The sequence below is a fragment of the Chitinophaga sp. genome, assembly GCF_039596155.1.
Taxonomy (GTDB): Bacteria; Bacteroidota; Bacteroidia; order Chitinophagales; family Chitinophagaceae; genus Chitinophaga.
The window spans coordinates 1-57,671 of the sequence record NZ_JBCNKF010000022.1; the positions used below are offsets into that span (position 1 = coordinate 1).

A 57,671-nucleotide genomic window follows, 5' to 3' on the forward strand; every position below is an offset into this window, starting at 1 on the left:
CTACGGATAAAGTTTTACCTCTTGCCATATTTAAATATAGGAAGAGTTAATAAAATATTGATTAACAATACATTTTTTTATACAAATAAAAGAGGGTGCCTCATTTATTTATGAGACACCCTCTTTTCTTTAAGAAAAGCCGCCTGCCTACTGCCGGTCTGATTTTTGGTTAATTTTCAGTAAATTCAAATAATAACACCCAAAAATATCCACAATGATCAACTTACATGATGTAAAAGCAGGTGATACTGTAATAGTGGAGTACGAAGGCGAAAAGCATGAAGGCCTGGTATTGGAAGTGAACCGGGAAGACAAGCAGGTTTGTGTACAAACAGGCGAGCAGGAATTCTGGTATGAACTGGCCGATGTCTACGCAATTCCACTGAACGAGGAACAGTTACTCAAACTGAAGTTTACTAAAGAAGACATTTCCCCGAACCCTGACAATCGCAGGATCTACGTTCGTGGGCCATTTTCCGTGATGTTTCATGATCTGGACGGCCGCGAGGCTACCCGCCTGGATTACAGGGATGAGCACCGTGAAATAAAGGGTGTATTGACTGTAAACCAGTTACAGAACCACTATCACGAAATGACGAATTTCCATCTTGATTAAGAAAATGAGGGCTGATCAACAGCAATGTCGATCAGCCCTTTTACCTGGATAATCAGTGGGTATACCGCTATAAAAGGAAACGAAGCCTTACATAAGCATATAAGGCAGTTATAGAAAGGTAACCCGTTCTTGTTTTTAATGTGGTAATTACAAATACCTTAGGGGGTTTCTTCTGGCATTGAGAATGTAGTTCTTCATGTTGACCCAAAAAGCCATAATCAGGTAAACAATGATTGGGGATCCCATCGTCAGGAAAGACACATAGATAAAAAACAAGCGGATGCGGGAAGTCGCTACTCCCAGCCTGTTGCCTATCGCGGTGCACACACCGAAGGCTTGCCATTCCACAAAATCTTTAAATCTATTCATATATCAAATTTATCACAAACTCATATGAAAAACAAGTGCCAAATTTTCGGGAAATGGCCGTTTGCAGTGTGTTAGCAGTGATTTAACAGCAAAATAAAGGGATTGGATAGGCAAAGGCCCGGATATAGCGGTCTAATCGGGTACTTATCTTTTATAAACTGTCTTAAAATGGTTAATTTTGCGGTGCATTTTTAATTGGTCTAAATATTTTTTCCATGGTGTTTGATATCGAAATGATTAAAAAAGTGTATGCGGCACTCCCGGGTAAGGTGGAAGCTACCCGTAAGCTGTTAGGACGCCCGCTCACATTGTCAGAAAAGATTTTGTATGCCCATTTATATGCCCCGACTACGTCTGCATATGAAAGAGGTAAATCTTATGTTGAGTTTGCACCGGATCGCGTAGCGATGCAGGATGCTACAGCACAGATGGCGCTGTTACAGTTTATGACCTGCGGCCGTGCAAAGGTGGCAGTCCCTTCAACTGTACACTGTGATCACCTCATTCAGGCTAAAACAGGCGCTGAATCTGATCTGGCGACTGCTAACAACACCAACAAGGAAGTTTACGAATTCCTCTCCTCTATCTCGAATAAATATGGTATCGGATTCTGGAAACCTGGTGCTGGTATTATCCACCAGGTAGTACTGGAAAACTATGCTTTCCCGGGTGGCCTGATGATCGGTACTGACTCCCATACACCCAATGCCGGTGGTCTGGGTATGCTCGCTATCGGTGTAGGTGGTGCCGATGCTGTCGATGTGATGGCCGGCCTCGCATGGGAGCTGAAAATGCCTAAACTGATCGGTGTAAAACTCACCGGCAAACTGAGCGGATGGGCTTCTCCAAAAGATATTATCCTGAAAGTAGCTGGCGTGCTCACCGTTAAAGGTGGTACCGGCTGCATCGTTGAATACTTTGGCGAAGGTGCCGACAGCCTCAGCGCTACCGGTAAAGGAACTATCTGTAACATGGGTGCTGAGATCGGTGCTACCTGCTCCGTATTCGCTTACGACAGCAAAATAGCCGCCTACCTGCAGGCAACTGAGCGTAGCGAAATCGCTGCACTGGCAGACGGTATTAAAGATCACCTGCGCCCGGATGCAGAAGTGTACGCTGATCCGTCTAAATACTATGACCAGGTGATCGAAATCAACCTGGATGAACTGGAACCACACGTAAATGGTCCGTTCACTCCAGACCTGGCATGGCCTATTTCTAAATTCGGTCAGGCCGTGAAAGAAAACAACTGGCCAGAGAAACTGGAAGTTGCCCTGATCGGTTCCTGCACCAACTCTTCTTACGAAGATATTTCCCGTGCAGCCTCCCTGGCTAAACAAGCCATCGACAAAAACCTGGACGTTAAGTCTGAATATACCATCACTCCCGGTTCTGAACTGGTGCGCTTCACCATCGAAAGAGATGGCCTGCTCAACACCTTTGAGCAGATCGGTGGCGTAGTACTGGCAAATGCATGTGGGCCTTGTATCGGTCAATGGGCTCGTCATATCGATGATCCTAACCGTAAAAACTCTATCATCACTTCCTTCAACCGTAACTTCGCGAAGAGAAATGATGGCCTGGCCGGCACACACGCTTTCGTAGCTTCGCCTGAGATCGTAACCGCACTGGCCATTGCAGGTGACCTGACCTTCAACCCACTGACAGACACCCTGAAAAACAGGGACGGACAGGAAGTGAAGCTCGATGAACCAACCGGTTATGAACTGCCTGCAAAAGGATTCGCTGTAGATGATCCGGGCTATCAGGCACCTGCTGCCGATGGTAGCGGCGTGCAGGTAGTCGTGTCGCCTACCAGCGATCGCCTGCAACTGCTGGCGCCTTTCGCAGCATGGGAAGGTACTGACCTGAAAGGATTGAAACTGCTGATCAAGGCAAAGGGCAAGTGTACCACTGACCATATCTCTATGGCTGGTCCATGGCTGAAATTCCGTGGTCACCTTGACAACATTTCTAACAATATGCTGATTGGCGCGATCAACGCATTCAACGATAAATCTGATACCGTTAAGAACCAGCTGACCGGCGAATACGGTGCCGTTCCTGCTACTCAGCGCGCTTACAAAGCGGCTGGTATCGGTTCTATCGTTGTCGGTGACGAGAACTATGGTGAAGGCTCCAGCCGCGAACACGCAGCAATGGAACCACGTCACCTGGGCGTTCGTGCAATCCTTGTGAAATCTTTCGCCCGTATCCACGAGACTAACCTGAAAAAACAAGGGATGCTCGGCCTTACCTTCGCTAACAAAGAAGATTACGATAAGATCCAGGAAGACGATACCTTCGACATCCTGGGCCTGACTACCTTCACTCCAGGTAAACCACTGACCGTGGTGGCCCACCACAAAGATGGTAGCAGCGACGAAATCACAGTCAACCATACCTACAATGAACAACAGATTGAGTGGTTCAAAGCAGGTGGTGCACTGAACGTAATTCGTGCTGAGTTTGCGAAAGCATAATCAAAGGACTGTCATTAGTAACGATAAAAGACTGGCTTAGCAATAAGTCAGTCTTTTTTTTGTCTACATTTAGGCCATGAAATCCCATCCACTATTTTATGTCTGGGAAAGCCTGGTAAGCAACTATACCAACGATTCGTCGCTGGTGAAGGAAGGCTTTAATTCCATACTAACCCATTACAGTGAATCACATAGGTATTACCATAATCTGGATCATATTCAGACATTGCTCGTATTCATTGAAGAATATAATCATCTCGTACACGACCTGGAAGCCCTGCAACTGGCCGTATTTTTCCACGATATCATCTACGATGTTCAGAGAGGAGATAATGAGGAGAGAAGTGCACTGGTAGCCACCCAATTCCTGGAGCAAACAAGTTATCCTGCAGAAAAAACAGCCCTGGTATCGGAATATATCAGAGCCACAAAATCGCATCAGAACCCCCATGGCGACGCTGACCTGGACTGTTTCCTGGACTTTGACCTCTTCATACTGAGCGGCCCCGAACGTATGTACCAGGCATATGCAAAAAACATACGAAAGGAATACAGCATCTACCCTGATGCCGTATATGTGCCCGGCAGGAAAAAGGTATTGCAATACTTCCTGGATCAACCGTCGATCTACAAAACTGAAGGCTTTAGAGAGCGATTTGATGCGGTGGCCAGGGAAAACATCCAAAGGGAATTAGAAAAGCTCACGCTTTAGCCCGAAACGCCTTACTACACTGAACCTGAAATTGCCTGCACCAATGGCCTGGAAAGTATGTTCAACAGGTGACTGACTACGTGTAACGAGGTTCACATAATGAATGCCTGCAAAGTACTTACTGGAGTTGTAGCCAATCGAGGCACGAACTGTATTGTTCAGCTGGATGCCGAACCTGCGGAGGTCATTTTCATTATCCCTGAACAAACGGGTGTAATTTCCACCCAGGCTGCCGGACAATGATAAGGTGAGAAATAAATGCTGTTTGTAAACAAATGTATAGGCATAACCAGCGTTCGCAGCTGCGCTGAAAATACTGGTAGCGGAGTAGGTAATGCCGTTCATAAAATCCCGCTGGGTGATATTGTGAGGGATCAGCGAAGAATCCCCTTTCATGTGCGCTGTAAACAGTTCTCCTCCTAACAGGAACGAACCCGCACTCTTCTTTTGGTATTCATTCTGCAAATAAGCCGCCCTATAAGAGAATTTCCTGTCGTTGAAGACATACTGTACACTCATCCCGATATTCAAATTACGGATATCAGGACGCACAGGCAGCGGGCCTTTTTCGTCAAAGCCATTCAGCAATCCGCGGGAGTTAGCAATGTAATACCCTTTGTAACGCTGCCCGTAGAAATCCACCACCAGCTTGCGCAGGTAATAGTGTGCCTGCAGGTCCAGTGCCCTCGTCTTCCCATACCTGTCCGTACTATTGATGAATGGCAGGTTGAAAGCAACGTTCACACCTATAAATTTATAGTTGAAACCAAAGCCTACGTTGAATGGCGTATTCGGACGGTACATTACTTCCGTCTTACGCTTACGATCAATGATATCGTAATAGTTATATTTCCTGGACCCGAAAAAACGTGTAGTCAGGTCCCTCGTATGATCCTCTATGTAAGCAGTGTCATTTTCTGTATGAAACCAATCTCCTATCTTATCAATGAAAGATGAACGTTGACCCCTTGCAAAATGAAACATACACAAACAAATGGATAATAATATGTATCCTTTGCGCATAAGTGACAGTTGTAGTACCTCTACGATTTGCAAAAAATGTGCGAGTGCCGGCTTCCTTATTATTTAGGCAGCTCTATGACTTCCAGGTTACTGATATTCCCTTCGTTGACATCGAATCTCAATAAAGTTTTCACCTTATGCCAGCCCTGCTGGCCACATGCCCCCGGGTTCATGTGTAACAGCTTCAATGCCGGGTCCGGCATTACTTTCAATATATGCGAATGCCCACAGATGAACAATTTGGGGGTGTTTTGCAACAATAAGTCTTTCACTCCCGGCGCATATTTACCTGGATAGCCGCCAATGTGCGTCATAAAAACCTTCACCCCCTCCACTTCGAAACATAGATGTTCGGGATAGCGCAGCCGGATGTCTTTGCCATCAATATTTCCGTATACAGCTCTGAAAGGCCTGAAGGCGGCCAGTTCATCCGCAAGGGATGTAGTGCCGATATCCCCACCATGCCAGATCTCATCTACTTTATCAAAGTACCTGAACACCTGTGGATGGAGATAACTGTGCGTGTCTGACATTAATCCGATCTTCTTCATTATTTTCCCTTAGCTGGTCCAAAAATAAAATAAGAATTCGGGATTGACTGACCGCTAGAATAAATCCTTTCCCTTTTGTATTTTACATAGTAATATATATTTCATTTTTATGCAGACTGATATAACCGGCAGGCTATTGATCTCCTGTCCAGACCGCCCTGGTATTGTGGCCGGTGTGTCCCAGTTCCTGTACGCCTGCGGCGCTAATATTCTTGATGCCAGCCAGCACAGTACAGATCCCAAAGAAGGACTCTTTTTTATGCGCATGTCTTTCCAGCTGGATAATCCCTCCTTTACGAAAGAACAACTGGAAAAAGATTTCCAGGAAAAAGTAGCTGCTCCCCGCCAGATGGAATGGCGCATCGACTACCCCGATCGTCGTAAACAAATGGTGATCATGGTATCCCGCTATGACCATTGCCTGATAGAACTGTTATGGCGCTGGCGCAGTGGGGAACTACCAGTAGATATCCCACTCGTCATTTCTAATCACCTTGAACTAAAACAATTCGTAGAAGACTTTGGTATTCCTTTCCATTACCTGCCGGTAGATGCAGGCAATAAGCCACTGCAGGAACAGGAAGCAATTAAACTGATCAGAAGAGCCAATACAGACTTCATCGTGCTTGCACGTTATATGCAGATCCTCTCTCCCGAATTCGTGAGCGTTTTCCCCGGCCGGATCATCAACATCCACCATAGCTTCCTGCCGGCATTTGCTGGCGCCAATCCTTACAGGAATGCCTATAACAGGGGCGTAAAACTAATAGGTGCCACCGCCCACTATGTAACCAATGACCTGGACGAAGGGCCCATCATTGACCAGGATGTAGCAAGAGTGAGCCATAAACATGAAGTGACCGACCTGATATTGCTGGGAAGAGATATTGAAAGGCAGGTGTTAACAAGAGCCGTGATTGCACATATCGATGACAGGGTCATTATTCACGGTAATAAAACAATTGTATTCTGATAAAACATTGCTGAAAGTGCACGTTCTCCAAGGGGAATGACAACTATTCTCTGACGCAAGGATTGTATCAAGAAGAAATGATACCGGGGCTATCATATAAAAGCAGAAACCTTATCAGTAACCGGAAGACCTGGGGAATTGCGTTTACGACATCGCGCTCCAACAGGAGTTTAAATAAAAAGGGGACATCCCGCAATTTTGAGATGTCCCCTTTTTACTACAATTGTTTTTTAATTGCTTTTGCCAGCGCCTTTGCAGCATCTGCATAAGTCTCCTGTATCCTTAATCCGGTGTCAAAGTCAAACCCGCCAAATACACGGCCCTGTGCCTTATCGACCGTGAACTTCGCAATCACCTTACTCTTATCAGCGGTTTCCACGATCCATGCTTCACCATCCATAGATGCATTCTTTCTCCATACACCGACATTGTACCCTGGCTCAATAAATTTAGTTTTAAAGATCAGTGTGTACTTCGCAGCAGGAAATTTGCCGGCAGTAATACCACCACTGTTGTCTGTAAACAACTGGTTGAATTTAGGTTCGAACCTTTCGGACCTGTCGTTCTTCCACGACTTCGCCCAGTTATCGCCCCTACCGGCTTCCTTCTTGTTATACTCTTCTGTCTTTTTGCGGATGTAATCATCCTCGTTACTGAAATCGCCTACCTTTATATTGGTGTAGGTAAATTCAGTATTCAGCTCTGTAATACCTTTCAGTGGGGATACGCTACCTTCTTCGAGCTTAATACGTTGTGCACGCACAAACAGCGGTGCTACAGCTATGGCAACAGCCATGAATACAGTGTAGAACTTCATGATAATAAATCTTTTGGGATACGCGCCAAAGATAATATTATTTTCTACTCAACAAATGAGTCACTGCTTCAAAAATTAATGCAGCACCTAGCCTGGCTGTACGATTATCTATGTCGAAAGCAGGGTTCAATTCTGCTATATCCATTCCCGCTAGTTTTCCGCTTTGCAGGATGGTCCTGAAGCACTCTAAAAATAAGCCATCCGGACGAATACCATTGAATGCGCCTGCACTTACACCTGGCGCATATGCCGCCGCAAATACATCCAGGTCTATCGTGAGATACAATTTGTCTGCTTCTTTTATAAAGGCTGACAGTGCTGCCTGTACTACGGTACGATCCTGGAAGTGAAAAGCGTCAGCGTCCAGGTATGTCACATCAAGTTCACCTGCTATTCTGAATAACTGTTGTGTATTGCTCAACTGCTGTATACCCAAAGCAAGGTACTGAAATGGCGTATGTGCCTGTGAAAGCTGCCAGAAGCCTGTTCCGGAGCTCACACCTTCTGTACGTAAGTCAAAATGTGCATCAAAATTTATCAATCCCAGTTGCTCACCGGGCAACGACTGATACAGTCCTTGTGCATGACCATAAGTAATTTCATGTCCGCCGCCTAATAACACAGGTATATGACCTGCACGCCTGATCAACTGCACAGCACCACTCAGGGCCTGTTGTGCAGCCTCCAGGTCCTCGTCGGGACAGATAATATTGCCTGCATCCATCAACAGGCCATCAAAGTGAACAGGGAAACTGCCCATTGCCTGCCTGAGAGCTGCGGGACCAGCTGCTGCCCCCACACGTCCTTTGTTTCTACGTACGCCCTCGTCTACAGCAAAGCCTAATAACACGACACCATGGCCTTCAGGTAATGGCAATGACAGGTCTACGCACTGCACCCGCTGATGCCATCGGCTCACTTCTTCGTCTGTACCATCTGTTCTGCCCGTCCATGCAACGGGCTGCTGATAATGTGCTTTCATATTTTTTCACCTCCTTTCCATACCTGCGAAGGTTTCATTTTTCCCTGGTAATATAAAATGTCCCTGTAATCATTTGTCGGATACACCTGCATGTCAGCTGCAAAACCTGCGGCCAGCTGCCCCACATCTGTGAGCTGTAAAGCTTTGGCTGCCCGGAAAGTCAGCCCCGCCAATACTTCTGCAGCAGATAACTTTTCCGCTGCACTCATCACTGCTGCCTGCAGTAGCAAATCGCCCATGGGGGCAGAACCCGGGTTCCAGTCACTCGCAATCGCCACACATGCGCCGGCGTCCAGTAGTTGTCGTGCAGGCGCATAATGCATTCCTAACCCTAACGATGCTCCGGGCAATACCACCGAAACAATATCAGCTGCTGCTAAACGCGCAATATCTGTTGCATTACTGGCTTCCAGGTGATCGGCAGAGCAAGCACCTGCTGCTACCGCCACTGCTGACCCACCACTGCTAAACTGATCGGCATGCACGGTCAGTGCAAACCCCATCTCCGTTGCCCGCTGTAAATAAGGTAAGGCTTGTGCCGGCTGGAAAGCAGTTTCTTCAATGAAGATGTCTACCCTTTTACAATGAATAGCAGGCAATAATTGCTCCACTACTTCCTGCAGATAGTCTGTGCCTGTATAATCTTTCGGCATCATATGCGCCGCGAGGCAGGTAGGGATCAGTGTTGCTTTGGTGTACTCACCTGCATGCCTGATGGCCTGCAGCATCTTCATTTCTTCTTTCACAGACAAACCATATCCACTCTTTACTTCAATCGTAGTCACCCCCTCCTGCAAATGCCTGTTCGCTCTTTCAGCCGTATTCTTTCTTAACGTTTCTTCACTGGCTGCACGTGTCTTCATCACGGAATCCCAGATGCCACCACCTGCACGTGCAATTTCGAGATATGTCTTTCCTGCTATACGCATGGCATAATCACGGCTTCGATTACCATCAAAACAAATATGCGTATGACAATCAATAAAGCCCGGCAGTAACACCGCCGGGCCATATATTAAAACAGGTAGTGCATGTGGATACTGATCACGTAGTGCATTGTAATCACCTGCTGCAACAATCCTTCCTTCGTGGGTGACCACACCTCCATCTTCAATGACAGTGAGCTGTGCATCCTGCAATGCTCCTTTCAAAGGCAACCCGGTAAGGGGTATGATCTGTGAAAATGGTCCTATAAGTTTCATCTGTACAAATCAAATTGAGTGGCTACTTCCTGTGCTTTTTCGTAACCTGCATCTGCATGTCTGAAGATGCCTAATGCAGGATCATTGAATAATACCCGTTGCAAACAAGCTGCGGCCCTGTCTGTACCGTCTGCCAGTACGACCATACCTGCATGCTGTGAATAGCCCATGCCTACACCACCTCCATGATGGAAGGATACCCAGGTAGCCCCGCCACCTGTATTAGCCATCAGGTTTAGTAAGGTCCAGTCAGATACCGCATCCGACCCGTCTTTCATTGCTTCTGTTTCCCTGTTGGGAGAAGCAACAGAACCGCAATCCAGGTGGTCTCTTCCAATTACGATAGGTGCCTTTACCTTGCCGCTGCGCACCAGTTCATTAAAGATCAGGCCCGCTTTTTCACGCTCTCCTAATCCCAGCCAGCAGATCCTGGCAGGCAGTCCCTGGAAGGCAACTTTTTCCTGTGCTTTCTTCAGCCAGTTGATCAATGGCTTGTTATCCGGAAATGCTTCCATCAATGCCTGATCAGTAGTATAAATATCCTGTGGATCACCTGACAATGCCACCCATCTGAAAGGTCCTTTTCCTTCGCAGAATAAAGGCCTGATATACGCAGGGGTGAATCCCGGAAAATCAAATGCATTCGGCTCTCCGCCTTCTTTTGCAAATTCACGCAGGTTATTGCCATAGTCAAAAGTGACAGCACCTTTGCGTTGCAATTCCAGCATGAATCCTACATGTCTTGCCATGCTTTTCAAAGCAAGCTGCTTGTAAGCAGCAGGATCTTTTTTACGCAGTTCAGCTGCTGCTGCCAGTGTTAAGCCATTCGGTACATAGCCGTTGATCGGATCATGTGCTGAAGTCTGATCTGTGAGTATATCCGGAATAATATTATCCTGCAATAATCTTTCCAGCATATCGCCTGCATCGCTCACCAGTCCGATCGATAGGGCCTGCCCTTTATCCATTGCTTCCTTTGCCCAGGCAATGGCCTCTTCGTAAGAATGCGTGATACGATCAATATATTTAGTAGCAATACGTTTTCTGATCCTGCTCTCATCCACATCTGCACCTAAGAACACAGCGCCGGCCATGGTAGCAGCCAGCGGTTGTGCACCACCCATACCACCAATCCCTGCAGTGACGAGCAATTTTCCTTTCAGGTCTCCACCAAAGTGCTGGCGGCCGCACTCCACAAAGGTTTCATAAGTACCCTGCAGGATACCTTGTGTACCAATGTAGATCCAGCTACCAGCTGTCATCTGTCCATACATCATGAGCCCTTTGGCCCGCAGTTCGTTAAAATGCTCCCAGGTAGCCCATTTAGGTACCAGGTTGCTGTTGGCCAGCATCACCCGGGGTGCCTGCGGATGTGTACGTACAATGCCTACCGGTTTACCTGATTGTACTAACAGGGAATGTTCTTCATCCAGTATGAGCAGGGTTTCAATAATCTTTTGCAAAGCTTCCCGGTTACGTGCTGCCTGTCCGATACCACCGTACACCACCAGTTCATCGGGGTTTTCAGCGACTTCACTATCCAGGTTATTCAGGAGCATGCGCAAAGGTGCTTCCGTTTGCCAGGAGCGGGCGTGCAGCTCAGGTCCGCGGGGAGCCCTGTAATGGGGATGTGCTGCGTATTGCTTAATAAAATCCAAACTGGTCATGATAAATACCGTTAAGTGATAAATTATTTGCCAGGGCGGTTTCATCGGCTACCCTGGCGATGGATTGCTGGCGTATGAGTGTATGTAGCTGTTGTATATCGTAAGCGAAGATGCGGTCTTTGGCAGCGAACGGAACCGTCTCTCTTACAAAGGCATGAACGGCTTCCAATACCGGGCCTGATGTAAGCGGACGTCTGAAATTAACTGCCTGTGCGGCATACAACAATTCTATCGCGAGTATATATTCGAGGTTATCTATTACCTGGTGTAGTTTGCGGCCACTGATCGAGCCCATGGATACGTGGTCTTCCTGCCCTAGAGAGGTCGGCACACTGTCCGCACTGGCAGGGAAGCACAACGTTTTATTTTCAGTCACCAGCGCGGCTGTTGTGTACTGAGGTATCATAAAACCAGAATTCAACCCGGCATCTTCGATCAGTAATTTAGGTAATCCATATCTGCCTTCAATCATCATATAACAACGGCGATCAGAGATATTACCCAGTTCGGCTGCAGCCACGGTGGCATAATCCAGCGGCAATGCCAGTGGCTGTCCATGAAAGTTTCCCCCGCTGATGGTATCGTCTGCACTAAAGATGATCGGATTGTCTGTTACAGCATTCAGCTCGATCGTTACCAGGTCCAGCAAATGTAACCAGGCAGTACGGGAGGCACCATGTACCTGCGGCATACAGCGCAGGGAATACGGATCCTGTACCCTGCCGCAATCCACATGTGCGGCCATGATACCGGAGCCATCCAGCATGGTTTTAAGGCGGTGTGCGACCAGCTGATTGCCCGGGAAAGGCCGGATAGCATGGATCCTGGGATCAAAAGGACGGGCCGTACCCATCAATCCTTCTAATGATAACGCCCCCACAATGTCTGCAGTTTCCAGAGCATTGTGCAGCCGTTGCAACGCCGTTACGGCAAATGAAAGGATAAACTGTGTGCCATTGATAAGGGCCAATCCTTCTTTAGGGCCCAGTGCTACAGGTGTGCGCCCCTCGGCCTGCAACATGGCAGCTGCCGGCTGGCGCTGGTCTTTATAATAGACTTCTCCCAACCCGATCAGTGGCAGGAAGAGGTGTGACAATGGCGCCAGGTCGCCGGATGCACCTACAGAACCTTTCTCAGGTACAACGGGGGTAATGTGTTCATCGATCATCCAGATAATGCGTTCCAGGGTAGCCAGGGCCACACCGGAGTATCCCTGTGCCAGTGCATGCACTTTAGTAATGAGCATCACCCTTGCCACCGTGGCAGGAATCGGATGCCCTACGCCCACACTGTGACTCTGGAGTATATTATATTGTAAGGTGCGGGTATCTTCTTCATTGATCCGGGTATCGCAAAGGGGGCCAAAACCGGTATTGATACCATATACTGTACTATGCTGCGAGACGATGGTTTGTACATGCCTGTAACTGGCTACGATACGATCAGCCACTTCCGGCACCAGTATTCCCTTTAGCTGCCCGTTGGCGATAGCAAGGGCCCTGCCGGGAGTGAGCTGATCGACTCCGTATTTGAATTGGTGTATCATTATAAATAGTTATTTCATTGCTTTTAAGATCCTGGCGGACAAAGCTTCGGTTTCCACACCGTTTTCTACAGCAGTCACTGCTTCCAGCAACTGCTTACTCATTTTATTTTCATCTGCCAGTTCGGTCATAGCCTGGGTAATGGCGGTCCATATTGGCTGAATCTGTTGCAGCATGTCCATCCCTTTTTTAGAGAGCATGACCAGCTGCCGGCGCCCGTCATCCGGGCAGGGAGCAGTCTTCACAAGGCCCTTTTTCTTAAGCCCCGTCACCAGCTGGCTGATAGCGGAGTGGCTCACTTCCAGCTGGGCGGCAATATCAATCAATGGCATGGGCTGTTCTTTGCCCAATATGTAAAACACCGGGAACCAGCTGGCTTCAAAAGGAATTCCTGCCTGTTCATATACCTTATTCACCTCACTCAGGAAGTATTCACTCAATCGCCGTAAACGGCTGCCAAACACCAGGAAGCCCAGGGAAGAATAGAAGCTCATGTAAATTATATAAGTACTTATATATTTAGGTACAATAATAAGGAATTATTCAATTCCTTTTATTGAGACTAACCGTCTATTATGTTAATTATTTTTTCCTCACATCGAACCAAACAGGTGCTGAATCGGATGGATCCCCATTGTAGTTGATCTGCAATTCCTCTCCTTTCTTAATCTCTCTACGGGTGATGATACTCATGGTTTCTTCTTCGAAATCCATTTCGTATATGCAATTGGGGTCGTAAGAGTGATTGTAGATGGAGCATAAACCCAGTGCTATACAGGAACGGGTTTCACGCACTCCCCATAAAAAAATGTAATTATGCAACTTAGTCTTATCTACGATTTCGGTATCATCATAAGATAAAACGAGTACAGGCGAGGTTTCTATTCTGGTACCTGCAGGTATTCTCTCTTTGGTAAACACCCCACGACCCTTGCCTTTTGTCTTCTCGACGTATAAATATGGTTTAATCATATAGCTGTAAAAACTTCGTAAAGTAAAGGTAAAGGAAGAAGTTATCAAAATCAGGCATAAAAATTTTAGGTTTGCGGAAATCTAACGTTCAAAGATGATCGATTACAATCCCAAGGCCTGGTTTACATTTATCTTCAGGATTCACAAGGCCGATACTGTACGCAAGTTGTTCCCCATGTTCATTGCCATTGGTTGTTATGCAGCTGTGGTTGCCCTGCTGGAGCTAAAAGTCTTTCATTTGTCTGACTTAGCTGAATTGAAAAATGTCGTTTTTGTGCATAGTGTACTGGGGTTTGTGATCTCTTTGTTGCTGGTATTCCGTACCAACACTGCTTATGACCGCTGGTGGGAAGGCCGCCGGCTGTGGGGCAGCCTGGTAAACAACAGCCGTAACCTGGCTATTAAGCTCAATGCCATGATCCCTGCCAGCAATACTGCCTCCCGGGAATTTTTCCGGGCCATGATCCCCAATTATGCTTTTGCCCTGAAAAACCACCTCCGTACCAAATATATCCCGGAGGAACTGGATATGAGCCAGGGCACCCCTATCGACGATAAAAAGCATGTGCCTAACCAGATAGCCGGCCAGATCATTGCCCATGTCAATGACCTGTACCGCAGGCAGCAGATCTCAGGTGAGCAACTCATTATTCTCAACGACGAACTGCAGGCCTTTACCGATGTCTGTGGTGCCTGTGAGCGCATCAGGAACACCCCCATCCCCTTCTCCTACAGTGTATTTATCAAAAAGTTCATCTTCTTCTATGTAATGACTTTACCTTTTGGATACGTATTTACTGTAGGTTTTCTGATCGTGCCTATTGTTGTTTTCGTTTTCTATGTACTGGCCAGCCTTGAGCTGATTGCCGAGGAAATCGAAGACCCATTTGGTTTTGATGCCAACGACCTGCCAACGGACACTATTTCTGCAAACATTCGTAAGCATGTGGCAGAGATATTGTGATGTTCCCACGTCAACTTTCTTTAATTTCGCCACCTGACAGCCTTTTGGACTATGGAAAATGAAGCTTTACTGGAAAAATTCGAGCAGCTTATCAAAGAGCAGGGCTACCAGGAACTGAGAGTGTACCTGGATGACCAGCTGATTACAGATATAGCAGAACTCATTCATGAAATGCCGGAGCAGGCGGGCATTATTATTAATAATCTGTCCATAGCCCGGGCATCAGCAGCTTTCAGGATATTGGAATTCCATGTCCAGGAAGATGTGATCAGGGAATTGCCTGCTGCCAAAGTCGCTGAGCTGCTGAACGAGCTCCCGGCCGATGACCGTACTTCCTTTCTGGGAGAACTGCATAGTGATGTTTTAAAAGAACTGATTAAGCTGCTGGATCCCGAAGAACGCAAGATCACCCTGAGCCTGCTGGGCTACAATGAGACCAGCGTAGGCCGTATCATGACACCTGACTACATCGCTGTCAGGGAGGAATGGTCCGTGAAACAGGTGCTGGATTACATCCGTGAATATGGTAAGGATAGTGAAACGATCGACGTAATATATGTAGTGGATGAAAAAGGCAAGCTGATCGACGACTTCCGGATCAGGGAATTCCTGCTGGTAGCCACCGATACCATGGTGCATACCCTCATGGATGACCGCTTTGTAGCCCTGCATGTGAACGATGAACAGGAAGAAGCCATCCAGATCTTTAGGATGGAAAACCGCGTCGCCCTTCCGGTTGTAGACGACGAAGGTATCCTGCTCGGTATCGTTACCATCGACGATATGTTGTGGATTGCCAATGAAGAACATACCGAAGATATCCAGAAGATTGGTGGTACCGAAGCCCTGGATGAACCCTACCTGGATATTCCATTGCTAAAACTGGTAAAGAAACGCATTGGCTGGCTGGTGATTCTCTTTATAGGCGAAATGCTGACTGCTACTGCCATGGCCTTTTTCGAAGGCGAAATAGCCAAAGCAGTGGTACTGGCATTATTTGTTCCGCTGATCATTTCAAGTGGAGGAAACAGTGGCTCCCAGGCCTCTACCCTCATCATCCAGGCCATGGCGCTGGGCGAAATCACGCTGACTGACTGGTGGAGAGTGATGCGCCGCGAAATCACCTCAGGGCTCATGCTGGGCAGTGTACTCGGCATCATCGGTTTTATCAGGATCGTATTCTGGAATTCCCTCTTCCATAGCTATGGAGAGCATTCTATACTGGTAGGTCTGACCGTTGGTATTTCACTGGTAGGTGTAGTACTATGGGGAACCCTGTCCGGCTCCATGCTGCCCCTGATCCTGAAAAGGCTGGGGGCTGACCCCGCTACCTCTTCCGCACCTTTTGTGGCCACACTGGTAGACGTAACAGGATTGCTGATCTATTTCTCTGTGGCTTTCGCCCTGATGAAAGGAACATTGCTCTAATAGCGGATCCGCTTACACCTGGCAGTATCCCTGCTTTTACGAACAATGAATAAACTACTATAATCCGCCTCTTTTATAGAATCCACTGGTGCCTTTGCTTTTAATGAACGAATCACAGGCACCAGTGTTTTTTGTTGCCCGACTATCAGCAACCGCTTCCCCCAATCCTCTCTGCGTGTAATTTCATATAGCAATCCTTCCCCCGAAGAATCCGGCTTGTAGGTCACCGTATCTATGTGTAAATATGCCCTGAGCGATTCTGCCGTCTCCCTGGAGGCCGCATAAGGGGTAAGATATATACGTTGTACACCGGAGTCTTTCAATAACCGGTACAAGGCGCCTGCCTTCATATAGCCGCTGTCCGTGAGCATAGCCGAATCACACTCCTGCGCATGTCTTACCAGATAAAAAACACCGGTCAGGAACGTACTGTCTTCTGATAGCGGCAGAGGCTGCCGTTCAGATAACGGCTGCTGGCATGCCATACAGCATAGCAGTAATATTACAACATATCTCATAGGATAACTTATTCAATTTCCGCGACAAATTACGCTTTTTCTGAGCATTTGCCACCAGTTATCCACACTGTGATGATCTTAACTATATCATGATCATTAGATTATATTTAAACATTCTTACCGTTTATTTGTATGATTTTCACATTTTTTAGGCATATTGCACCCCATCTCCATGTAAAAACTGAAAAACAATATGTGCGGAATAGTCGCTTATATAGGCCAACGAGAAGCCTACCCCATCGTACTCAAAGGATTGAAAAGACTGGAATATCGCGGTTACGACAGTGCCGGTGTTGCCCTGATGAATGATGGTCTGAAGGTTTACAAGAAAAAAGGTAAAGTATCAGAACTGGAAGATTACCTGACCGGCAGGAACACCAGCAGTCACATTGCTATCGGTCATACCCGCTGGGCAACCCACGGCGAACCATGTGACAGGAATTCACACCCCCATAGCTCCGGTAATGGTAAACTGGCTATGATCCATAACGGTATCATTGAAAACTACGCCCAGCTGAAACAGGAACTCCTGAACAAAGGGCATGTGTTCACCAGCGATACCGATACAGAAGTACTGATTCACTTTATCGAGGAAATTCAGCAAAGCAATCAGTGCGGCCTTGAAGAAGCCCTGCGTATTGCCCTGAAAAGAGTAGTGGGTGCCTACGTGATCGTGATACTGGACCAGGATAACCCCGACACCCTGATCGCTGCCCGCAAAGGAAGCCCGCTGGTGATAGGCGTAGGCAAAGGCGAACACTTCCTCGCTTCAGATGCTTCTCCTATCGTAGAATATACAAAAGAAGTAGTATATGTAAACGATTACGAAATCGCCATCATCAAAGCGGATGAACTGATCCTGAAGAACATCTCCAATGAAAGGCAAACCCCGTATATACAGAAACTGGATATTGAGCTGGCTGCTATTGAAAAAGGAGGCTTTGATCACTTCATGCTCAAAGAGGTTTTTGAACAACCACAAACCATCCTCGACAGCTTACGCGGACGCCTGGATGCTAAAAAAGGAACGCTCACCATTGGTGGTATCCGTGATCACCTGTCACAGCTGGCAGGTGCAAAACGCATCATCATCGTAGCCTGTGGTACATCCTGGCATGCCGGCCTGGTAGCTGAATATATGATCGAAGAGCTATGCCGCATCCCTGTAGAAGTAGAATATGCTTCTGAATTCCGCTACCGCAACCCGGTAGTAGGTGAAGGCGATGTGATCATAGCCGTATCACAATCCGGCGAAACAGCCGATACACTGGTAGCTATTGAAGCTGCTAAAAAGAAAGGCGCTACGATCTTAGGTGTATGTAACGTAGTCGGTTCTTCCATTGCCCGTATTTCAGATGCAGGTGCTTATACACATGCAGGTCCTGAAATAGGTGTAGCAAGTACCAAAGCCTTCACCGCTCAACTGGCCGTATTGTGCCTGATTGGTCTGAAAGTAGCACAGGAAAAAGGCACCATCACGGAACAGCGCTTCCAGCACCTGCTCGATGAACTGGACCACATTCCTGAGAAAGTGGCTGCTGCCCTGCAACTGAATGACCAGATCAGGGAAATTGCTGCCAAATACAAAGATGCCCGCGACTTCCTCTACCTGGGCCGTGGTTACAACTTCCCGGTAGCACTGGAAGGTGCGCTCAAACTGAAAGAGATCTCTTATATACACGCAGAAGGATACCCTGCTGCTGAAATGAAACATGGCCCTATTGCCCTGGTAGATGAACACCTGCCCGTGGTATTTGTGGCTACCCGCGACAGCTATTATGAAAAAGTAGTATCCAACATCCAGGAGATCAAAGCCCGCAAAGGCAAGGTAATTGCTATAGTAACTGAAGGTGATCTCACCATTCCGGCTATGGCAGACGATGTGATCTCCATTCCGGAGGCAGACGAGCTGGTAGCTCCTATTGTTTCTGTAATTCCTTTACAGCTGCTGGCTTACCACGTAGGTGTACTGAAAGGATATGATGTGGATAAGCCAAGAAACCTGGCGAAGTCTGTGACTGTTGAATAATCTCAAAAAGCTTACATGAACCTGATACAGAAAAAACCGCTCACTGAGCTGGGATACAATTTTGTAGCAGCGCCTTATCTGCCGGAAGGGAAAGATGAATACTATCTCCGCAATCAGCAATGGGGAAAGTCCAGCATCTACCGGCACCTCTCCGCATTGGAGATAGAGACGCTTGTTAGAAATGACAACACTTCTGACAACTGGAACAATATCTCCGTCACGAACGACTTCAATCCCCAGCTGGTAAAACATTGCCATTTCTTTGGACTGGTGCGTATCGGTAAACTGGAACCCTTCTACCTGGAATTCCATAACCTGCGCCTGCCCGTGGGATTGTACAACAGTACAATTTCCTCCTGCGATTTTGGGGACAATGTAGTGGTGCACAATGTGAATTTCCTTTCACATTACCTGATCGGCAATGAAGTAATGATCTGTAATGTGAATGAAATGGCCACTACCGGTCACGCTAAATTCGGGAACGGAATTGTCAAAGACGGTGAACCCGAAAACTTACGCATCTGGCTGGAGCTGTGCAATGAAAACGGTGGCAGATCTATCATGCCTTTTGATGGCATGCTGCCCGGCGATGCCTGGCTATGGACACGTAACCGTGACGATAAAGCACTGCAGGATAAATTCAAAGCCTTTACCGAACAACAGTTTGATAAACGACGGGGCTACTACGGCATGGTAGGCGATCGCTGTGTGATCAAGAATGTGAGCATTATCAAAGATGTGATCATCGGCACAGACGCTTACCTGAAAGGTGCTAATAAAATTAAGAACGTTACCATCAACAGCAGTGCAGAAGCCACTACCCAGATAGGTGAAGGATGTGAACTGGTGAATGGTATTGTGGGCTACGGATGTCGCGTATTCTATGGCGTAAAAGCTGTACGCTTCATCATGGCATCGCATTCACAATTGAAGTATGGCGCACGACTGATCAACTCCTATTTAGGTAATAACGCCACTATTTCCTGCTGTGAAGTATTGAACTCACTGATTTTCCCGGCACATGAACAGCACCATAATAACTCGTTCTTATGTGCTGCCCTCATCATGGGACAGAGCAATATGGCAGCCGGTGCCACTATCGGATCCAATCATAACTCCAGGGGGCCGGATGGGGAAATCATTGCAGGGCGCGGCTTCTGGCCGGGTCTCTGTGTGAGCTTAAAGCACAACTCCCGCTTTGCCACCTTCACACTGATTGCCAAAGGAAATTATATGCAGGAAATGGATATTCCATTTCCATTCAGCCTCGTGTTGAACGACGAACAGCACAACTGCCTGAAAATTATGACAGGCTATTGGTTCCTGCATAATATGTATGCACTGGCACGTAACTCCTGGAAATACCTGGATCGTGACAAGCGGACAGACAAGACACAGCTGATCGAATACGACTACCTGGCACCTGATAGCGTAGAAGAAATGATCCATGCGATGGCACTGATGGAAGCTGCTACCGGCAAGGCATGGTACCTGCATACAGAGACTGACTGCCCTGAACTGACGGAAAAAGATTACCGGCAGAAAGGACAGGACCTGCTGCTCAATCATCCCGGAGATGTTGCAAAACTGAAGATCCTCGTCAAAGGTGTAGAGAATAGCAATCGTGAAGTACAATTATTAAAAGTACATAAAACATACCCGCTATTCCGCGCCCTGATCGTGTTGTACGCGGTGAAAAATGTGATGCAGTTTGTGGAGGCAAATGATGTGAAAACATTTGAAGCGATTCATAACATTTCACTGACAGCACAACGTGAGCAATGGTATAATGTAGGAGGTCAGCTGATGCCGGCATCTACCCTGCATGGATTGAAAGAAAATATCCGTGAGAATAAGATCGGCAGCTGGGCAGATCTGCATGCACAATACCAGGAGATAGGGCAGCAATACGCTACGCAGAAACTGCAGCATGCGATTGCATCTTTGCTTTATGTGCAGGAGAAGACAATTGCGGATTTCAACGCGGATTTCTTTATTGAATGTTTGCAGGCTTCTATACAAACGCAGATTTTTCTGACAGAAGGGATTCAACAGTCCAGAGCGAAGGATTATGAAAATCCGTTCAGGAAGATGACGTATGAAACAGAGGCCGAGATGAACGCTGTAGTCGGCAAACTGGAAGACAATAGCTTTATTAAACAGACACAGGAAGATTTACTGGTGTACAAGCAAAAAGTAAAAGCACTGATAAAACTGCTGGCGTAATTTATTGCACACCTTATTGGAAAAGGGGTATCTCAAAATTAAATTGAGATACCCCTTTTTCGTGTCGTTTTTTCGATACCAAAAGGTCACTATAAGGTCATTAAAAGGTCACTTATATATCGATTGGATATTGAGGTGAACTTTAAGTGATGTACTAGTACTCATTTAGTGACGGCATTGTACTGAATTACCGAACTAATCCGTATTATTGTTTGATAATCTCCAAAATTGTTTGTTATGGCTATTGTAAAAGATAGTATACTTCTCCAGGCCGTTAGAGGCTCTCTCGGCAACGAAATCACGATTTACGAACGGAATGGCCGGATTATCATCGCTAAAAAGCGCGGTCCATCTAAGAATAAGCCTACCATTCATCAGCTGGAAGCCCGGTACAAGATGAAAGTGGCAGCAGCTTATGCTAAGGCCATCCTGGCCGATCCTGAGATCAAAGCCTACTATAAATCCCTGGCAGGACCGGGACAGAATGCTTTTAATATGGCGGTGAAAGACGCCTACAGGTCTCCCGAAATCCAGCAGATCCACTTTGAAGAAACAACTGTAGTGGTGACAGCAAAGGATGAATTCAGGGTAGCAGCCGTGAACGTACGGGTAATCGATGCCCAGGGAAATTTACAGGAAAGAGGAAACGCGGTTCTAGGTAGAAACGGTGTGAACTGGTACTACCAGGCAGACCACTTACCGCCAAACGGGAAAGTGATTATTGTCGCGGTAGACTTGCCGGGGAATGAAACGGTAAAGGAAGTGTTACTCTCCTGACAATACCACCTGAAAAATCAAAAGTTGTCTCATAATATTTATGAGTAGCCCCCATTTTGCTTAAATTGCGGGCATGGAACCACACCGCTGCTCCTGGTCTACCAAAGACCAGCTTTACAAAGACTACCACGACAATGAATGGGGCGTTCCCCTGCACGACGATACCCGTTTGTTCGAAATGATCAATCTCGAAGGTGCGCAGGCTGGCCTTAGCTGGTACACTGTGCTCACTAAAAGAGAAAACTACCGCAAGGCGTTCGATAACTGGGATGCAAAAAAGATTGCTAAATACTCCGATAAAAAGATCGAATCGCTGATGGCGGATGCCGGAATTATCCGTAACCGGTTAAAGATAAACGGGACTGTGCTCAATGCCAAAGCATTCCTGGAAGTGCAGAAAGAATTCGGGAGTTTTGATAAATACATCTGGAGTTTTGTTGGTGGAAAGCCGATCATTAATCAGTTTAAATCATTGAGTGAAGTACCCGCTAAAACAGCTATTTCTGATGCAATGAGTAAAGATCTGCTCAAGCGTGGGTTTAAGTTTGTAGGTTCTACTATCTGTTATGCATTTATGCAGGCAACGGGTATGGTAGATGACCATGTAGCGGATTGCTGGAAGAGGAAGAAGAAGTAGTTTATCAGTCCCTGAATGCCTCATTCATCAGGACTGGAAGAGAAAAAAAAGTAGTTAGTCTTTGATCATCACTTCACTGAATGCTTTATTATTCAGGACTGGAAGAGAAAGAAAAAGTAATCAGTCTTCGATCATCACTTCGCTGAATGCTTTATTATTCAGGAAATGTGTATCCGTAAGGGTGTTTAAAAACATATAAAGCTGCCGTTGTTCCTTTGGTGATAGTTGCATACCACGTACTAAAGGGTCAACGGTGCTACCTTTCTCCTGCCCATGATCATACATGGCAAATACCTGGAAGATATCAAAGAACCGGCCATCATGCATGTAAGGTGCGCTCACCATTACATTGCGTAAAGATGGTACTTTGAACTTCATATAATCTGCAGTATTGTTCGTGATACGCATCCGCCCTATATCATTCATATTCGTACTATACGGTATCCCGTTGTTCCGTGCACTGAAGTCTGTAAAAAACGGTTCTTTATGACAGCCGGCACACTTCTGCTGAAAGGTGCTGTAACCGCCCGCTTCTTCTGCCGTAAAGGCCACACCCGGCTCCCGCCTTTTCACACTATCATATTTACTTTCAAAACTGATCATAGTCGCCATGAACTGCGCCAGCGCTTTGAACATCCGCTGACTCGTTACCTCTTCCGTACCATATGCTGCTTTGAATAATTGCTGGTATTTTTCATTGCATTTGAGTCGCTCTATGAGTTCATTCAATGGCATGTCCATTTCGTTCTCCGCTGTAATAGGCGACATAGGCTGTATATCCAGGTGATTGACTCCCCCATCCCACATGAAATCCTTTTGCCAGATGAGATTGAATAAGGAAGGTACAGAACGCGTACCCATCCGGCCATATACACCATGCGCTAACGGATGGTCAAAATGCCCGAATGCGGCAAACTGCTGGTGACAAAATCCACAGCTCACCGAACTATCCCGGGATAGCTTCGGATCATAAAACAGGTACCTACCCAGTGCAATCCCTTCCTTCGTCAGCGGATTTTTAGAAAAGTCATACACGGGTTTCGGCAGACTATCAGGCAACTGAAGTGTCACATAGGTGACACCAGGCCCCGGCCCTCTCCCCCTGAGACTAATTCCCAGCAGGAACAGGCAGAATGCCAAGATAAAATATGTTGCCTTCTGATGCATTATTTCTTTTTAACGGAAAACATGTGGCTGTAATTATCTGCGATGCGGTCGCCGATCGTACCCGGGGTCATAAACCCGGATGTTTCACTAAACCGGATGGGCGTTGTGCCATTGAACCAGGTAGCGGCATCTGCGACCAGGTTGATCTCCGGGGTTTTCTCTGCGGTTACTGTAAAAGGAACCTGGAGCTGTACCATTCGCTGAGCCTGGTGTCCGCCCCGGTATCCACCAATATGAAACTGCAGGGAATGGTCAGGGAACCGGGAGGAGGGAGAAGTCCCTTCCAGCTTCGCCATAATGTAACCACTGTTCCAGGTCCAGAACATGCCGTAAACAGGGTCTAAGGCGCCGCTCTGTGCCCCTGTGCAGTTCATGATGCTGTCTACCCCGATCATAAAAGAAAGGCGCTTATATCGCCCCGATGGCAGTCCTGTGAGCACGATCTTTTTGCTGGCGGCACTGTCTTCGCTGATCAGGAAGTATTCAGGTGCAGGTTTCACTACCTGGTCATTTTCATCTGTAAAAGAGAAATTACTGAGATAGTATTTGAATTTTGTAATGGTAAAGGTATCGCCCTGTGCGGTGTAATAAGCTTTATTTGGCCGCATAGGCTGGTGATTCACCTCGTGGGTAAAGGTGAGGATGACGGATTGTGAGGCCGCCGTGTTACCGATCAGAAGGGAGAGGAATAGGAATAACCGGTTCATGGGCCGAATGTAGGTAAAAAAACAGGAGGGTGTTTTATTTTATTTATAAGCTAAACCGGTCTTTTACGCCTTATGATTCTCTACTAGTTCTTTAAATGCGTAAAGTAAGAATTCTAATTTATTTAAATCTCCAGCACCAAAATATTTTTTATCCTTGACCTTATAGTAATACCAATCATTTTCAGAATTTTCTATTACATCTGTTTCCATTTCCAAACTTTCCAGTTCTGTATCAGTCAAGTCAATTGTAACATACCAACCAGGATTATCAAGGGTACCAATTTTTACTCCATACATATGTTCCCAAGATCCATTACAATTAGAATTCATCCATTGTGAAATCCACGAAAGTATTTCTGACATAACAATATTATATTTATTATTAAATTGTTCCAGGAACAAAAATCTGTTATGTAAATGAAAATCCGCAGGCGATGCCTGCGGATTTTCATTTATGATTATACGCTGTTATTTATATAAATACTTCGGTAATACATTGAATTTCATGACATAATTGAATTCAAAAGTAAACTTACTGTAATATATAATTCATCTTGATTACTTTTATATTCAGAAATTACCCCATAGTGATTGTACCTCGAAATATTAAAACCTTCTTCAATATCATTATACCATATTACCAATTTACCAATTAAAGCAACGGCCCAAAAACCTTTACCATCCAACCCATAAGTTTCTTCATTCCATTTTGCTGGTTCAATTTTAATTGTAACCCAAAAATTATACAATTTTCCGATTTGAGTTTCCTCAAATTCTACTATTTTATCGTTTAACTCATCATAAGAAATAGAGGTCCACATAGATCGATTATTTAATGAATTTATTTATATCAATGACTTTGTTGCATCCATGGTAAATATCCACTAAAATCTACATTGAGAGGCTGAACATTGTCCCGTTGGGATGTACCTCCTGTAGGATTCTCAACATACGGATGCTCATGTGGATTAGTATGTTGACTTGGCCTACCATGATCTGTAGAGTCAATATCTTTAACTGGCTTCCCATTCTGATCAAATTCGCGAGCTTGGTTATAGTCTCCATTACGGCCTTCTCTTGAACCAAGCTGAGAATGTGGTCCTGTGGCATCAGGATCAGGTGTCGGTTCCTTAGATTTAGGATTACGAGGCAAATCACCAGGTGATTGATATTCTCCGATATTCACTCTGCCACTTTGCGAAGCCAAATTTGACGTTCCATTACTGCTAAGAATACCACCTACAACAGTTGTTGCTGTACCGATAATAATAGTTGGACAACTTACTTCGATAGCAAGCCCTCCACTTGCAGTAGTTACAGTAACACCGGGCGTCTTTACCATCAATTGAACTTGAGTTTGGAGTCCCGGTTTGATTTGGTTTATTCCTTTGTTTGGATTCCTGTTTATTTCCTGTGTTCCCGCTATTATTACTATCGGGAGAGCCAGGATCTTGAGCTGTGCTTTGCGACGTTTGATCCGTAGATGGTAAAGAAGGTTCCTATGGAGATTCGAAAAATCATGTATACCACAAATACTATCGAAAATCTTAACAGGGGCATCCGTAAGTATACTAAGACCAAAGTTCAATTTACGGACGATGCATCGGCTCAGAAGGCCGTTTACCTGGCTATAATGAACATCGAAAAGAAATGGAGCATGCCGCTCGATAACTGGGGGCTGGTGCTCCGTCAATATATTACTATCTTTGAAAACAGATATCGAATTTGATCAGTTGACTATGTGTTTACACAATATATTTTATAGTCTCCTTTTTAGTCAGCCCCGTTTTAATTCTATCTATAATAAATATTTTATGCCTTATGATTTTCTACTAGTTTTTTAAATGTATAAAGTAGAAATTCTAACTTACTTAAATCACCAGCGCCAAAATATTGTTTATTCTTTACCTTATAGAAAAACCAATCATCTTCAGCATTTTCTGTCACATCTGTTTCCATTTCTAAATCTTCTAGCTCAGTTTCCGCTAAATCAATTGTAACATACCAGCCAGGATTATCAGCTGTACCAATTTTTATTCCATACATATGTTCCCAATCTCCATTACATTGAGAATTCATCCATTGTGAAATCCATGAAAGTATTTCTGACATATTACATTAATATTTTAAACTGATCCTGGAATCCAAAACCTACTATTTCTGGGAAGGTCGGCAGGTTCGATAGCATGAACCTCACCCGGAATTGTTTTCTTGATGTTGTCATTCACATGAGGTGTCGATTACCATTGACAAACATTTTCCCTGCATAAATTTACCTAAAAATTGCAGCACCTTGTTCTGCGGATATGGCTTTGATTCACACCTATTTTTTAAATCACAAAGGTACTTTCTCTACAGTTTCAGCAAGAATTTTTATCATACCTCCAGTAGAATTGGTTTCTATTGTGTAACAATTTATTTTTTTACTGGCCAGGACTCCTTTTGTTTTTTGATAGAAGTTGACAAGATCAGGGTCTTCTTTGGTAGCTATTTCGGCGTTTAAAATGGTTTCGTCCGCAATTAAATCAGCTCTGCTGATTTTTTTTAAATCCGTGTTTTACACTAGCCAAAATAGGTTAGAGCAAAGAATGTTATTAGTTTAAATTTAATAGTCCAATACGGAATTATTAATTACTTCTACTTACCATCTCCATTTTTTCCAATCATCATCTGCACTTTCCCTATATAATCCTTTTTCTAATGGTACATCTAATGCAGCTTTTAACGATGGATCAATACCAAGCATAGTTCCTATCGATACAACTCGAATTTGATCTTTGGGCATATCATTTCCGTCGCCGTGATACATTTCCCAATAGTCATCTTCCCATCTTGTGACTTCAATAATTGGCTTGCCTTTTAAGGCATCAAGGTCAGTGCCGACTGTTGATTCCTTCGAAACGTTATATTTCCACTCCTTTACCATCCATTGCCAGACTGGTTCATTATTCACATTAAATGGCACAGACATTTTAGGAATGTCCAATGTAAAGTGACTTTGATCTGGAACAATTTGCAATGCCACGACATTTTCTTTTTGTAAGATGTCATAAACTCCAAGTAGGAATAATTTGCTCCAAGACTCATCTACAGGTAAAAGAAAAAAAACGCCTAGTTCCCCGAGGCTTATGGATTGGGGATTTTTATTACTGGTTTCAAGCATATTATCTGCTATTCCAGTAATTATTGTTTCTTTTTCAGCTCTGTTATAAAATGCTCCACCAGCAATTACTAATTCAAAATTGCACTTGTTGGATAAGCCAATAGTGTATGCAAAGCTTGGTGAGATATCAGCAATTACATAGGTTACATGGTATCCAAATTTTTGGACATTGTATTTAATTTCTTCTTTATGCGTTTCTTTTTCCATTATTTATGCAGTTCAGTATGACAAGTTTTACAAACACCTTTAACATTTTCCTTTGCTGATGCACCTCCATCCGCATGCCTTTTAACGTGATGGAATTGCATATCCTTTCCAGGGGTTTCTGTTTCACATTGGGCACATTTTTCATTCTGCTCTGTGTAAATTTCATCTTTTTCCTTTTCCGTTACATTTCCTCTTCTATCCCTGTTAGCTGGATCGACAGTTCCTTTACCTTTTTGAGGTTTGGGGATATTGGGTATTTTTTCATTTTCTACAATCCATCACTCACCGTATTGCCGGAAAATGCCTGCAATATTGCATTTACCATACTACTGGATGTGGAACCCGAAGTACTCGCGCCGGTATTCTTGTACTAAGCTCTGCTCAACTGTGATACTATCCCCTGCCATCATCCGCAACACCAGAGAAGGGCCTATTTTCATAGGCAAATACCTCCGGTTTGGGCACTTAATTTATCAATATGGCCATAACTTATAACAAAACCAAAAAGGCATTCTCATAATAAAATTAATGAGCCGCATACTAAGTATTAGCATGCGGCTAAACATTTTATTATCGTCCTAATACACTGATACTCCTGGCAATTCACGCTGCATACGTAGTATAGCACTATCATCATTGCTACTAACAAGCCAATAAGAAGAATCAACCAACTCAAACACATAATCGTAGCTTAAAATAATTTCTTCGTCGTTTTCATATCTCCGCAAAGACATTTGATCCTTATCTCCACAGACTAATAGTTCTATTATTTGGTAAAAACGATTTGCTAAATCAAGCAATTCCCGCCAACTATATAAAAGCCCATTGGAAGATTTATTTACTGATTCCTCAAAGGATAAAACTTCTTCATCCCCAGGTTTACCTACAGCAGTAATCCACTGCAACGACCACAAAAAAAGATCGCCACAGTCAATACAATTCAATATATCAGACAGTTGTACATCCAAGATCTCAGAGGATGATCCTCGTATAATTATTTTTGTTGTAGCCATTGTAAATATCTTTGATATTCTGCGTTTAAAGGTTGCGCCTGTTTACTACGCATAGGAGTTCCTCCTGTAGGATTCTGAATATATGGATGCTCATGGGGGTTAGAATGATTACCAGCGCCAAAATATTGTTTATTCTTTACCTTATAGAAAAACCAATCATCTTCAGCATTTTCTGTCACATCTGTTTCCATTTCTAAATCTTCTAGCTCAGTTTCCGCTAAATCAATTGTAACGTACCAGACAGGATTATCAGCTGTACCAATTTTTATTCCATACATATGTTCCCAATCTCCATTACATTGAGAATTCATCCATTGTGTAATCCATGAAAGTATTTCTGACATATTATATATATTTTTTTTAAATCAATTTGAGTATCTAAGACATACATACAAACCTTAATCGTCTCGGGGATGTTAAAGATAACCGCCGGTAAATCTTCAGCACAACAATTACTTATTGCTTCTAAAAATCACTCGGCAAAATTGCTCAGATGGTTTGTAAATTGAATAAAAACAACGGGCAAATACCTCCGGTTTGGGTGGAGTATGAGGATATTTAGGTTATTAAACGAGTAAAATTATAAACAATCACGGGCATCAAGATACTAACATACAATTCTGTCACTTCTTATAAGTCTAATCGAGCGTCCCAAAAGATATTCTTCTTAAACCCTTGATGAACACGGAAGGTGGAAGAATTGTCTCTAACCCATCCAACATCGCAGATTTCATATAGACACGGATCTTCTTCCAGTATCTTAATTCTTCTTATTTCTTCTTTCTTTTTGTTATAAAATACAGTGAAAAATTCAACCTTTTCGCTATCCATTGAGCCAAACAAACGGGCATAATATTTTCGATCAGGGGATAAGAAATATCTTCCTTTCTCCCTCACTTCTCCTATATCTAAGTTAAAATGACTATCATTGGATCCTTTCCTGCCAGAGGGTATCCCTAGATCAATCCTTACTCTGTAGCTAAATAAGCACGGGTGCACCAGCTATGATGCACCCTCAACTAATTTATATAAAACTTTAGATAAAATATCCTTCTATAGAATTACAAAGAATGAAGTCCTGATCTTCTACACTGATTTCCTCTTTTTCATCAACAGGATCCATAGAAAGATAATAATGATGCTCTTTTTTAAAGAGCTTTAACCTTTGGATAAAATAAAAGTAACGGTCCTTAGTATAAAAGAAAGAATATTCTTCTATTCCAATAAACCTAATTTTAACCTTAATTCCCTTTGGTTTTGAATAACATAATTTTAAATAGATATCAATTATTAATTCCTCATTCTCGTCCTCAAAGATGTCTATCTTAGATAGTTGGCTATCCAAGATAGTTAGTTTATCAGATAACATATTAATTAAGTCTTCATTTAAGGCAATAAGTTCCATTTTACTTGTTTGTTGAAATTCCAAAATCTTTTTTTAATTCATTCCTTTTTCGGTGCCCTACCGTCTTGACGCGTTCCTCTACCTGGTGGGTTGCGGGGATTGGGTTTATAATCATGAACGTGAGGAACTCTTTCATGGGGCGGAGTATTTGGATGGGTATGCCCTTCATTATATTCCTTTTGTACGTTACCATCAGGACCATATTTTTTTGTAGTATTTCCGGAATTATTTGTTTGAGTTGAATTAGGTTCTCCCTTATCTGGCAACCAATTTCTTTGCCTCTTTCCAGGACTCTCCTCAGCAGATGCATCGGATTTTGAAAACAGATTTTTTAATCCAAGAGTAGCAGCAGTTACTCCATGAATCCCAACTGGAACTGCAATAGCAGTAGCGGAACCACTACTAAAAAAACTCTCCTGCGCCACCTCCTAATGCTTGAAGCATTCCGGTATAAGTAGCAGCAGCATCACCAATTTTCTGCCCTACTTGATAAGCGATCGCATTTCCTTTGATATTGCCATTAAACTTTTTGTATCCATCATATTAATTTCTTAAGTTATTACCTGGCGGAGTTTCTTGTGGTGTAGCGGGTAAGATTCTTAGCTTACCTGGTTTAACGGTTCCATCAGGTAAAGTGTTGGTTGTAGGAACTTTCTTGTTACACTGCAAAGAATTCCCCAAAGATCATCCGCCACCAGTGTTTATTCAAAAGATAGTAATTTAAATTCTCTGAAGATTGTATTTGCTATACTATAGATATTCGGATATTCAATATCCTCAGGACGGGATTACTCATTTAGGCCTCTATTATCTTAAATAGCATGACTTTCTTTTCTCAAAAACATATATTTCTTCTTCCGGATTTCATACTTGTAGCTATAAACGGCGCTTCCGTTATTATAAAGAAGAACTTCACTACCATCGATTTTTATCAAATAGTCAATAAGAGTAATTTCAATAATACCATTATTCATTTCAATTGGCATTAATTTCACAGCATACAAGGATGGTTTATTAACGATAAAAGATTTAGTATTATCACTTATATCGATAATAGTATATTTACCAACTTTAGAAGGTATCTCTATATCAAAACCTTTCAAAATGTAAATAGTATCGGTATTTGTTTTAGAAAAATGATTTAGTAATGCTTTCTGATAAAGCAAATTATTATCACTTTTAAAAGTAAATGACATTAATACAACTGAAAAAATAAATAAACTGCATTTCATCTTTTATTTTTTAAAGGTTGATATTGGTATTATTGCAACAACACCCTTGTTTGTGTAAATATAAATTATCTGCGTTCCCATCCCTAACACATATCCTTGACCAACCTGAGTAATCATATCTTGCTTAGACGAGGGTTGCACCCATGAAGCAGTTCCTGTCCCTCCATCTGGAAATTTAACTTTCCTTTTACCACTAGGATGACTATGCATATCAACTCGCTCTGTAGAAGTGACAGTCGCGTTCTTGCCTTTAGCAGGGTCACCAACCGGACCCGCCTTCAATTCTTTAGTGGAATTTCCATCTATCTTAGCGCCATATTCTCTATTATTAGCGTCTGTCGATCTACATGAGATTGTAATCATAATTACCCGAATACTTACAAAAAAAAAGGGTGCCTCATTATTATGACGCACCCGTTTTTTATATTTTATGATGAGAATCATCTTTGTCTGTACCCCCACCCGCCGAAGTAGAACACCACCGCGAAGCAGATCATCGGTACTGCATACGCCACCGCTGTAGACTGTAAGTCAGCTAACGTACCCATTACATAAGGCACTACTGCTCCACCTACAATAGCCATGATCTGGAAGGAAGAAGCTCTCTTCGTATGAACACCCAGATCTTTTACTCCTAACGCAAAAATGGACGGGAACATGATAGACATGAAGAAGAAAATAGCCATCAATCCATATACAGAGAGCTCTCCCTGGCCAGCAATAACAACCATACAAAGCAGCACATTGATAAATGCGTAGATCATCAACAGCTTATTGGGTTTTATTTTCCGCATGATCGCTGTACCTACGAACCGGCCAGCCAGGAATAATCCCAGTGCAATAGCCAGTAAGGATGAAGCCTGTTTGCTGGTCGTACCCTGCCAGTATTCGGTAACATAATTAATGAACAACGCCGCTACACCTACCTGGGCAGCTACATAGAAGAACTGCGTAATGATCCCCCAGATAAAGTGGGAATGAGAAAATAATGGCTTCGCTTTGGCAGCCGCATCATTTCCCGCTTCTCTGTCTTCCCTGATTTCGGGTAGTGGCGTGCGGAAAAAGAACATAGCGATCAGTACAACCACGATACCGATTACGATATAGGTCATCTGTACAATCGACAGGTCTTTTGCTGCATTTGCAACACCTGTTTTATCTTCCAGGAACAACTGTCCACCGATGAAAGCACCTAAGGAAGAGCCGGCACCATTAAAGCACTGGGAAAGGTTGAGGCGAAATTCGGACGTCTCACTTTTACCCAGGATAGTTACATATGGATTAGCGGCAGTTTCAAGACAGGCCAGTCCGCAGGCCAGAATAAACAATGCTGCCAGAAACCCGTTGAAACTAAGTGCACCTGCTGCCGGATAGAATAAAAATGCACCGGTTGCATATAATACCAATCCCAGCAGGATCCCTTTTTTGTAACCGTATTTATTCATGAAGAAACCCGCCGGCAATGCCATCAGGAAGTAAGCTCCGAAATAAGCGAACTGCAGCAGTGTGGACCTTCTTTTCGTCACTTCCAGTACATCCTGGAAATGCTTATTTAAAATATCGAGCAACCCATAGGCAAATCCCCATAAAAAGAACAGGCTTGTTACCAGGATAAATGGAAACAGGTAACTCTTATTCGTATCAATGTTTGCCTTAACTGTGGAAGAGGGCATTGCGGCTCCGGCCATTGTGGAAATTTTAGTAAATGAAAAAATTAATTAGCTCACAGATCTGTCCAGATGGGTGTAACCACCATCTACATAGATGATCTGGCCGGTAGTATGAGACGATACATTGGACAATAAAAATACTGTCATGTTAGCAATCTCCTCGGAGGTGGTCATTCTCTTTTCGAAAGGAATTTTGGATACGATCGCAGCCAGTTTTTCCTTTGGATCAGGCAATGAATTGATCCAGTTTTCATACAGTGGTGTCCATACCTCAGCAGGGATCACCGTATTTACACGAATGCTGTAAGGCAGCAATTCAACTGCCCATTCACGGGTCAGTGCATTGATGCCACCTTTGGATGCAGCATAGCCACTGGTATTCCCCTGGCCGGTATCTGCCACTTTAGAACCGATATTTAAAATACTGCCCTTCGTTGTTTTCAGGTAAGGCAGCGCATAATGCGCAAGGTTATAGTAGTGAGAAAGGTTTTTTTGGAGAGAAGCCATGAATTTTTCAGGGCTGCCATTTTCGAGCCCAACACCGTCATTAACGCCGGCATTGTTTACAAGTCCGTCGATACGGCCATATTCAGCCACCACCAGTTCAATTACTTTTTTGCAATCTTCCACCTGGCCCAGCTCAGCGGCAATGCCAAATGCTTTGCCACCTGCAGCTTTAATTGCTGCAACAGTTTTATCATTATCAGCTGCGTTTCTTCCTGCCACTACAGCTACACCGCCTTCAGCGGCTATCAGTTTGGAGATGGCTTCGCCTATTCCTTTTGCACCACCGGTAACAATAAATACTTTGTCCTTTAATCCCAGATCCATGTGAACGATTTAAATATTATTTAGAAATTTTGTGCTTTAGACAGGTACTACCTGTAGCAGGTAAATCTGTATGTCCGCTTACCCGAATGCTTATAATCCATAAAATGCGATCGCATTTCCACCCATTATCTTCGCCTGCTCTGTTGGTGATAAATGACTGATAAAATCAGTTACAATTCCTTTTACCTGTGCATAGCTACCTGCCACCTGGCATACCGGCCAGTCGGAGCCAAACAGCAACCTGTCCGGGCCAAAAGCTTCCAGGCATACTTCCAGGAATGGCGCAAAGTGTGCCGGTTCCCAGTTATTCCAGTCTGCTTCGGTAACCATGCCACTGAGTTTGCAATATACATGCGGGTACTGCGCGATGGCCCGCATCTGTTTAGCCCAGTTGTCTACATCCCCGGTTTTGATATAAGGTTTGGCCAGGTGATCAATGACCAGACGGTGATCTGGAAATTTCTGTACAAACGTTGCTACCGCCGGTAACTGTATAGGATATACCAGGATGTCGTAAGTAAAATTATATTTGGACAGGAGGTGTATGCCCCTGCAAAAGTCTTCTCTGATAATAAATGCAGGATCAGGTTCTCCCTGAACGATATGCCTGAAACCTTTCAGTCTGGAAAACTGGCTGTAATGCGCCAATCTTCCTTCCAGCGCTTCGTCGCGCAGATCTATCCAGCCCACAATACCTTTGATGAAATCGTGTGTGGCAGCAAGGTCCAACAGGAAATCAGTTTCTACTTCTGACTGGTCTGCCTGTACAGCAACACAGCCATCTACATTATTTTGTGCCAAAACCGGTTGCAGGTGATGTGGCATAAAATCCTGCTGAATCACTTTCATATCATCGGTGATCCAGGCATCCTTTACAGGATGGTATTGCCAAAAATGCTGATGAGCGTCTATGATCATTTTTTCATAACGTTTGCTTCCTTACTAAATCTTTCTGTTGCAGTGGTTCTCTTCTTACAAGGCAAAGATCTTCTCCATAAATATCCATTTTTCGCCAGGCTTAGCCACTGGCAATGCCTGCTGGTATTTCCACATCAGCGCTTCCCATTCCTGTACTTTCGGGTTAGCAGCATCTGCAGCAGCTTTCTTTTCAAATGAAAAGGAATCGTCTACTTCCATGATCATAAACAGGCGGTCCATGATACGGTAGATTTCCATGTTCACGATGCCACTGTCTAAAATACTCTTTTTAATTTCGGGCCATATTTCTTTGTGATACGCTTCGTACTCAGCGATCAAAGTTGGATCATTCTTCAGGTCTAACGCAAGACAGTGCCTTTTCATATCCAAGCAAATTACAAGTTTAAAGGGAATATATGTCAGAAATGCAGTAAGTGGAAAATTTAGCGGTCAGACGGCAAAAGCAGTCTGACCGCAACAAAATATTTTACCGCATGCTTATTTGAAAGCAACAGCTGTTTGTTTGGATGTACCCAGGCCATCAATACCCAGTTCAATTACATCACCAGCTTTTACGTATACATTTGGTTTCATTCCCAAACCAACGCCTGCAGGTGTACCGGTAGAGATGACATCGCCCGGCAGCAGGGTCATAAACTGGCTGAGGTAGGAAACGAGGAAAGGAATTTTAAAGATCAGGTTCGCGGTGGTACCATCCTGCATGGTTTTGCCATTCAGGGTTAACCACAAACGCAGGTTATCCACATCTTTAATTTCTTCTTTGGTTACCAGCCAGGGGCCTAACGGTGCAAAGGTATCATTGCTTTTTCCTTTTACCCATTGTCCGCCACGTTCCAGCTGGAACTCACGCTCGCTGTAGTCGTTGTGCAATGCATAACCTGCTATATAATCCAGGGCATCTTTCTCCTCGATATAGCTGGCTTTTTTGCCAATTACAACGGCCAGTTCCACTTCCCAGTCAGTCTTTACACTGTTGCGCGGAATGATCACGTCATCATTCGGACCTACCAGCGCTGTAGTACTCTTGAAAAATACGATTGGTTCCTGTGGAATAGCGGCTCCTGTTTCCCTGGCGTGGTCAGCATAGTTCAGACCAATGCAAATGATCTTGGAAGGCCTTGTAACCGGGCTTCCCAGACGGGTACCTGCAGGCACGGAAGGACAATTTTTTTCATTTTGTGCCCACCATGCAGCCAGACGGTTTAAGCCATCTGTAGCCAGAAATTGCTCTCCAAAATCTTCACCGAATGCGCTTACATCGAACATGCCAGCTTCGGTTACCACTCCCGGCTTCTCAGCTCCCGGTGCTCCAAATCGTATCAGTTTCATATGTTAATTGTACTTTGTTTGTTTACTAAACACTTTATCGCAGTGCATTGATCTTCAGGTGACCATTTTCCACTTTGATCTCCACCAGGTTCGTGTATTTTTTATTCATAATCTGCACCAGGAAAGCCTGCTCCGGATGAGATGGTGAATGCACGATGCCTGTGGTGGCTTCTGCTGGTACCACCATGGTGATGGTCTTGTTTGCACCGCCATATTCTGCATACATTTTTACAGAATCAGGAGAAGCAACAGGCAGTTTTTTCACGATCAGGTCAGCGATGATGGTGCCGGATTGGATCTGTTGTTCATAAGAATCAGTTGCTTTCATATCCAGGCTAATCGTACCTAATCCTGCTTTTTCTTCAGCATAATGCCAGATGGCTTCAGGAGGCGTACCTACCTGGTTGATTTTTGCAGTACCATTATCCACACTTGCATGATAATACCTGGTACTGTGGTCACTTTTCAGCACACCGATGTATACGCTGTTGGGCTTATCCCATACGGCACGGTACAGATCCTTCTCGGCAACGTCTCTTGCCAGTGGCAGTTCAAACGTTTTGTCCGAAGACTGACCATCGGCTTCGAAATGAATGGAGATACGGGTGGTATCTGCATCTGCCGGGAAAGCTACTGCGAGCTTGCCTGCTGGTGTAGCTGGTTGAAACGATGCGGTGTCTGCTCCCTGCTGGTCGCCGCCAGCTTTTGTCCCGTTACCACCACATGCGTACAATAAAAGGGTGGCTGGCAGGATAAATGACCAAATAGATTTCATGGAATAATGGAATTGTGGTTTGATTAATTACAAATTAGAATTTACGAATATAAGATACCTTTTGGCTTATTTCATAATTCTTTACCCATAATTAATTATTAAGCTTTATAAATCCACCGTCCAAAGGATAATCACAACCGGTAATGAAGCCGGCTTCGTCTGAGCACAGGTAAAGTGCCAGGGTACCTACTTCCACCGGCTTAGCCATACGCCCAATTGGTTGTGTCTGAGAGAGTTTCTCAAACATTTCCGCTTCTTTGCCAGGGTAATTTTTAGCGATAAATCCGTCTACAAATGGTGTATGCACACGTGCAGGAGACACACAGTTGCAGCGAATACCGTCTTTAATAAAATCTTTTGCCACAGAGAGGGTCATCGTAAGTACAGCACCTTTACTCATAGAATAGGCAAACCTGTCAGGAATACCTACGCTGGAAGCAATAGAAGCTATATTCAGGATCACGCCGCTCTTTTGCGCCTTCATCTGACCGATCACGGCGTACATACAGTTGTAAGTACCTTTTACATTCACATTATACACCCTGTCCAGATCTTCTTCTGAAGTGGTATCCAGCCTGCCTACGTGGGCAATACCCGCACAGTTGACAAGGATGTCGATACGGCCAGCAGCAGCGGTGATCTTTTGCATCACAGCGACAACTTCTGATTGTTTGGCTACGTTGCAACCATATACAGCCGCTTTGCCGCCTTCGGCGGTGATGTCTGCAGCTGTCTGACGACCACCGTCTTCATTCAGCTCAATGATGTGAACACTGGCTCCCTGTGCACCAAATACCTTTGCAATAGCCTGACCAATGCCACTTCCACCGCCCGTAACGACTGCCACTTTATTATCTAATCTAAACAGGTTCATAATTTCCTTATTTTAAGGGTTCTAAAATAGCCTTTTTAACAAGGGAAAATCTATCTTTTTTTAGCAGTATTCTATACTTTATTACCATATTTTAAATTTTTTAAATGAATTGAGGTTGAAAATCAATTACACTATTGTTATTTTCTGCTTTTTCTGGTACCATTTTGCCTTAGGGCAGCGTAACCAGTATGAATTGGTGGACCTTAAAGAATATATTCCGCATATCAGGCTGGATATCCGGTACGCTACTGCGAATAATTTCACGCACCAGGTATTGTATCCGAAGGCAGCGGCTTATCTGAAGTTACCTGCAGCGAAGGCACTGAAAGAAGTGCAGGAGGAACTGGAGCAGCAAGGATTGGGGTTGTTAATTTTTGATGGATACAGGCCGTTTAGTGTGACGGAGAAAATGTGGGAGATAGTGCCGGATGAAAGGTATGCGGCCAATCCGGCAAAAGGGTCCGGGCATAATAGGGGGATAGCGGTGGATTTGACTATATGTGATTTAAAAACAGGGAAGGTGCTGAAGATGCCGACGGATTTTGATGATTTTACGGAAAAGGCGCATCAGGCGTATCCTGTGTCGGATAGTTTGGTAGCTAAAAACAGGAAGTTATTGAGGGAGGTAATGGAGAAACACGGGTTTGTAAACCTGACCACGGAATGGTGGCATTTTTATTTAAAAGATGCGCAGCAATATCCAATTATGAACATACAATTCCAAAAACTATGAAAGGTTTGCTTTCGCAAACCTTTCATAGTTTTTGGCCCGGCAAGTTTTTACGCTCAGCAGAGCTGAGTGTAAAAACTTGCCAACGGGTTTAATATATCTTGTTCAGCGCATCTACGTAAGCATGCATAGAAGCGTTCACAATATCAGTCGAAGTACCATATCCATAGTAACTCTGACCGTTATGTTTCACCCTCATATTCACTTTGCTCACATCCTTGCTACCACCTCTCATTGACTGAATATTAAATTCATCAATATCTATCTGGTCTTTGATGATCTCATGTATCGCATTGATCGCTGCATCTACCGGACCATTACCGGCAGAACTGGCTTCCTTCTCTTCACCATTGATCTTCAGCTTCACAGTCGCCATAGGACGCAGTGGGTCACCACACACTACCTGCAGCAATGTTACCTTGATTGCCTTATCATCTGTATAATTCTGATCGTTACCATTCCCCATCAGTTCCAGCAGATCTGCATCAGAAATTTCTTTCTTGCTGTCTGCCATCACCAGGAAGCGTTGGTACACTTCGTCCAGGTTCACTTTATCCAGTTTATACCCCAGGCGCTCCAGGTGGTGCTTCAGGGCATGACGGCCACTGCGTGCAGTCAGGATAATTGCATTGGATTCGATACCTACATCTTCCGGATTCAGGATCTCATAGTTTTCACGATGCTTCAGCACACCATCCTGGTGAATACCGGAGCTGTGTGCAAATGCATTGCGGCCAATGATCGCCTTATTCGGCTGTACCGGCATACGCATCATGGTTTCTACCATGTTGCTCAGCTGGTACAGTTTCTTAGACTGAATACCGGTATGATAACCCAGTGCATGGTGGGTTTTCAGGATCATCGCTACTTCTTCGAGCGATGTATTACCTGCACGCTCACCAATACCATTGATTGTACATTCTACCTGGCGTGCACCGTTGATCACACCTGCAATTGAGTTGGCAGTAGCCATACCCAGGTCATTGTGACAGTGAACAGAGATAATTGCTTTATCGATGTTGGACACATGATCTACCAGGTACTTGATCTTTGCACCATACTGGTCAGGCAGACAGTAACCATTCGTATCAGGAATGTTTACAACAGTCGCACCTGCAGCAATCACTGCTTCTATCATCTGCGCGAGGTAAGCATTGTCAGCGCGGCCGGCATCTTCTGCATAAAATTCTACATCGTCAACGAATTTACGTGCATATTTTACGGCATCAGCAGCACGCTTCAGGATCTCCTCGCGGGTACTGTTAAACTTATATTTAATGTGCATATCGGAAGAACCGATACCTGTATGAATACGCTTACGCTTAGCAAAACGCAGGGCTTCTACGGCAGCATCAATATCCATGGTGTTCGCACGGGTCAGCGCACAGATCACCGGCTCACTTACAGCTTTCGAAATTTCTACTACGCTCTGGAAATCGCCGGGGCTCGATATTGGGAAACCGGCTTCAATAACATCTACTCCCAGTGCTTCCAGTTCCTTGGCTATAGTGATTTTTTCAACTGTTGTCAGCTGACAGCCAGGTACCTGTTCACCATCACGGAGAGTAGTATCGAAGACGTATACACGATTTTTATCGCTCATCTTATGTTGATTTGTTATTGTTTTTAAAATTAGCTTAAGTTCTCCAGTACTTTGGCGCCCATGGCATCAGTACCCATCACCAGGTGATTTTCTGTATGCTTGTTGGCTATATCCATTGTACGGAAGCCTTGTTTCAAAGTAGCTTCCACAGCCTTGATCACACGCAGGGATTCATTTTTCAGTCCGAAAGAAATATCCAGCATCAGGGCTGCAGACAGGATAGATGCCAGTGGATTGGCAATACCTTTGCCTGCAATATCATGTGCAGAACCATGGATTGGCTCGTAGAAACCAACGCTGTCACCTACAGAAGCGGAAGCCAGCATACCCATAGAACCAGCGATCTGAGACGCTTCATCTGTCAGGATATCGCCAAACAGGTTGCCGGTTACCACCACATCGAAACGTTTAGGATCCTTTACCAGTTGCATAGCGGCGTTATCGATGAACATATGTTCTACCTCTACGTCCGTATATTCTTTTTCCAGTGCCTGTACTACTTCGCGCCACAGACGGCTTGCTTCCAGTACGTTTGCTTTATCTACAGAACACAGTTTCTTACGACGGGTGCGTGCTGCTTCAAATGCTTTGCGCGCAATGCGCTCTACTTCGTACTTATGATAGATCATCAGGTCAGACGCAGTATTGCGGTCTTCACTACGTTTCTTTTCACCAAAGTAAACATCGCCAGTCAGCTCACGGAAGAACAGGATATCTGCTCCACGCAGGATTTCCGGCTTGATGCTGGAAGCTTCCAGCAGCTCATCAAACAACTTAATAGGACGCAGGTTTGCATACAATCCCAGTTCCTTGCGGATCTTCAGTAATCCCTGTTCAGGACGTACTTTCAGCGTAGGATCATTGTCATATTTGGCATGTCCGATAGCGCCAAACAGGATAGCATCACTCTTGCGTGCTTTATCCAGTGTTTCATCCGGCAGGGGATTGCCGGTAGCTTCGATAGCTACGTGTCCCATGATGCCTTCTTCAAACGTAAAGTTGTGCTTGTAGTTTGTTGCTATAGTTTCCAGCACTTTCCTTCCCCAGGTAGTCACTTCTTGTCCGATACCATCACCCGGAATTACCAGTATTTTTTTGTCTACGCCCATTTAATGTTTTGTTGAGTTAAAGCGAAAAGTTAAAAATTAAACTCCCGGGTGGCTTCGTAAGCTTCAATTTCCTTACGCAGGCTTAACAGGTAGTCAATATCATCATAGCCATTGATCAGGCATGCTTTCTTATATGGATTGATGTCGAAGGAAGTTTCCTCACCTGTAGATACAATCTTCAGGGTTTGCTTTTCCAGGTCAACAGCCAGTCTCGCATTTGCATCTTTTTCGATTGCAGTGAAGATCTTTTCCAGGAAGGCATCAGTTACCTGAATAGGCAGGATAAAGTTGTTCAGTGCATTATTTTTGAAGATATCTGCAAAGAAACTGCTGATCACTACTTTGAAACCATAGTCAGCAATCGCCCATGCAGCGTGCTCACGGCTGGAACCACAACCAAAGTTCTTACCAGCCACCAGTACCTGGCCGCTGTAAGTAGGATTGTTCAGAATGAAATCAGCTTTAGGTTGGTTGTCGCCATCAAAACGCCAGTCGCGGAACAGGTTCTCACCAAAGCCTTCACGTGTGGTAGCTTTCAGGAAGCGTGCCGGAATGATCTGGTCAGTATCAATGTTTTCGATTGGAATAGGAACTGCTGTAGATTCCAACTGTTGAAAATTCTTACTCATTATATATCGCCTCCCGGAAGAGGACTTTAAATTTACATGTTTTACAAATTATTGTGCGTCTGCAATTTTCGTTGCTTTCACGCGCAACCTTACATATTTAGTATACCATTTGCCATCACGGAAGTTAGTAGCACGCAGGCTTTCCTGGGCAGCCTGGAGGATCGGTAACCTGTCTGCCGCAGGTATTGCTTCAAGGTAATGTGCCCCGAACATCTGCAGCCATTCTACGATACCATTTTCCGGATCAGCCAGCTCTGTTTCACGATCAAAGTAGTTCAGCTGATTCACCCGGAAACCGTATTCTTCCAGCAGGGAAGTATACTCACCCGGAGATGGAAAATACCAAAAAGGTTTAAATTCATATCCCTTTTCTTCCATCGCTTTGCGTAGTGCACCCATGATGTCGTCTACGTTCCCTTTGCCTCCCATTTCCAGTACCAGTCTGCCTCCTGGTTTCAGGTGATGCCAGATCCTGTCCAGTACCTTTTCCTTCTGCCGGATCCAGTGCAGGGTAGCATTGGAAAAAACCGCATCGAAGGTTTGGGGCAGCGAAAAAGTGGTCCCATCTGCCACCTCAAAATCGATAGCCGGGAAATGACTCTTTGCACTGGCAATCATACTGGCGGATGCATCAATTCCTTTTACTGTTGCACCCTGCTCAGCAATCTGAGCAGTGAGTTCACCTGTGCCACAGCCCAGATCAAGGATGGTTTCCCCAGCTTTGGGTTGCAGCCATTCTACTACGCTGTTACCATAGTTGAATACAAAGGCATGCTTTTCTTTATATAAATCCGCGTTCCAGGCCATGATTATACTTTTATACGAGTTCTCTTACATCTGTTACTTTACCAGTGATCGCTGCAGCTGCTGCTGACAGTGGACTGGCCAGGAAGGTACGGGCGTTTGGACCCTGGCGACCTTCGAAGTTACGGTTAGAGGTAGAGATGCAATACATACCGGCAGGTACTTTATCTTCGTTCATACCCAGGCATGCAGAACATCCTGGTTCGCGCAGCTGGAAACCGGCAGCTTCAAATATCTTGTCGATCCCTTCTTTCTTTGCCTGTGCTTCTACCTGCTTTGAACCCGGTACGATCCATACTACCACATCGTCTGCTTTTTGCTTACCCTTTACAAAGTCAGCCACCATACGCAGATCTTCAATACGGCTGTTCGTACAGCTACCGATGAATACATAGTCTACCTTCTTGCCCAGCAGTCCGCTGCCAGCCTCAAGGCCCATGTAATCCAGCGATTTCTTAAAGGAAGGTTTTTCCTTTTCATCCAGTTGTTCCAGGGATGGAATGTGCTGGGTAACACCAATACCCATTCCCGGGTTGGTACCGTAAGTGATCATTGGTTCAATATCTGCAGCATCAAATGTGATCACTGAGTCAAACTCAGCATCTGCATCAGAGTACAGGGTTTCCCAATAAGCCAGGGCTTTATCCCAGTCTGCACCTTTAGGCGCAAACTCACGGCCCTTGATATAGTCGAAAGTAGTCTGGTCAGGAGCGATCAAACCGCCACGTGCACCCATCTCGATACTCATGTTACAGATGGTCATACGAGCTTCCATGCTCAGGCTGCGGATCGCCTCGCCGGCAAATTCCACGAAGTAGCCGGTAGCACCGGATGCGGAGATTTTGGAGATGATATACAGGATGATATCCTTCGATACCACGCCTTTTTTCAACTGGCCATTTACCTCAATTTTCATACGTTTTGGACGGTATTGAAGCAGGCATTGGGTAGCCAGTACCATTTCCACTTCAGAAGTACCGATACCGAAAGCGATAGCACCAAATGCACCGTGGGTGCTGGTATGGCTATCGCCACACACGATGGTCATACCTGGCAGGGTAATACCCAGCTCAGGGCCGATTACGTGTACAATTCCCTGGTAAGGGTGGCCCAGACCATACAATTCTACGCCAAACTCTGCTGTGTTCTTTGTCAGCATTTCTACCTGCTTGCGGCTCAGCGCTTCCTTAATAGGCAGGTGCTGGTCCATAGTTGGTACGTTGTGATCGGCAGTAGCACGGGTCTTGCCAGTACGGAATACCGGAATGCCCCTTTTGCGCAATCCGTCAAATGCCTGCGGACTGGTAACTTCGTGGATAAAATGCGTGTTGATGTACACTACATCCGGAAACCCAGGTTTACTTACCACGATATGATTGTCCCAGATCTTGTCAACTAATGTTTTTCCCATTCCGTAATTACTTTTTATGAGCCTGTTACACAAAATTGCTACATTAAAATTTCCAATATGCTTTACTTCGTGCAACACAGGCGAAATCATTAATTTTGTGCTTCCCTGTTTGTTTGTAACTTCAAATCTAATAGCAAACCTTAATTACCATATAGCTAAATTTGCTTTAATTACGATATATAACATAGCCTGACGAGAAATAATTGTTTGATTGTCAGTCAATTATAACATATTATAAACGATGTCCAACAATCAGCATGATGCGCTCTTTATATTGATAAAAACGCTCACCAAAGCAGAAAAACGGAATTTCCAGCTTGCTTTCAATAAAAATAACACGAAGGAAGACGTTTTATTCATCCAGCTTTTCAACACACTGGACAAACTGAAGGAATATGATGAGGAACTGATTCTCAAGAAAATACCCGCTATCAAAAAGCAACAGCTGAGCAACGTGAAAGCTCACCTGTACAAACAGTTACTCACCACGCTCCGCCTGCTCTACAAGCAAAAAGACCCATTGATAGATCTGCGGGAACAACTGGATTATGCCCGTGTACTCTACAGCAAGGGGTTGTATAACCAGAGCCTGAAACTCCTTTCAAAAGCCAAAGCCATGGCCATTGAACAGGAAGAGGTAATGCTAAGTTACGAAATCATTGAATTTGAGAAACTTATAGAAAGTCGTCATATTACCCGCAGCCTTGAAAACAGGGCAGATGAACTGAGTGAAGAAAGCCGGGTGATAGAGCAGAAGCTGAGTAACATCAGCAAGCTGTCTACGCTTTCCCTTCGCATGTATGGACTTTACCTGAAGCTGGGTCATGCCCGGGATGAGCGGGATGCCAATATGGTAAAGTTGTTCTTTGAAAAAGAACTACCAGCTAATTGTCACCAGGATATGAGCTTTTATGAAAAGATCAACCTGTACCAGGCCTATAGCTGGTATTACTACATCCTGCAGGACTTTGTGATGTTTTACCGGTATACACGTAAATGGGTAGACCTGTTTACCCTGTATCCTTCCCTGCAAAAGACAGATGTGGAGCTGTACATCAAGGCCATGCACAACCTGCTTACTGCACAGTTTTATACGAGTAATCACGAGAAATTTATCCGTGACCTGGGTACGCTGGAAACCTTCATTGCTGACAACAATGAAACCTTCAATGAGAATACTAAAACTACTGCATTTGTCTATGTGTATACTGCGCGGATCAACCGATATTTCCTGGAGGGAACATTCAGTGAAGGGTTAGTGATTATCCCGCAGCTGGAAGCGGAGATTGCAGAACATCAGCTAAAGGTAGATCAGCATAGGGTGCTGCTGTTTTACTATAAGATCGCCTGCCTCTACTTTGGAAGTGGAGACAACAACAAAGCGATTGTATACCTGAACAAAATCATTCATCTGCGTATTGGCAACCTTCGTGCAGATATCCAATGTTTTGCCCGTATCCTGCACCTCATTGCTCATTACGAACTGGAAAATTACAGCCTGGTAGAATACCTGATCAAATCAGTCTATCACTTCATTGCCAAGAACAAAGACCTTGGGCAGATGATGGAAGAAATATTGAAGTTCCTTCGTAAGAATATCTATGCGAATCCGAAGGCATTGAAAAGTGCATTTGCCAGCCTGAAGGAAAAACTGGTGCAACTGTCGCAGAACCCATACGAAAGAAGATCATTCCTGTACCTTGACATCATCTCCTGGCTGGAGAGTAAGATTGAAGGCATCCCGGTACAGGATGTGATCAGAAGGAAATTTGTAAAGAGAGAAAAAAGAATTTAAACCTCTCCGTCATATGAACATTTACCCGCCGTAGTGCGGATGAGGAGCCGGCAGCTGGATGTTGCTTTACCTGTTGTTTTAATAACCGTTATTGCTCAACCAGCCGGCCTATTACCACGGGGCCTAATAAACCCGCCGGCAGCAAATTCCATTCAGGACGGATGAAGATATTGGTGTGAGTAGCACGTTGTGCTTCGGGCAGGCCTCTGTCTCCCACCAGGCGGTTTCGCCAGCTGTTGATAACAGTGATCTGCAGGTCGTTCCGCCCTTTTTTCAGGGATACCGGCACGCTGAACGGAGGTGTCCATACAATGCCCAGGTCTTTTCCATTTAAGGATACCTGTGCGATACCGACATCCTGTATATCGCCGAGGTCGAGGTAAAGAGAATCAGTTGATGTGCCATTCCAGTTAAATGACTGTCGATAAGTAGCCGCACCTGAATAGTATTTCACGGCGGAATCAGGGTAGTTCGTCCAGCTTTGCAAACTTGTAAATGTCTTGGCGGGAAGGTTTTTGAATTGTACCTGCCAGGGCGCATGTAGCGTGTCTTCTGGGATAAAGACATAGTTGTTTGTTCCGGCTTTGCCATCGCCGGTAAAAGGTTTCCTGAAAACGATAAAATAAGACCCATATGGCGCAAAACCCAGCGACATAGTAGTGAATCCCTTTTCCTGCCTGAAAGAAGAAATTTGACGTATTTCTCCCGTTACAGGATCCCAACATTCAGGCTGTCTGCCAGTGACCCGGCAACTCACATTTACCTTTACAGCAGTATCGGCCCTGTTGCTTACAAAGTAATAGTCGATGCTATCCTGCTGATGGTGTATCCAGTTTATATTTTCGCCAATAAAATCGGGCGTGAGGGTTACATGGGTTTGCAGGGAATTTACCTTCTGGCGGATAGTTTCGGACAATTTATAATCTGCGGGCACTACCAGTTTCCTGTATCGCATACCACCGGGTAATTCCAGCAGGCCATTCTTCAATTCCATTTTCATCAGCTGTTCTTCATTGATCACATCGTAGTCATTGAAGGGTAATACATGTGCCGGATCGCTTTCTTTGTTCCTTGCAATATTCGGTACATGATCCCCATAAAAATAAACCACGTCAGCAATAAATCTTCCTTGCTGCATCATGTACTGTACCCTTGCCATATAGTTAAAAAAACCATCTGCCAAAGGCCACCAGGTAATATGGCGGTTCAGGTGCGTACCTGCAAAATATTCCTGTCCCGGCTCACCCATAGCGGCAGGTGAAGAAGTGAACGTATGGAGGAACACGAGATTCAAGCCTGCACATACCTCATGATCGAAAGCGCTTTTCATGTCACGCCATATTACATCGTTCCAGTGTTTCCCGATGGTGGTAAACGCCTCTGCACCCACCAGCCGTTTATTGTAAATATGTGCGGCACTTGCAGCCTGCTTTACAAAAAAACGGCTATCAGGATCCGGGCGGTGTGCGGAAGGTGACCAGAACTCACTCATCATAATATCGCTATGTCCGTAGTTTTTTAATCCATCAAAGAAACCGACGTGGGGACCGGAACATTCAGGTCCTATGCCCATTCCATATTTGGCGGCATGCGTTTTAAATACTTTGTAATGGTAATCAGATACGAGGTCGCCGATCGTCTTCCTGAAATCATTCAGGAACTGGTTGCTGGAATCGGGGCTATCGATGATTTTCCCGGCTACTACCGGCAGGTAGGGTAACAGGTCATATCCTCTGCGGGCCTGGAATTCTTTGCGAAAGTTTTCCGTCCAGTTAATTCCGCCCAATTCCCAGCTGTCTGTTTGCAGGTAGCGTAGTGTCGTACCAGCTTCTGTCCCGATACCATCCAGCAATGGTTTAACATGGGTATTCCAGTACCTGTCAAAATGGGTAGCATTCATATAGTCGATCACAAGGCCCTGCCATTTGCCGCTGGCGGTAGAAATGCGTGCACCATTGTTGGTATAACCGAATCGCATGATCACCCATTTGCCTGCAGGAGCCTTCCATTTCAGGCGTCCTGTATGATCCATGCAACGGGTGATATCAAGTACTTCAGCGTGATGGGCATTTGCTTTGCCCACCACATCGTTCTTCAGTAAATAGCGGGTATCTGCGGCGGAAAATCCGGCTTCTTCAAAGGCCGCCTTTTTGTGCAGATCTTTCAGGGGATGTATCCCTGCAGTATCTCTCCATGGAAATGCCAGTACGGCAATATCCCTGTAAAATCCTATCCTGGCGGGCGGTATCGCCAATTGTACCGCTATTATCTTATTTCCTGTCAGTGTAGTATCTGACCAGGTGATATGTTTCGTTGCTTCCTGTGGTGTTACATCCGGCGCTCCGAGGTTCCAACCGCTCTGAATATTCAAACTCAGCTCCAATCCTAATCTATGCGCTTCTCTGACTGCATGCTGAAATAAGGCGACCCACTCAGGAGAACCAAACATAGGACCCTCCGGTACATTCCCATTATCCCGTTGATTCTGCCCACCTGCATCTACAATGCAAGCACCACTGAAACCCTTGTCTTTCATAGCTTCCAGGTCCAATGTGATGCTTTCTTTTGTGACATTGCCATTGAGCCACCACCACCAGCAACGGATGCCGGCGCTGGCAGGAGGATGTGCAAATAAAGCGGGGGTTATCTGTTGAGCATAGCTAAGCTGGCAAAGCAGCATCAGAAGAATGAATATGTTTTTCATAGCGTAGATACCGGGCAACTATAGTGAACTGATGACCTGTCTCTTTCCTTCCCGGGCCGACTTTCGTGCAGCCTCCAGGATTTTCACCACAATCAGGTTATTGTTCAGGGAAGATAAGTCATTACCGGGTTGTAGGGTGCCATTTAAAACAGCTGCCAGGTATGTCAGGTTATCTGAATAAGCAGGCATGGGTACGGTCAGCGCCTGTGTACTATCCTTTTTCCTTTGTTGTAATTGACTTGCATTCAGTGCATGCAGATACCCACTTTTACCAAATACTTCCCAGTCTTTGATACTAAAAGGCCAGTTCCAGCTAGCCTCAATAATACCGGTCGCATCCGGGTATTCCAGCAAAATAGTCGCATCATCATCTACCCTGGGATATACTGAAGGTTTGATATGCCTTGTCACTGCAGTTACAGCGATGGGTGCTTTTCCATTCATCAGCCAGGTCATCAGGTTAGCGCCATAACAACCAAAATCCACAATTGCTCCTCCCCCGTTTTTTACAGGGTCTGTGAGCCAGTTGGTAAAATCCCTGCTGCATCCGATTTCTATCGGGCCTTCATGTCCGTCATGCACGATCATTTTTCTCACCGGGCCAATAGCGTCTTTATGCACCAGTTCATACAGGTACTGATTCGTGCTATACCAGGTAGTTTCATAATTGGTGAGCACAGGAATGTGGTACTTTTCTGCCAGTGCGGCTATTCGTGTAGCTTGCGCCACTGTAGCAGCGAGCGGCTTTTCTACCATTACCGGAATACCTTTAGGGGCACAGGCTTCTACTACCAGTATGTGTTCTGCTACCGGGTTATAACCCAATACAGCATCCGGATGCACCTTTGCCAGCATGGTATTCAGATCAGGATAAAACAGCGAATCGGGCAGGTGGTAACTTTTTTTGTACCTGGCTATCAGCGCAGTGTCGGCTTCTGCAATACCGGCTATGCGCACCTTACCTTCTTTAAACTGATGCATGAGCAGATGTACATGATCATGACTGAGACCTGCTACCCCCACGTTGAGCAGTTGACGGGCGGTAGACATAGACGTAGATAACAGCCCTATACATAACAGGCTGTATCGGATTAACTGCTTCATATAAATGTTTGTTTATTCTTCGGCCACATTCAGCACCTTCCATCCATCTTCATCCCTGAAGGTATATAATTGTTGGCGACTTTTTCCCCCATCAGGGAAAATACAAACTTCGGTAATGAGATAAAGGTTCCCGGTCACCTTCTTTCTTTCAGGGAAAGCCCGAAGCAGGTTGTGGAATACGGGGAAACCCTCTTCTTCCAGGTTCTTGATAAAGGAAAGGCGGAGTACCTCTGCAGTGGTTTCTATAATTTCAGGACTGCTGAACCTGTCGTTCATTTTTTCCAGCAGTAATCTGGCTTCTTCATAAAAGTTTTTGCAGGACACGGCCTTATCTATGTCCTGCTCGTCATAAGCATCTTCCAGGCAAAGGATGGCACCTTCCGGTGTAGAAAAGTCATGTGAGAAATAGTCAATTCCCTCATCAATGTATAATCCTACCTGCCTGTCAAACTCAGATAATTCGTGCCCCGGCAATCCTTCACGGATGGCACGAATAGTATAACCACCAATGAGGCGGCCATTTTCAATAATCATCCAGTCAGTAATAAACCGGGGATCAATACCTATACGTTGATTGATGGAAACAGAATTAACATACACAGGTTTGTTACCTACTTCTCCATACAGATTGCCTTCATCATCAAAGCTAGGAGTGGTTAACCAGATATGCTCGCGGTTGTTCCCATCATCGATCAGTACTTTTACAGAGAAGTATTGCTGTGCAGGTGTTGGTGATAACAAACAATCCTGAAAGTGATGCATACTGGATCTGGCTTTTTCAATGGCCCAGTTCATACGCTCATCAGAATCAGGGATATGTACTACAGGTAATTGTTCATTGGAAGCAGGTTCGCTACGCTTCCCGAAGAGTTTTGAGAATAAGCCCATGGATAAATTCAATTAAAGACGCGGTTGATCAGTCCCTACGTTTACGCACTTGAAAAACGAATATAATCAATTTGAAATAATATTTATCACGTATAAATACAATGAGGGTTGCCTGGTGGCAACCCTCATTTTCGTTCTCACAGGATAGTTACAGCATTTCGATTACATGTATTGCGATTAATTACAGCCTGAATAATATAGCGGCGATGATCCTGTCTTCAGACTTCACAAGGTCCGGGCGCCAGTCTGCCGGCAATGGAGTGGTGGTATAACCGGTAGGAGAAGTCACACCTCCTTTGCCTGCGAAGTAGGGTACGCTTGCATGTCTGTGCACATACTCAATCCTGAAAGTCAGGTTTTGATTGGGCATCCAGTCCAGGTTAGTACTGCAATCCCATGCGGCAAACTGATCACCGGGATTAGCAGAGAATGGATAGGCCCCTTCTGTTTTGGTAGGATCTGCGGGGTTAGGCAAAGGGCTGGCCTGTCCGGTAGGATACAGCACCAGGTAACGGCCGGGGTTTTTCATTACACCGCCACCGATGGTCCATGCCAGGTGATCATGGGCAAACCAGGTACGGTTATAGAACATGGCACTCAGGAAATATTGGGCCGGTCCTTTGGTACTATCACTGTTAGAGAAGCCATTCACCCCACCTCCTTTTTCGAAACCGATGTCACCGGTGAGGGAGAAGGCCATTTTAGTAATTCCATTAGAAGCAGGTTTATTGTAATATCTGTACAGCACACTGTTATCTGAGTGAAAACGCTTACGGTCCGGAATCATTGCAGCATCTGAGCCATAGTAGTTGTTCGTAACCAGTTTAAGATTATCATGTGGTGCATAAGTGATGTTGAATCCTACGCCGGGCATAGCATTGAATTTACCATAGCTTTGCCAGCCGTTGATGAGCCATGGTTCGATTTTTAAATGTTTGGAAGGAAAGATCTGCACACGTACACCGTTGAAAAACCAGGGTGTATTATCAGAGGTAAAGCTGGCCTGGTATTCCCAGTTTTCCACCTGATAGTAAGAGTTCAATCCGATGTAGGACATGAACATACCGGCATCTACGTTGATGCCATACCACTTGTTAAAATGGTAGCCGGCATAGGCTTCACTGATATACCTGTAAGCATTATTGAGTTGGTATTGACCTCTGTACACACTATAGTCATTGCGTGGTACGACGATAGAACGGGTACCAAATTGTGTAACGATGCGGCCTCTGGCGCCATTGTAATTAAACTCACCACCCAGGGCAGCACTGGATACCTGTATTTCATTGTTGCGTGACAGTGCAGTGGAACCAACTACCGTATTGTCATTAGGATTGTTGAAAGAATGAGTATAGTTCACATCCAGCATCACGATGCCAGTCACATACTTCGACTGCAGATTGGGTTGATCTCTTCTGTCATTTCCGTTTTGCCAGGTCCAGTCCATTCCGCCAAAGGGCACTTTGGTCGTATCGGGTGCCTGCGCGAATGTTTGTAGAGAGACAGATGCAAGTAGAAGTACGCTTAAAAGGTTGTTCATTTTTGTATAAGTTTATTCGATGCCGGATAATAGCCGAAAATTGTTCCGGTTCTGGCATGAAACATTCAAATGCTTTACTAACAGGCATTTTGATAAAAAGTTCCTTTACTACGCAAAAAAAAAAGCTTCTCATTTTGAGAAGCTTTCTAAGAAAATGAGAGGGGCTTACTGTACGTCGGCCAGTGGTGGCTCGTATTTATAATACCGCATACTAAAGATCGCAAATGCCAGCACCTGCAGGCCCACCACCAGGTACCAGTATAAATACGCCAGGATCATGAACAGCGATATGACTATCGAAATAAGTACCCAACGAAAATATTTATCCTGATCCAGCCGTGGAAAGTATAACAGCATTCTCCACATGACCAGCATTGATACACTCAGGCAAATAAACAATAATTGATCTAGTGGGCCTGCCACCTGAAAAGTTCGCACAGCGAGGAAAAGAAATTCAGGCAGTAACAACACAAAATACCCAGCAGATGTTTGTGCATATCTTTTCCACAGTGTGATTGGCAACTGTATAGACATCGATAATTTCAGGTCATCGAATTGCCTGTGATTAAAGACCAGTACAGTATGGGCCAGTAATACCAGCAAAAGGCCGACCAGCATGAAACGTAATTCGTAGGGTTGTTCCATCAGCGAGTAAGTAGCGATAATGATCAGCCCTGTTATGCCTTTTGTAATGAACAGTGACCGGCTGCCATTATTCAACAATTCATATAAGTAATATGCCCACAATGGTTTGGTGAATAACCGGTTCAGTTGTTGCTGCCACCTGATGAAGAGAGAGGTAGTACCGGGGCTTTTCATCTTACGATCATATACAAACAACGGGACTATGGACATCAGTAACTGAAAGAGGATAATAGTAACAACGGCGCCTATATGTTTTTCTTTAAAGGCGATACTTGCCGCTACACCGCCATAGGCGAGTGCAGGCAGATACAGGGAGCAATGAATACGGAACCAGGTGCGCCATTTATGCATACCTTCCAGTACGCCCATTGTTGCGTACAGGTATAAAGATTCTCTTGCGCTTAGTGTTTTCAGAACAAATAATATACACTTCACATTGTACGCTGCCCAACCCAGTAATACCAGGCAAAGGAAATCTGCATTGCCGGTAAATCCTCTGATCAATGCCAGGTGATAAGAAAGCAACATATTGCCGGGTACAATTCCAAAAAAGAAATAGAATACCAGGAAAAAGAGGGCCGCATTACTTGCATAGAACCGGCCGGTAAATATTTTAGATAACGCCATGAGCTGCTACAATATTTTTATCCTGTACCTGTAAGCGGATAGAACTGCCCGAAACTGGCTGGTGTGAACTAATAATAAATGTGACGCCATATCTGGTATGGAATTCTTCGACCAGGTTATTGATCAGCGGAACAGTCTGCACATCCAGCGTAATAAGTGGTTCATCGAGTAAAATCACCCTGGGGGTACCGGTGAATGCCAGTACCAGCGATAGTTTTTTCAACATGCCACTGGAGTAGCCGCTGACAGGTCTGTGGATAAACTCATGAATACCTAACAGGTGTATGATCTGGTCCAGGTCTTTGTAACCTTTTCCTTTGGTTTTCAGGTATAAGCTCACCAGGTCTTTTCCGGTCAGGAAACCGGGGTAAACAGGCTCTGCTTCTGCATAGCTAACGAGGCGTCGGAATTGTACAGGTTGCTGTTTAGCCTGCACGTTTTCCACACTGATTTCTCCCTGGCTTGGAATCAGTGCGGCCATTACTTTCATGCTGGTGGTCTTGCCGGCTCCGTTTCCTCCTAACAACCAATAGGTTCCATATTCCAATTGGAGATCAGGGATATTCAGAACTACATGATCCTCATAGGCTTTAATCACATTTTTTAAATGGAGAACGGGTGCGGACATGATAAATGATTATACTTTCTGCTAATATTGTACAAATAATTTTTTTTATCCTACTGGTAGTAAATGAATTAACAAAAAATTGGTAAAAATTTAGCCGGATTTTCGGAAAAAAAACTAAATAATATCTAAATAATTTTCTATGTGCAAAACACTTGCGGATAGATTTAATATTCCCCAATCTCCCTGTCCTGCTTCATTTTATAATTACCCACATGGTTTTTCCACAGGTCGTTAATAACTTAAAATATAGCCAGTGAAGATCATTGTTACATTTGTATCAGTTCATGGCGAAATTGTGTTGTTACAAATCCCCGAGAAAGAACACCAGCGCAATGCACCAGTCCTGAACAAACCAGCGTACGTATAATAAGAAAGGGTATCACAGAAAAAGGGTTCAATAGCAAATTAATTGGCGGGAACGTCTCCTTTCCGTAATGTCCTTGCATGTCTATATACGTTAACCATAATTAAATTAATTGAGTTGATGAACTACGAGAATGAACTCCTTTTAAAGGAAAATAAGGACCGCTTTGTATTGCTACCAATCAATTATCCCGCTGTATGGGAAAAGTATAAGAAGCACGAAGCCAGTTTCTGGACTGCAGAAGAGATAGATTTGAGTGGGGACCTGAAAGACTGGGCAAATCTGAACGATGGTGAACGTCACTTTATTACACACGTACTTGCATTTTTTGCAGCCAGTGATGGCATTGTAAATGAAAATCTGGCCGTTAACTTCATGAGTGAAGTGCAGCTGCCGGAAGCACGTTGTTTTTATGGTTTCCAGATCATGATGGAAAACATCCACTCTGAAACCTATGCATTACTGATTGATACTTATGTAAAAGATCCGGTGGAAAAAGATCGCCTGTTCCATGCCATCGATACGGTACCTGCTGTGAAGAAAAAAGCAGAATGGGCGCTTCGCTGGATTGAGAACGGCAACTTTGCAGAGCGCCTGGTAGCATTTGCTGCAGTAGAAGGTATCTTCTTCTCAGGAAGTTTCTGTTCTATTTTCTGGTTGAAGAAAAGAGGTCTGATGCCTGGTCTCACCTTCTCCAATGAGTTAATTAGCCGTGATGAAGGACTGCACTGTGAATTTGCTTGTCTGCTCTATAGTATGCTGGAGCAAAAATTATCAGAAGAGCAGGTACACCAGATTATTTCCAACGCTGTTGAAATTGAAAAGGAATTCATTATCGACGCACTGCCTGTAGCATTAATAGGTATGAACAGTAAGCTGATGGCGGAATACATTGAATTCGTAGCTGACCGCTGGCTGTCAGAATTAGGTTATAGCAAAATATATAATACTGCAAATCCGTTTGATTTCATGGAGATGATTTCTCTCCAGGGAAAAACCAACTTCTTCGAAAAACGTGTAGGTGATTATCAGAAAGCAGGTGTAATGTCTGGAAAAGATACACAGACATTCAGTCTCGATGAAGATTTCTAATTATTTACCGGATTCATGTATAAAGGCATAATAATTGCAAGCTATAAGCTGACATTTTTTGCCCACACACATTCTAACACACTAACCTTTAAATTCATTTAACCATGTTTGTAATTAAGCGCGACGGCCGCAAAGAAGCGGTAAAGTTTGATAAGATTACTGCCCGCGTTGAAAAGCTTTGTTATGGATTAAATGCGGATTATGTAGATGCTATCGACGTTGCCAAGAAAGTAATTCAAGGTTTGTATGATGGTGTAAATACCACTGAGCTGGACAACCTGGCTGCAGAAACAGCCGCTTCGCTTACTACAAAACATCCGGATTACGCACTGCTGGCTTCACGCATTGCAGTAAGTAACCTGCATAAAAATACAGTGAAATCATTCTCTCAGACAATGAAGAAGCTGTATGAATATATCGATCCTAAAGTTGGGAAACCTGCTCCATTGATCTCCGACGATGTGATGGAGATCATCAGCAAACATGCAGAAATTCTCGACTCCAATATAATTTATGACCGCGATTTCGCATTCGACTATTTTGGTTTCAAAACACTGGAACGTTCTTATTTATTAAAGATAGACGGGAAAGTGGCGGAACGTCCACAACATATGTTGATGCGTGTGGCGGTTGGTATACACAAAGAGGATATCGACGCTGCCATCAAGACCTATAACCTGATGAGCGAGCGCTGGTTCACGCATGCTACGCCTACCCTGTTCAATGCAGGTACGCCTAAGCCACAGATGTCGAGCTGTTTCCTGCTCACTATGCAGGACGATAGCATCGAAGGTATCTATGACACACTTAAGCAAACTGCAAAGATCTCACAGAGTGCCGGTGGTATTGGCCTGAGCATTCATAACATCCGCGCTACGGGTTCTTATATCAGCGGTACTAATGGAACATCCAATGGTATCATTCCTATGCTGCGTGTGTTCAACGATACTGCACGCTATGTAGATCAGGGTGGTGGTAAACGTAAAGGTGCATTTGCTATCTACCTGGAACCATGGCATGCTGACATCTTTGAATTCCTGGATCTGCGCAAGAACCATGGTAAAGAGGAAATGCGTGCAAGAGACCTGTTCTATGCACTGTGGGTACCAGACCTGTTTATGAAACGTGTTGAAGAAAATGGCGACTGGAGCCTGTTCTGCCCACACGAAGCACCAGGCCTGCATGAATGCTGGGGTGAAGCATTTGAGAAATTATATACACAATACGAAAGTGAAAACCGCGCACGTAAAACTGTAAAAGCGCAGGATCTGTGGTTTGCTATTCTCGATGCTCAAATCGAAACAGGTAACCCTTACCTGCTGTATAAAGATGCTGCGAACAGCAAATCAAATCAACAGAACCTGGGTACTATCAAGAGTTCCAACCTGTGTACAGAAATCATCGAATATACAGACGCGAACGAAGTAGCTGTATGTAACCTGGCTTCACTGGCACTGCCACGATTCGTGATCGATGGTAAATTTGATCACCAGCGTTTATTTGATGTGACGTACCAGGTCGCTATTAACCTGAACCGCATCATTGACCATAACTTCTATCCGGTTGAGCAGGCTCGTAACTCTAACCTGCGTCATCGTCCTATCGGACTGGGCGTACAGGGCCTGGCTGATGCATTCATCCTGATGCGTTATCCATTCGAAAGTGAAGAAGCAAAACAACTGAATAAAGAGATCTTTGAAACCATTTACTTTGCAGGACTTACTGCCTCCAAAGATCTGGCTATAAAAGAAGGCGCTTACGAAACCTTCCCGGGCTCTCCGGCATCCAAAGGAATCCTTCAGTTTGATATGTGGAGCGTAACTCCTTCTGCTCGCTGGGATTGGGCTTCACTGAAAACAGAGATCAAGAAACATGGTATTCGCAACTCCCTGTTGCTGGCTCCCATGCCTACCGCATCTACTTCTCAGATCCTTGGTAACAACGAATGTTTTGAACCATACACTTCCAACATCTACACACGTCGTGTATTGAGTGGTGAGTTTGTGGTAGTAAATAAGCACCTGCTGAAAGACCTGGTAGAACTGGGCCTGTGGGATAATGATATGAAGAATAAGATCATTTCTGCAAATGGCTCAATCCAGAACATCCAGGAAATTCCGGCTAATATCAAAGCATTGTACAAGACTGTCTGGGAAATCAAACAACGTACAATAATCGATATGGCTGCCGATCGTG

57 protein-coding genes (1 of these 57 running past the window's edge) are annotated in these 57,671 nt (G+C 44.5%); 15 read left to right on the forward strand and 42 right to left on the reverse strand.

The window, feature by feature from the left end:
- Positions 1-214 precede the first annotated feature (214 nt).
- Positions 215-616 (forward strand): hypothetical protein, encoded by a 402-nt coding sequence (locus ABDW33_RS20370; protein WP_343691941.1) that lies wholly within the window; start codon positions 215-217, stop codon positions 614-616.
- Positions 617-763: 147 nt separating this feature from the next.
- Here ABDW33_RS20370 and ABDW33_RS20375 read toward each other — a convergent pair whose 3' ends face one another.
- Positions 764-985: a PspC domain-containing protein gene (locus ABDW33_RS20375; RefSeq protein WP_083720643.1), complete on the reverse strand. Its 222-nt coding sequence runs from the start codon at positions 983-985 to the stop codon at positions 764-766.
- Between the two features lie 215 nt (positions 986-1,200).
- On the opposite strand from ABDW33_RS20375, the gene ABDW33_RS20380 reads away from it, so the two are divergent.
- On the forward strand, positions 1,201-3,468 hold the full coding sequence (locus ABDW33_RS20380) for an aconitate hydratase (protein ID WP_343691942.1): 2,268 nt from the start codon (positions 1,201-1,203) through the stop codon (positions 3,466-3,468).
- Positions 3,469-3,544: 76 nt separating this feature from the next.
- The gene (locus tag ABDW33_RS20385) at positions 3,545-4,180 is read left to right on the forward strand and encodes a hypothetical protein (RefSeq protein WP_343691943.1); all 636 of its coding nucleotides are present in this window, start codon (positions 3,545-3,547) and stop codon (positions 4,178-4,180) included.
- Here the strand turns inward: ABDW33_RS20385 and ABDW33_RS20390 are convergent.
- Positions 4,160-5,164 (reverse strand): DUF4421 domain-containing protein, encoded by a 1,005-nt coding sequence (locus tag ABDW33_RS20390; RefSeq protein WP_343691944.1) that lies wholly within the window; start codon positions 5,162-5,164, stop codon positions 4,160-4,162. The genes ABDW33_RS20385 and ABDW33_RS20390 overlap by 21 nt on opposite strands.
- A 98-nt stretch (positions 5,165-5,262) precedes the next feature.
- Positions 5,263-5,754 carry a metallophosphoesterase family protein gene (locus ABDW33_RS20395; protein ID WP_343691945.1) on the reverse strand — a complete coding sequence of 164 codons (492 nt, stop codon included), beginning with the start codon at positions 5,752-5,754 and terminating at the stop codon, positions 5,263-5,265.
- A 109-nt stretch (positions 5,755-5,863) separates the two neighbouring features.
- Between ABDW33_RS20395 and purU the strand changes: the two genes are divergently transcribed.
- The gene (gene purU, locus ABDW33_RS20400; protein WP_343691946.1) at positions 5,864-6,727 is read left to right on the forward strand and encodes a formyltetrahydrofolate deformylase; all 864 of its coding nucleotides are present in this window, start codon (positions 5,864-5,866) and stop codon (positions 6,725-6,727) included.
- Between the two features lie 217 nt (positions 6,728-6,944).
- On the opposite strand, the gene ABDW33_RS20405 is transcribed toward purU, so the two are convergent.
- From ABDW33_RS20405 to ABDW33_RS20435, 7 genes are all read right to left on the reverse strand, one after another.
- Positions 6,945-7,544 carry a hypothetical protein gene (locus tag ABDW33_RS20405; RefSeq protein ID WP_343691947.1) on the reverse strand — a complete coding sequence of 200 codons (600 nt, stop codon included), beginning with the start codon at positions 7,542-7,544 and terminating at the stop codon, positions 6,945-6,947.
- Positions 7,545-7,581: 37 nt separating this feature from the next.
- Positions 7,582-8,526: a formimidoylglutamase gene (hutG, locus tag ABDW33_RS20410; RefSeq protein WP_343691948.1), complete on the reverse strand. Its 945-nt coding sequence runs from the start codon at positions 8,524-8,526 to the stop codon at positions 7,582-7,584.
- Positions 8,523-9,728 carry an imidazolonepropionase gene (hutI, locus tag ABDW33_RS20415; protein WP_343691949.1) on the reverse strand — a complete coding sequence of 402 codons (1,206 nt, stop codon included), beginning with the start codon at positions 9,726-9,728 and terminating at the stop codon, positions 8,523-8,525. Before hutI ends, hutG begins: the two co-directional genes overlap by 4 nt.
- Entirely contained in the window at positions 9,725-11,395 is a 1,671-nt protein-coding gene (hutU, locus tag ABDW33_RS20420; protein WP_343691950.1) for a urocanate hydratase, read from the reverse strand. The genes hutI and hutU overlap by 4 nt, the downstream gene beginning before the upstream one ends.
- Complete coding sequence (gene hutH, locus ABDW33_RS20425; RefSeq protein ID WP_343691951.1) at positions 11,373-12,941, reverse strand: histidine ammonia-lyase; 1,569 nt, start codon at positions 12,939-12,941, stop codon at positions 11,373-11,375. Before hutH ends, hutU begins: the two co-directional genes overlap by 23 nt.
- Positions 12,942-12,950: 9 nt before the next feature.
- The gene (locus ABDW33_RS20430) at positions 12,951-13,433 is read right to left on the reverse strand and encodes a MarR family transcriptional regulator (RefSeq protein ID WP_343691952.1); all 483 of its coding nucleotides are present in this window, start codon (positions 13,431-13,433) and stop codon (positions 12,951-12,953) included.
- 88 nt (positions 13,434-13,521) lie between these two features.
- Positions 13,522-13,911 (reverse strand): SET domain-containing protein, encoded by a 390-nt coding sequence (locus tag ABDW33_RS20435; protein WP_343691953.1) that lies wholly within the window; start codon positions 13,909-13,911, stop codon positions 13,522-13,524.
- 94 nt (positions 13,912-14,005) lie between these two features.
- On the opposite strand from ABDW33_RS20435, the gene ABDW33_RS20440 reads away from it, so the two are divergent.
- On the forward strand, positions 14,006-14,875 hold the full coding sequence (locus ABDW33_RS20440) for a bestrophin family ion channel (protein WP_343691954.1): 870 nt from the start codon (positions 14,006-14,008) through the stop codon (positions 14,873-14,875).
- A gap of 51 nt (positions 14,876-14,926) precedes the next feature.
- Positions 14,927-16,303, forward strand: a complete 1,377-nt coding sequence (gene mgtE / locus ABDW33_RS20445) for a magnesium transporter (protein ID WP_343691955.1) — start codon at positions 14,927-14,929, stop codon at positions 16,301-16,303.
- On the opposite strand, the gene ABDW33_RS20450 is transcribed toward mgtE, so the two are convergent.
- A complete protein-coding gene (locus ABDW33_RS20450; protein WP_343691956.1) occupies positions 16,300-16,821 on the reverse strand; it encodes a histidine phosphatase family protein in 522 nt (173 codons plus the stop codon). The two genes, mgtE and ABDW33_RS20450, sit on opposite strands and share 4 nt — an antisense overlap.
- Before the next feature lie 193 nt (positions 16,822-17,014).
- Here ABDW33_RS20450 and glmS point away from each other — a divergent pair, with 193 nt between their 5' ends.
- The 4 genes from glmS to ABDW33_RS20470 all read left to right on the forward strand — a co-directional run bounded on the left by glmS (position 17,015) and on the right by ABDW33_RS20470 (position 22,490).
- Positions 17,015-18,850 (forward strand): glutamine--fructose-6-phosphate transaminase (isomerizing), encoded by a 1,836-nt coding sequence (gene glmS / locus ABDW33_RS20455; protein ID WP_343691957.1) that lies wholly within the window; start codon positions 17,015-17,017, stop codon positions 18,848-18,850.
- 15 nt (positions 18,851-18,865) lie between these two features.
- Positions 18,866-21,076 carry a DUF4954 family protein gene (locus ABDW33_RS20460; RefSeq protein WP_343691958.1) on the forward strand — a complete coding sequence of 737 codons (2,211 nt, stop codon included), beginning with the start codon at positions 18,866-18,868 and terminating at the stop codon, positions 21,074-21,076.
- A 237-nt stretch (positions 21,077-21,313) separates the two neighbouring features.
- Positions 21,314-21,853, forward strand: coding sequence for a hypothetical protein (locus ABDW33_RS20465; protein WP_343691959.1), 540 nt, complete (start codon positions 21,314-21,316; stop codon positions 21,851-21,853).
- 73 nt (positions 21,854-21,926) lie between these two features.
- Positions 21,927-22,490, forward strand: coding sequence for a DNA-3-methyladenine glycosylase I (locus ABDW33_RS20470; protein WP_343691960.1), 564 nt, complete (start codon positions 21,927-21,929; stop codon positions 22,488-22,490).
- A gap of 120 nt (positions 22,491-22,610) precedes the next feature.
- Here the strand turns inward: ABDW33_RS20470 and ABDW33_RS20475 are convergent, their stop codons facing one another.
- The 5 genes from ABDW33_RS20475 to ABDW33_RS20495 form a co-directional block, all read right to left on the reverse strand.
- The gene (locus ABDW33_RS20475; protein ID WP_343691961.1) at positions 22,611-23,630 is read right to left on the reverse strand and encodes a cytochrome c peroxidase; all 1,020 of its coding nucleotides are present in this window, start codon (positions 23,628-23,630) and stop codon (positions 22,611-22,613) included.
- 26 nt (positions 23,631-23,656) lie between these two features.
- A complete protein-coding gene (locus ABDW33_RS20480; RefSeq protein ID WP_343691962.1) occupies positions 23,657-24,364 on the reverse strand; it encodes an MbnP family protein in 708 nt (235 codons plus the stop codon).
- Between the two features lie 63 nt (positions 24,365-24,427).
- The gene (locus tag ABDW33_RS20485) at positions 24,428-24,727 is read right to left on the reverse strand and encodes an immunity 53 family protein (RefSeq protein WP_343691963.1); all 300 of its coding nucleotides are present in this window, start codon (positions 24,725-24,727) and stop codon (positions 24,428-24,430) included.
- A 140-nt stretch (positions 24,728-24,867) separates the two neighbouring features.
- Positions 24,868-25,185 carry a hypothetical protein gene (locus tag ABDW33_RS20490; RefSeq protein WP_343691964.1) on the reverse strand — a complete coding sequence of 106 codons (318 nt, stop codon included), beginning with the start codon at positions 25,183-25,185 and terminating at the stop codon, positions 24,868-24,870.
- A gap of 29 nt (positions 25,186-25,214) precedes the next feature.
- Entirely contained in the window at positions 25,215-25,706 is a 492-nt protein-coding gene (locus ABDW33_RS20495) for a hypothetical protein (protein WP_343691965.1), read from the reverse strand.
- A 159-nt stretch (positions 25,707-25,865) separates the two neighbouring features.
- On the opposite strand from ABDW33_RS20495, the gene ABDW33_RS20500 reads away from it, so the two are divergent.
- Positions 25,866-26,093 (forward strand): transposase, encoded by a 228-nt coding sequence (locus tag ABDW33_RS20500; protein WP_343691966.1) that lies wholly within the window; start codon positions 25,866-25,868, stop codon positions 26,091-26,093.
- Positions 26,094-26,176: 83 nt separating this feature from the next.
- On the opposite strand, the gene ABDW33_RS20505 is transcribed toward ABDW33_RS20500, so the two are convergent.
- From ABDW33_RS20505 to ABDW33_RS20575, 15 genes are all read right to left on the reverse strand, one after another.
- On the reverse strand, positions 26,177-26,476 hold the full coding sequence (locus ABDW33_RS20505) for an immunity 53 family protein (protein WP_343691967.1): 300 nt from the start codon (positions 26,474-26,476) through the stop codon (positions 26,177-26,179).
- A 529-nt stretch (positions 26,477-27,005) separates the two neighbouring features.
- Positions 27,006-27,734, reverse strand: a complete 729-nt coding sequence (locus ABDW33_RS20510) for a DUF4262 domain-containing protein (protein ID WP_343691968.1) — start codon at positions 27,732-27,734, stop codon at positions 27,006-27,008.
- A gap of 578 nt (positions 27,735-28,312) precedes the next feature.
- On the reverse strand, positions 28,313-28,747 hold the full coding sequence (locus ABDW33_RS20515) for a hypothetical protein (RefSeq protein WP_343691969.1): 435 nt from the start codon (positions 28,745-28,747) through the stop codon (positions 28,313-28,315).
- Positions 28,729-29,091, reverse strand: coding sequence for an immunity 53 family protein (locus ABDW33_RS20520; RefSeq protein ID WP_343691970.1), 363 nt, complete (start codon positions 29,089-29,091; stop codon positions 28,729-28,731). The genes ABDW33_RS20515 and ABDW33_RS20520 overlap by 19 nt, the downstream gene beginning before the upstream one ends.
- A gap of 692 nt (positions 29,092-29,783) precedes the next feature.
- Positions 29,784-30,152: a hypothetical protein gene (locus ABDW33_RS20525; RefSeq protein WP_343691971.1), complete on the reverse strand. Its 369-nt coding sequence runs from the start codon at positions 30,150-30,152 to the stop codon at positions 29,784-29,786.
- 38 nt (positions 30,153-30,190) lie between these two features.
- The gene (locus ABDW33_RS20530) at positions 30,191-30,577 is read right to left on the reverse strand and encodes a hypothetical protein (protein ID WP_343691972.1); all 387 of its coding nucleotides are present in this window, start codon (positions 30,575-30,577) and stop codon (positions 30,191-30,193) included.
- Between the two features lie 387 nt (positions 30,578-30,964).
- A complete protein-coding gene (locus ABDW33_RS20535) occupies positions 30,965-31,384 on the reverse strand; it encodes a hypothetical protein (protein ID WP_343691973.1) in 420 nt (139 codons plus the stop codon).
- Between the two features lie 3 nt (positions 31,385-31,387).
- Positions 31,388-31,828 carry a hypothetical protein gene (locus tag ABDW33_RS20540; RefSeq protein ID WP_343691974.1) on the reverse strand — a complete coding sequence of 147 codons (441 nt, stop codon included), beginning with the start codon at positions 31,826-31,828 and terminating at the stop codon, positions 31,388-31,390.
- Positions 31,825-33,072 (reverse strand): L-fucose:H+ symporter permease, encoded by a 1,248-nt coding sequence (gene fucP, locus ABDW33_RS20545; protein ID WP_343691975.1) that lies wholly within the window; start codon positions 33,070-33,072, stop codon positions 31,825-31,827. Before fucP ends, ABDW33_RS20540 begins: the two co-directional genes overlap by 4 nt.
- Positions 33,073-33,102: 30 nt before the next feature.
- The gene (locus ABDW33_RS20550) at positions 33,103-33,885 is read right to left on the reverse strand and encodes an SDR family oxidoreductase (protein WP_343691976.1); all 783 of its coding nucleotides are present in this window, start codon (positions 33,883-33,885) and stop codon (positions 33,103-33,105) included.
- Between the two features lie 90 nt (positions 33,886-33,975).
- Positions 33,976-34,803: an amidohydrolase family protein gene (locus tag ABDW33_RS20555; protein WP_343691977.1), complete on the reverse strand. Its 828-nt coding sequence runs from the start codon at positions 34,801-34,803 to the stop codon at positions 33,976-33,978.
- 54 nt (positions 34,804-34,857) lie between these two features.
- Positions 34,858-35,187, reverse strand: coding sequence for an L-rhamnose mutarotase (locus ABDW33_RS20560; protein WP_343691978.1), 330 nt, complete (start codon positions 35,185-35,187; stop codon positions 34,858-34,860).
- A gap of 114 nt (positions 35,188-35,301) precedes the next feature.
- Positions 35,302-36,153: a fumarylacetoacetate hydrolase family protein gene (locus ABDW33_RS20565; RefSeq protein ID WP_343691979.1), complete on the reverse strand. Its 852-nt coding sequence runs from the start codon at positions 36,151-36,153 to the stop codon at positions 35,302-35,304.
- 34 nt (positions 36,154-36,187) lie between these two features.
- Positions 36,188-36,928 carry a hypothetical protein gene (locus ABDW33_RS20570; RefSeq protein WP_343691980.1) on the reverse strand — a complete coding sequence of 247 codons (741 nt, stop codon included), beginning with the start codon at positions 36,926-36,928 and terminating at the stop codon, positions 36,188-36,190.
- A gap of 91 nt (positions 36,929-37,019) precedes the next feature.
- Positions 37,020-37,802, reverse strand: coding sequence for a glucose 1-dehydrogenase (locus ABDW33_RS20575; RefSeq protein ID WP_343691981.1), 783 nt, complete (start codon positions 37,800-37,802; stop codon positions 37,020-37,022).
- 115 nt (positions 37,803-37,917) lie between these two features.
- Here ABDW33_RS20575 and ABDW33_RS20580 point away from each other — a divergent pair, with 115 nt between their 5' ends.
- Positions 37,918-38,535 (forward strand): M15 family metallopeptidase, encoded by a 618-nt coding sequence (locus tag ABDW33_RS20580; protein ID WP_343691982.1) that lies wholly within the window; start codon positions 37,918-37,920, stop codon positions 38,533-38,535.
- 88 nt (positions 38,536-38,623) lie between these two features.
- Here the strand turns inward: ABDW33_RS20580 and ABDW33_RS20585 are convergent, their stop codons facing one another.
- The 5 genes from ABDW33_RS20585 to leuC are packed head-to-tail and all read right to left on the reverse strand — an operon-like array spanning position 38,624 to position 44,088.
- Entirely contained in the window at positions 38,624-40,135 is a 1,512-nt protein-coding gene (locus ABDW33_RS20585; RefSeq protein WP_343691983.1) for a 2-isopropylmalate synthase, read from the reverse strand.
- A 29-nt stretch (positions 40,136-40,164) separates the two neighbouring features.
- Positions 40,165-41,244 carry a 3-isopropylmalate dehydrogenase gene (gene leuB, locus ABDW33_RS20590; RefSeq protein WP_343691984.1) on the reverse strand — a complete coding sequence of 360 codons (1,080 nt, stop codon included), beginning with the start codon at positions 41,242-41,244 and terminating at the stop codon, positions 40,165-40,167.
- A gap of 29 nt (positions 41,245-41,273) precedes the next feature.
- The gene (gene leuD, locus ABDW33_RS20595) at positions 41,274-41,873 is read right to left on the reverse strand and encodes a 3-isopropylmalate dehydratase small subunit (RefSeq protein WP_343691985.1); all 600 of its coding nucleotides are present in this window, start codon (positions 41,871-41,873) and stop codon (positions 41,274-41,276) included.
- Between the two features lie 48 nt (positions 41,874-41,921).
- Positions 41,922-42,680, reverse strand: coding sequence for a methyltransferase domain-containing protein (locus ABDW33_RS20600; RefSeq protein WP_343691986.1), 759 nt, complete (start codon positions 42,678-42,680; stop codon positions 41,922-41,924).
- A gap of 10 nt (positions 42,681-42,690) precedes the next feature.
- Positions 42,691-44,088: a 3-isopropylmalate dehydratase large subunit gene (leuC, locus tag ABDW33_RS20605; protein ID WP_343691987.1), complete on the reverse strand. Its 1,398-nt coding sequence runs from the start codon at positions 44,086-44,088 to the stop codon at positions 42,691-42,693.
- Positions 44,089-44,329: 241 nt separating this feature from the next.
- On the opposite strand from leuC, the gene ABDW33_RS20610 reads away from it, so the two are divergent.
- Positions 44,330-45,883, forward strand: coding sequence for a hypothetical protein (locus ABDW33_RS20610; RefSeq protein WP_343691988.1), 1,554 nt, complete (start codon positions 44,330-44,332; stop codon positions 45,881-45,883).
- A gap of 88 nt (positions 45,884-45,971) precedes the next feature.
- On the opposite strand, the gene ABDW33_RS20615 is transcribed toward ABDW33_RS20610, so the two are convergent.
- The 6 genes from ABDW33_RS20615 to ABDW33_RS20640 form a co-directional block, all read right to left on the reverse strand.
- Positions 45,972-48,587, reverse strand: a complete 2,616-nt coding sequence (locus tag ABDW33_RS20615) for a glycosyl hydrolase (protein WP_343691989.1) — start codon at positions 48,585-48,587, stop codon at positions 45,972-45,974.
- A gap of 18 nt (positions 48,588-48,605) precedes the next feature.
- On the reverse strand, positions 48,606-49,691 hold the full coding sequence (locus ABDW33_RS20620) for a Gfo/Idh/MocA family oxidoreductase (RefSeq protein ID WP_343691990.1): 1,086 nt from the start codon (positions 49,689-49,691) through the stop codon (positions 48,606-48,608).
- A 12-nt stretch (positions 49,692-49,703) separates the two neighbouring features.
- Positions 49,704-50,579: a DUF2314 domain-containing protein gene (locus tag ABDW33_RS20625; RefSeq protein ID WP_343691991.1), complete on the reverse strand. Its 876-nt coding sequence runs from the start codon at positions 50,577-50,579 to the stop codon at positions 49,704-49,706.
- A 181-nt stretch (positions 50,580-50,760) separates the two neighbouring features.
- Positions 50,761-52,119 carry an outer membrane beta-barrel protein gene (locus ABDW33_RS20630; protein WP_343691992.1) on the reverse strand — a complete coding sequence of 453 codons (1,359 nt, stop codon included), beginning with the start codon at positions 52,117-52,119 and terminating at the stop codon, positions 50,761-50,763.
- 165 nt (positions 52,120-52,284) lie between these two features.
- Complete coding sequence (locus ABDW33_RS20635) at positions 52,285-53,391, reverse strand: hypothetical protein (protein WP_343691993.1); 1,107 nt, start codon at positions 53,389-53,391, stop codon at positions 52,285-52,287.
- Entirely contained in the window at positions 53,378-54,019 is a 642-nt protein-coding gene (locus ABDW33_RS20640; protein ID WP_343691994.1) for an ABC transporter ATP-binding protein, read from the reverse strand. The genes ABDW33_RS20635 and ABDW33_RS20640 overlap by 14 nt, the downstream gene beginning before the upstream one ends.
- 484 nt (positions 54,020-54,503) lie before the next feature.
- Here ABDW33_RS20640 and ABDW33_RS20645 point away from each other — a divergent pair, with 484 nt between their 5' ends.
- Both ABDW33_RS20645 and ABDW33_RS20650 read left to right on the forward strand, forming a co-directional pair.
- Positions 54,504-55,475: a ribonucleoside-diphosphate reductase small subunit gene (locus tag ABDW33_RS20645; protein WP_146967206.1), complete on the forward strand. Its 972-nt coding sequence runs from the start codon at positions 54,504-54,506 to the stop codon at positions 55,473-55,475.
- 104 nt (positions 55,476-55,579) lie between these two features.
- Positions 55,580-57,671, forward strand: the 5' portion of a protein-coding gene (locus tag ABDW33_RS20650) for a ribonucleoside-diphosphate reductase subunit alpha (protein ID WP_343691995.1). The gene runs 311 nt beyond the window's last position; only the first 2,092 of its 2,403 coding nucleotides appear in the window; the start codon lies at positions 55,580-55,582; its stop codon lies beyond the right edge, outside the window.

Coding starts and splice junctions, on each gene's coding strand:
- ABDW33_RS20370 (WP_343691941.1), top strand. CDS start 215: ATGATCAACTTACATGATGTAAAAGCAGGTGATACTGTAATAGTGGAG.
- ABDW33_RS20375 (WP_083720643.1), bottom strand. CDS start 985: ATGAATAGATTTAAAGATTTTGTGGAATGGCAAGCCTTCGGTGTGTGC.
- ABDW33_RS20380 (WP_343691942.1), top strand. CDS start 1,201: ATGGTGTTTGATATCGAAATGATTAAAAAAGTGTATGCGGCACTCCCG.
- ABDW33_RS20385 (WP_343691943.1), top strand. CDS start 3,545: ATGAAATCCCATCCACTATTTTATGTCTGGGAAAGCCTGGTAAGCAAC.
- ABDW33_RS20390 (WP_343691944.1), bottom strand. CDS start 5,164: ATGTTTCATTTTGCAAGGGGTCAACGTTCATCTTTCATTGATAAGATA.
- ABDW33_RS20395 (WP_343691945.1), bottom strand. CDS start 5,754: ATGAAGAAGATCGGATTAATGTCAGACACGCACAGTTATCTCCATCCA.
- purU (WP_343691946.1), top strand. CDS start 5,864: ATGCAGACTGATATAACCGGCAGGCTATTGATCTCCTGTCCAGACCGC.
- ABDW33_RS20405 (WP_343691947.1), bottom strand. CDS start 7,544: ATGAAGTTCTACACTGTATTCATGGCTGTTGCCATAGCTGTAGCACCG.
- hutG (WP_343691948.1), bottom strand. CDS start 8,526: ATGAAAGCACATTATCAGCAGCCCGTTGCATGGACGGGCAGAACAGAT.
- hutI (WP_343691949.1), bottom strand. CDS start 9,728: ATGAAACTTATAGGACCATTTTCACAGATCATACCCCTTACCGGGTTG.
- hutU (WP_343691950.1), bottom strand. CDS start 11,395: ATGACCAGTTTGGATTTTATTAAGCAATACGCAGCACATCCCCATTAC.
- hutH (WP_343691951.1), bottom strand. CDS start 12,941: ATGATACACCAATTCAAATACGGAGTCGATCAGCTCACTCCCGGCAGG.
- ABDW33_RS20430 (WP_343691952.1), bottom strand. CDS start 13,433: ATGAGCTTCTATTCTTCCCTGGGCTTCCTGGTGTTTGGCAGCCGTTTA.
- ABDW33_RS20435 (WP_343691953.1), bottom strand. CDS start 13,911: ATGATTAAACCATATTTATACGTCGAGAAGACAAAAGGCAAGGGTCGT.
- ABDW33_RS20440 (WP_343691954.1), top strand. CDS start 14,006: ATGATCGATTACAATCCCAAGGCCTGGTTTACATTTATCTTCAGGATT.
- mgtE (WP_343691955.1), top strand. CDS start 14,927: ATGGAAAATGAAGCTTTACTGGAAAAATTCGAGCAGCTTATCAAAGAG.
- ABDW33_RS20450 (WP_343691956.1), bottom strand. CDS start 16,821: ATGAGATATGTTGTAATATTACTGCTATGCTGTATGGCATGCCAGCAG.
- glmS (WP_343691957.1), top strand. CDS start 17,015: ATGTGCGGAATAGTCGCTTATATAGGCCAACGAGAAGCCTACCCCATC.
- ABDW33_RS20460 (WP_343691958.1), top strand. CDS start 18,866: ATGAACCTGATACAGAAAAAACCGCTCACTGAGCTGGGATACAATTTT.
- ABDW33_RS20465 (WP_343691959.1), top strand. CDS start 21,314: ATGGCTATTGTAAAAGATAGTATACTTCTCCAGGCCGTTAGAGGCTCT.
- ABDW33_RS20470 (WP_343691960.1), top strand. CDS start 21,927: ATGGAACCACACCGCTGCTCCTGGTCTACCAAAGACCAGCTTTACAAA.
- ABDW33_RS20480 (WP_343691962.1), bottom strand. CDS start 24,364: ATGAACCGGTTATTCCTATTCCTCTCCCTTCTGATCGGTAACACGGCG.
- ABDW33_RS20485 (WP_343691963.1), bottom strand. CDS start 24,727: ATGTCAGAAATACTTTCGTGGATTTCACAATGGATGAATTCTAATTGT.
- ABDW33_RS20490 (WP_343691964.1), bottom strand. CDS start 25,185: ATGTGGACCTCTATTTCTTATGATGAGTTAAACGATAAAATAGTAGAA.
- ABDW33_RS20495 (WP_343691965.1), bottom strand. CDS start 25,706: ATGGTAAAGACGCCCGGTGTTACTGTAACTACTGCAAGTGGAGGGCTT.
- ABDW33_RS20500 (WP_343691966.1), top strand. CDS start 25,866: ATGGAGATTCGAAAAATCATGTATACCACAAATACTATCGAAAATCTT.
- ABDW33_RS20505 (WP_343691967.1), bottom strand. CDS start 26,476: ATGTCAGAAATACTTTCATGGATTTCACAATGGATGAATTCTCAATGT.
- ABDW33_RS20510 (WP_343691968.1), bottom strand. CDS start 27,734: ATGGAAAAAGAAACGCATAAAGAAGAAATTAAATACAATGTCCAAAAA.
- ABDW33_RS20515 (WP_343691969.1), bottom strand. CDS start 28,747: ATGGCTACAACAAAAATAATTATACGAGGATCATCCTCTGAGATCTTG.
- ABDW33_RS20520 (WP_343691970.1), bottom strand. CDS start 29,091: ATGTCAGAAATACTTTCATGGATTACACAATGGATGAATTCTCAATGT.
- ABDW33_RS20525 (WP_343691971.1), bottom strand. CDS start 30,152: ATGGAACTTATTGCCTTAAATGAAGACTTAATTAATATGTTATCTGAT.
- ABDW33_RS20535 (WP_343691973.1), bottom strand. CDS start 31,384: ATGAAATGCAGTTTATTTATTTTTTCAGTTGTATTAATGTCATTTACT.
- ABDW33_RS20540 (WP_343691974.1), bottom strand. CDS start 31,828: ATGATTCTCATCATAAAATATAAAAAACGGGTGCGTCATAATAATGAG.
- fucP (WP_343691975.1), bottom strand. CDS start 33,072: ATGGCCGGAGCCGCAATGCCCTCTTCCACAGTTAAGGCAAACATTGAT.
- ABDW33_RS20550 (WP_343691976.1), bottom strand. CDS start 33,885: ATGGATCTGGGATTAAAGGACAAAGTATTTATTGTTACCGGTGGTGCA.
- ABDW33_RS20555 (WP_343691977.1), bottom strand. CDS start 34,803: ATGATCATAGACGCTCATCAGCATTTTTGGCAATACCATCCTGTAAAG.
- ABDW33_RS20560 (WP_343691978.1), bottom strand. CDS start 35,187: ATGAAAAGGCACTGTCTTGCGTTAGACCTGAAGAATGATCCAACTTTG.
- ABDW33_RS20565 (WP_343691979.1), bottom strand. CDS start 36,153: ATGAAACTGATACGATTTGGAGCACCGGGAGCTGAGAAGCCGGGAGTG.
- ABDW33_RS20570 (WP_343691980.1), bottom strand. CDS start 36,928: ATGAAATCTATTTGGTCATTTATCCTGCCAGCCACCCTTTTATTGTAC.
- ABDW33_RS20575 (WP_343691981.1), bottom strand. CDS start 37,802: ATGAACCTGTTTAGATTAGATAATAAAGTGGCAGTCGTTACGGGCGGT.
- ABDW33_RS20585 (WP_343691983.1), bottom strand. CDS start 40,135: ATGAGCGATAAAAATCGTGTATACGTCTTCGATACTACTCTCCGTGAT.
- leuB (WP_343691984.1), bottom strand. CDS start 41,244: ATGGGCGTAGACAAAAAAATACTGGTAATTCCGGGTGATGGTATCGGA.
- leuD (WP_343691985.1), bottom strand. CDS start 41,873: ATGAGTAAGAATTTTCAACAGTTGGAATCTACAGCAGTTCCTATTCCA.
- ABDW33_RS20600 (WP_343691986.1), bottom strand. CDS start 42,680: ATGGCCTGGAACGCGGATTTATATAAAGAAAAGCATGCCTTTGTATTC.
- leuC (WP_343691987.1), bottom strand. CDS start 44,088: ATGGGAAAAACATTAGTTGACAAGATCTGGGACAATCATATCGTGGTA.
- ABDW33_RS20610 (WP_343691988.1), top strand. CDS start 44,330: ATGTCCAACAATCAGCATGATGCGCTCTTTATATTGATAAAAACGCTC.
- ABDW33_RS20615 (WP_343691989.1), bottom strand. CDS start 48,587: ATGAAAAACATATTCATTCTTCTGATGCTGCTTTGCCAGCTTAGCTAT.
- ABDW33_RS20620 (WP_343691990.1), bottom strand. CDS start 49,691: ATGAAGCAGTTAATCCGATACAGCCTGTTATGTATAGGGCTGTTATCT.
- ABDW33_RS20625 (WP_343691991.1), bottom strand. CDS start 50,579: ATGGGCTTATTCTCAAAACTCTTCGGGAAGCGTAGCGAACCTGCTTCC.
- ABDW33_RS20630 (WP_343691992.1), bottom strand. CDS start 52,119: ATGAACAACCTTTTAAGCGTACTTCTACTTGCATCTGTCTCTCTACAA.
- ABDW33_RS20635 (WP_343691993.1), bottom strand. CDS start 53,391: ATGGCGTTATCTAAAATATTTACCGGCCGGTTCTATGCAAGTAATGCG.
- ABDW33_RS20640 (WP_343691994.1), bottom strand. CDS start 54,019: ATGTCCGCACCCGTTCTCCATTTAAAAAATGTGATTAAAGCCTATGAG.
- ABDW33_RS20645 (WP_146967206.1), top strand. CDS start 54,504: ATGAACTACGAGAATGAACTCCTTTTAAAGGAAAATAAGGACCGCTTT.